Raw genomic sequence first — 55,940 nt, 5'->3', positions numbered from 1 at the left:
GGACGCGGTGTGGGGGCTGCTCGCCGACGCGGGCGTACCGGTGGTGGTGCACGCCGGGCACGCGCCGGTCGGCACGGCGCACACCGGCCCGGAACCGTTCGCCGCGCTGCTCGCCCGGCATCCCGGGCTGACCGCGGTCGTGGCGCACCTGGGCGCGCCCGACTACGCCGCGTTTCTCGACCTGGCGGAGCAGCACGCACGGGTGCGGCTGGACACCACGATGGCGTTCACCTCGTTCTTCGACCGGTTCATGCCGTTCCCCGCCGGGGAGCTGCCCCGCCTGCGCGAGCTGGGGCTGGCCGGCAAGGTGCTGCTCGGCAGCGACTTCCCGAACATCCCCTACCCCTACGCCGAGCAGCTCGACGGCCTGGCCCGGCTCGACCTCGGCGACGACTGGTTGCGGGCGGTCTGCTGGCACAACGCCGCCGCCCTGTTCGACCTACGCTGACACTCCTCGGCCGGGTCCGCCGCTCTGCCGCCGGCGGGTTTCACCTCGCGCCCTTGCGCTGCTGCAGCGGAAGCAACAGCGGGCGGCTGCCGGCGTCGCCGTGGCTGCAGCGGGGCGAAGCGTCCCCACGCGGTGACCCCGAGGGCGGGAGTCAGTTGAGGCCGCCACGGCGGGTCGGCCGTCCCGACAGGTCCGCCAGATCCCGCCGGTCACCCCGTTCGAGGGGTTGTGGGTCAGCGCCTGCGCCGGCAGGTCGGCGGGGACGAGGTCGACCGGCGGGCGGATCATCGCGCCGAGCCCACCGCAGCCGAGGCCGAGCGAGGGCGCGCGGCGGCGCTACACGCCGATCCGCTGTTCGGGGACGGTGAGGCCGTAGAGCGCCATCAGCTCCGGACTGTCGATCCGGCTGCCGTCGGCGATCGAGTCGCAGGAGATGTCGACGATCTGGTCCTTGTGCGCCAGCAGGTAGGGCCGGGCGCCGACGTCGGCGCTGGCCAGGGTGGCGATGCCGGCCCAGTGCCGACGGCCGAAGAGCATCGGGTAGCCGCGCAGCCCGTCGTAGGTGGCGCAGACCAGCACGTCGGGGTACGGCAGCGCGGCCACCCGCCGGATCGCCCCGGCGGTCAGCCCCGGCATGTCCACGGGCACCACGACAACCGCCTCGATCCCCTCGTCGGTCAGGGCCGCCAGGCCGGCGCGGATCGAGGAGCCGACCCCGGTCCCCCAGGCCCGGTTGACCACCACGGTGGCCCCGGTCAGGTCGGTCGTCTGGCGGACCTGCTCGGCCGCCGCGCCCAACACGACCACGATCCGCTCGCAGCCCGCCTCGACCATCGTGTCGATCATCCGGTTCACCAGGGGTTTCTCCCCCTGGTGCAGCAGCGCCTCGGGTCCGCCGATTCGACGTCCCCCGCCCGCTGCGATGATCATTCCTGCGATCCGGTTCAGCCGGCCACCTCCACTGTCGATGGGGACCGCCGCAGCGGCAGGCCGCCTCCGTCCCCTCGTACGCACACCGGGTGCAACGAGCACTGGAACGATGAGTGTCGGGGCGAAACGGATAATTAACGCGGATCGCTGCCGCCCGAAGCCGGGGAGGAATGACCGCGGTCAGCGTCTAGGCCGCGTGGGCGTAGCAGTCGACGACGGACAGGTCCAGCGGGAACCGGACCGGGGTGTCGCCGAAGAGCAGCGCCGCCGCCCGCTCGCCTGAGGCGGAGACCGCCTCCGCCACCACCTCGGCCTGCCCGGCCGGGCAGTGCACGATCACCTCGTCGTGCTGGAAGAAGACCAGCTCGGCCTCGGTCCCCGCGAGGGCCGTCCGCAGTGTGGCCAGCAGCGTCGAGGCCCACTCGGCGGCGGTCGCCTGGATGACGAAGTTGCGGGTGAACCGGCCCCGGGACCGGGCGGCGCGAGCCCGCGGGCTCTGTGGGTCCGCGCCGGCGTCCGGGTCCGCCTCGTCGCTGTCGGCGAAGCCGACCGAACCCGGCGGGCAGGTGCGGCCCAGCCAGGAGCGCACCAACCCGCCCGACTCCCCGGTGCGGGCCGCCGCCTCGACGTAGCCGAACGCCGTCGGGTAGTTGCTTTTGAGCACGGCCAGCGCGGGCACCGCCGAACCGCCGGTCTGCCCGTACATCGCGCCGAGCAGGGCCACCTTGGCCCGGGCCCGGTCACCGGCGAAGGCGTCCCGGGCCAGCGCGGCGTACAGGTCGCCCGCCCCGCCGGCCGCCGCGAGCCGGGCGTCCCCGGAGACCGCGGCCAGCACCCGCGGCTCCAACTGGCCCGCGTCGGCGACGACGAACGTCCAGCCGGGGTCAGCCACCACCGCCCGCCGGATCACCTTCGGGATCTGCAGCGCCCCGCCGCCCCGGGTGGCCCACCGGCCGGAGACCACGCCACCCGGGACGTACTCGGGGTGGAAGCGGCCGCCGGAGACCCAGGCGTCCCGCCACGCCCAGCCGTGCGCCGTCCAGATCCGGTAGAGCTCCTTGTATTCCAGGACCAGCGGCACCGCCGGATGCTCGACCCCGCGCAGCACCCAGGCCCGGGTGTTCGGCAGCTCCACCCCGGCCCGGGCGAACGCCTTCAGCAGCTCCGCCGGGGAGTCCGCGTGCAGCTGCCGGAGCCCGAAGGCCGCGGCGATCCGAGCGGCCAGCTCCGCCAGCCGGCGGGGTGGCCCGCCCACCGGGGAGGCCTCGCCGAGCAGCTCGGCGAGGATCGCGTCGTGCACCTCGGCCCGCCACGGCAGGCCGGCGGCCCCCATCTCGGTGGCGATCAGGGTGCCCGCCGACTCGGCGGCGACCAGCAGCCGGAACCGGCCGGGGTGCTCGGTGGCGGCGATCCGGGTGAGCTGGTCGGCGTACACCCGGGTCAGCGCCTCGATGCCTGGGCCCGGCGGGCCAACTGGGGCGTCGAAGAGCGCGGCCTGGCCATGACCGGGCGGCTCCGGCTGCCGGGGGGTCGGGTCCGGCGGGACCGGCGCGCCGGTCAGCCGCGCCCAGGCCGCGGCGAGCGACCGCGGCTCCCCCAGCGGCCCGCGTGCCCCAGCAGCAGCGCCTCGGTCAGCTCCACGTCGTGGCAGCGGTCGAGCCGCACCCCGGCGCGTAGCAGCGCCGGATAGACCACGGCGCCCGAGGACCACACCCAGCGCGGCCGCTCGGCGGCCTCCCGGCCGGCCACCGCGGTGGCGAGATTGGTCACCGGCTCGACCGGGCCGGCGGGCCGGCCGGCGAGGTCGAGGGGTTGCAGCGCTCCCCCGCCCCGCTCGTCCGCCACCACCGCCACCAGCACGGACGCGATTGTGCCCCGCCCGTGCGACACTCCGCCCGGCACCGCCACCCGCGTGCCCTGTCTCACCTACAGCGCGGCCATGCGGTAGCTCGGCTGGCCACCGCATTGGGCGTCACGTACGACCGCGTCACCAGCGGACAACTCGAGTGTCGTATCCCGCCATCCGCTGCAGGGCACCGCGCACACCGCGGGGATTCACCAGAGACCGGTTGGCGAGTTGCGTGAAGCGGATCCGGCCACCGACCAACTTGCCGCGCCGCTCATGGACCTCCTCGACATAGTTTCCGCGCAGGAACTGCTCGGCGATCGCGAGCAGGTCACCCAGCGCCTCCCACCTCGCCGCGTCGTCATAGGCGGTTCTCTGGGCGTCGTAGCTGTTCATCAGGTTCAGTAGGAAGACCTCGCCCGTTCCGGTCATCGACACCGTCACGAGCACTCCATCGCCCTCGCGACAGAGCACCAGGCGGACGGCTTCCTCACCCTTCAGCTGGAACTCAGACACGCATCCCTGACGGGCAAGCCTGGCCGCGAAGCTCACGAAAGCCTGCCGGACCGACGCTCTGTCAAACGGCACCCCGGGCCGAGGACCGTTGTCGTACGGTGCCGTGGCCGGGTCTGTTTCCCCTCGGGAGCCAACAGCATCGGCCACCACCACGATCGCGTCAGTCGTGTCGATCGAGTCCACCACGCGCCGGTCGATCAGGAGCCGCGCCTCGTTCCCGTCCTGAACGAATGACACGCAGACGTCGACGTCCCGGCCGTAAACCCAGAGGTCCGCCGATCGGGGGACCCCTGCAACGTCCCGAAGGTCGAACTCGGTCTCTTCCGGCAGCAACGGTCGCAGCTCAGCCATGAACGCGACAGCGAGGCCACGGACCTCCTCCGTCATCACGGTCCCTCTCACGTCACGACGGCTGCCATGGGCTGATCACGCCTGACACGCGGTCAGCCGTCGACGGCAGCGGGTCGTCGAACAGCGTACGGCGGCGTGGCCGTCCCCAGGGGAACGGCCACGCCACCCGGAGGCCGGCGTAGCGGGCCGGTTGCTTACTTCCCCACGCCGGCGGTGAGGCCGGACTGGACCTGGCGCTGGAAGACGATGTACACGATGAGGACCGGGAGCATGGCCATGGTGACGCCGGCGAAGAGGCCGGACCAGTCGGACTTGTAGCCCTGGTTGACCGAGAGCTCGATCAGGCCCTGGGAGATCACCTGGTGCTTCGGCTCACCCGCCACGGACTGCATGAGCAGCGTCGGCAGGTACCACTGGTTCCACTGGCCGAGCACGTTGAAGATGCCGATGCTGATCAGGCCCGGCCTGGCCATGGGCAGCATCACGCTGAAGAACAGCCGGCTGTGCGAGGCCCCGTCGACCATGGCCGCCTCGGCGATCGAGTCGGGCAGCGTCCGGAAGAACGAGTGCATGAAGAAGATCGTGAACGACAGGGACCACGCGACGTAGACCAGGATCAGCATCACGTGCTTGTTCGGGCCGAGCAGCGGGAAGACCACGCCCATGTTGTAGACGCCCTTGAACAGCGGCACCGCGGCGAGGTAGATCGGCAGGGTCAGCCCGGAGAGGAACATGTAGTAGATCAGCCGGTTCCCGCGGAACTCGTAACGGGCCAGGGCGTACGCGGCCATCGAGCCGAGAAGCATGGTGAGGAAGACGCTGCCGACCATCACCAGGATGGTGTTGAGGAAGAACGCCCCGAGGTGTCCCGCTCCCCAGGCCCGGGAGAAGTTGTCCCAGTGCAGCTTGTCGGGAATCAGGGACAGCGGCTCGCGGATCACCTCCGAGTCGCTCTTGAGCGCCGACATCACCACCCACAGCAGCGGGTAGATCACCATAACGGCCCAGACCACCAGGAAGATGTGGGAGAAACCGTTGAAGATCCGGCCGCCGATCGCGGCGGCCCGGGACGTCGTACGCGGTGCGGGGCCGGGTCGGCCCGCCGGGCTCTCATCAGGCCGGGTCAGACCACCGTGGGTCGCAGTGCTCATCGTCCAGCCTCCTCAGAACTCGATACGCTCACGACGGGTGATCCTCAGCTGCGCCGCGGCGAGCAGGATCGTGAAGATCGCCAGAGCGACACCCATCGCGCAGGCATAGCCGAACTGGCCCTTCTGGAACGCGGTGAAGTTGAGCACCGACGCGAAGATCTCACTGGCGTGGTTCGGTCCGCCCTGGCTGGGCGTCATGACGAAGACCAGGGCGTACATGTCCAGCGCGATGAATCCCAGGTAGACCCAGGCCACCGAGATGGTGTCCCGCAGCAGCGGCAGGGTGATCCGGAAGAAGGTGTGGAAGCGGCCGGCCCCGTCGAGGATGGCCGCCTCGTAGATGTCCTTCGGGATGGACTGCATGGCCGCCGAGAAGAGCACCATGTAGAAGCCGGCGCCGCTCCAGACCGCGATCAGCAGCAGCCACCACAGCACCGCCGGTACGCCGAGGAAGGGCTCCGGGTCGGCGGTGAAGGCGATCGGGTTCTCCGGGTCGCCCAGCCCGATCTTGATCAGCAGGCCGTTGATCAGGCCCTGGCTGTCGGTCCGGTAGATCTGCTGCCACATGACGGCGATGACCACCAGCGACAGCACCTGCGGGAAGAAGAAGATGACCTTGTATACGGCGGAGCCGAACACACCCCGGATGCCGGCCCTGTCCTCGCGTCCGCCCACGTTGAGCAGGAACGCGAGGAGCAGGGCCAGCGCGATGGTGAACAGCGGCACGGTGACCAGGAAGAACACGTTGTGCCAGAAGGCCTTCCTGATCAACTCGTCCGACAGCAGCCGGACGTAGTTGTCGAGACCGACGAAGTGCTGGGAGTCCGAGTACCCACCCCAGTCGGTCAGCGAGTATCCCGCCGCCTGCGCGAAGGGCCACACCACGTAAAAGAGGTACAGCGCAACCGGCAAGGCCAGGAAACCCGTGACGAAACGCGCAACACCATGCCGCATGGTCACTCACTTCTCTAACTGATCGGGGTCGGTCAGGCCGTGCGGGTCTGCTTCTTGATCGAGGAGTCCTTGGCGACCTTGTCCGCCGCCGCCTGCATCTTGTCCACAAACTGCTGCGCGGTGAGCCGGCCGGCCATCAGCTCCTCGGACAGGTTCTGGCTCTCCTTGTCCAGGTCGGCGTAGAAGTCCCAGAGCTTGACCGAGATCAGGTCCGAGGTGGCGTTCTTCATCAGCGTGTTCGCGGACGCCAGCGCGGTGTCCTGCACGTTGTCGCCGGAGCCCTTGGTGGAGGCCAGCGACTTGGTCAGCTCCGCGAACTTCGCCGAGCCGGCCTTGGACAGGATCGCCCGCAGGAACTCCTTGGCGGCTTCCTTGTTCGGCGCCTTGCTCGGCACCACGAAGCCCTCGCCGGACCCGGCGTACACGTCCTTGGCCGCCTTGTCGCCCGGGTTGGACCAGTAGTCGGAGAGGGTCAGCTCGAAGCCCGGCGGGATGGTCGCGGACATCTCGTTCTTCAGCCAGGTGCCGACCTGGATGAACGCGGCCTTGCCGTCGAGCCAGGCCTGCTGCGACTGGGTGTGGTCGAGCTTGCCCGGCAGGAGCAGCCGGTCCTTGACCAGCTTCTCCCACGGCTCCAGCGCCTTGACGATGCCGTCGGCCTTCCAGGCGTTGTCCTTGAGGTTGTCGATGTCGATGACCGCCTGCTTGCCCGCGGACTTCCAGATGCTCGCCATGAGCGCCCAGCGGGGGTAGTAGCCGTGGACGGCGTCGTGGACGTACGGCGCCATGCCCTTCGCCTTGATCTTCGGGGCCAGGGCGAAGAACTCGTCCCAGGTCGTGGGCGCCTGCCAACCCTCCTTCTTGAACAGGGCCGCGTTGTACCAGTTGCCCCACACCGTGTACGCCACGTTCACGACGTAGAACTTCCCGTTCTGGGTGCCGTCGCCGACCGTGCCCGGCAGCAGGGTGTCGGCCACCGTGCCCTCGCCGTCCCACGCCGGCGCGGTGAGCAGGTCGTCGAGCGGCTCGATCGCGCCCTCGTTGATCAGCGTGCTGCGGTCCATGCTGTCCGCGCCCGAGTTCATCACCAGGTCGCTCGGCTGGGTCGCCATCTTCGGCTGTTCTTCGGTCTTGATCTTCTGGGTGGAGCTCATGTTGACCGTGATGTTCGAGTGCTTGGCGTTGAAGACGACCTTGTCCTCCGTCGCCCACTGGTCGCCCAGGCCGCCGTTGAAGATGACCACCTTGACGGCGCTGCCGTCCTTCACACCGAACGGGTTGTCCTTGCTCTTCGCCGCGCCGGCGTCGCCGGACTTGGTCGGCTCGCTGCCGGCGCAGGCGCTGAGCAGGCCGGCGACCGGGGTGGCCAGCAGGCCGGCGGCGGCCGCCCGCTGCAGCAGGGTCCGGCGGCTGAGGTCGCCGAGGTTCTCGGGGGTAACCGACATCTCTGTCTCTCCTTGGGTGTCCGGGTCAGGCGGTCCGCCGGAGGCGCCCGGCGTACCGCGACTCGAGGGCGAGGTTGTGCTCGTCCCCACCGGGGACGTTGGCGGAGAGGTAGATAGGGGGTACCTCCCCGGCCTGGTGGAACCGTCGTACGACCTCGGCGGTCAGCAGCTGCGCCAGCAGCGCCGCGGTGACCGACGAGACCGCACAGACCGCGCCGCCGCCCTCGAGCGGCAGCAGTGCATCGCCGTACGGCGCGCCGTTGTCCAGCACGACGTCGGCGAGGTCGGCGAGCCGGTGCCCGGACGGGTGCCGCGGGGCGACCCGTGCGGTGTGCTCGACCGAGGTGACCGCGATCAGCGGATGGCCGTTCTCCTTCACCAGCGTCGCCAGCTCGACGACCGAGCCGTTGATGCCGGACTGGGAGGCGACCACGAACACGTCCCGCGGGTGCGGGGCCGCGAGTGCGTAGAGCTGGTGCGCGACGGCCGGGTCGCGTTCCAGCTTGGGGTCGGCGAGCACGTTGCGGGGCGCACCGCCGTGCAGCACCAGGTCGTGCAGGGAGAGCCGGTTGGTGGGGACCAGCCCGCCGGCCCGGGCGACCAGTTCGGCGGCGAACGCCTCGGAATGCCCGGCGCCGAATCCCTGGAGCACCCCGCCGGCCCGCAGCCCGGCGGCGATCAGGTCGGCCGCCCGGTCGACCGCGTCGGCCTGGGTGTCGACCACGCGGTCGAGTACCGGGCGAACGGCGTCCGCGTACCGTTGTGCGCTGATCATGAGGCGGCCCCCTTCGCGGCCTTGTGCCCGTCGACGGCCTGGGCGGTGCGCCGGAAGGCCGCGTGGGCGCGGTCGTGGGTCCGCTGCGCCACCGCGATGTAGAGCAGGTCGAGGACGACGAGTTGGGGGTGCCGGGCGGAGAGCGCGTCCGGCCGGAAGGTGGTGGCCTGGCTGGCCGTGAGCAGCACGATGTCGGCGAGCTCGGCCAGCGGCGAGCGAGGGAAGCCGGTCAGCGCGACCGTGGTGGCGCCCCGGCTGCCCGCCTCGGCGAGCATCTCGATGGTCTCCCGGGTCTGCCCGGTGTGCGAGATGCCCAGCGCCACGTCGCCGGCGCCGAGCAGCGCGGCGCTGGCCAGCCCCTCGTGCACGTCGCTCCAGGCCCAGGCGGCGACCCCGATGCGGTGCAGGCTGAACTGCATCTCCTCGCCGACCAGGGCACTGCCGCTGGCGCCGAAGATGTTCACCCGGCTCGCCCCGGCGATCGCCACGGCGGCCCGTTCGACCTCGGCGAGGTCGAGCAGCGCGGCGGTGTCGTGCATGGCCCGGGTGTCGGCGGCCATGATCTGGTCGAGCACCCGGGACAGCGGGTCGCTGGGCTGGATCTCCCGGCCGATGTCGACCGTCCAGCCCGCCGAGCGGGCCCGGCCGGTCTCCGACGCGATGCCGAGTCGCAGGTCGGCGTAGCCCTCGAAGCCCATCGCCCGGCAGAACCGGGTGATGGTCGCCGGTGAGGTCCCGCTGCGCTCGGCCAACTCCACGATGGTGGCCCGGGCCGCCGCCTCCGGGTCGCTGAGCACGTGCTCAGCGACCCGGCGCAACGCCCCCGTCAGCTCCCCCGCGCCGGCCCGGACCCTGGCCAGCACCCCGTCCGCGGAGACGCCCACCGCACTCCGCCGGTCGACCGCGTCGGCGTCGACCACCGCGTGCAGGTGCAACGCGGGGGTGTCCACCTCGTGATCAACCATGGGACGCCTTTCGGAAAAGAGTGTTAACTGTTAGTGGTAAAAGTTCTTACTGAAGGCCCCTCCGTGTCAAGGCCGTGGGCGAAGTTTTCAAACTGTTACCTGGCGCACAGCTCGCCGGGCCGCCCTGGATCTTGCTTCGCCCGGCCCGGCCGACCAGCATGAAGGCCGCCCAGCAGCGACCCCAGGGAGGCCCACCGGATGTCCGGCACCGTCGTGGTCGGCCTCGACGTCGGAGGTACGTCCACCCGCGTGGCCGCGCTGCGCCTCGACGGCGTACGCCTCGGCGCCGGCCGGGCCGGCGGCGGCAACCCGACCAGCCACGGCGCCGAGCGCGCCGCCCACGAGCTGCTGGTGGCCCTGCGGGCCGCGCTCGCCGAGGTGGACCCGTCCCGGGTGCGCGCCGGCGCCATCGGGCTGGCCGGGGCCGGCCGGCTGCTCGCCGACCCCGCGGGCCGGGCGGCGTTCGACCGCGCCTGGCACGACGCCGGGCTGCGCTGCCCGTACGCGGTGCACGGCGACGCCCTCGTCGCGTACGCGTCGGGCACCGCCGCCCCCGACGGCACCGTGCTGATCGCCGGGACCGGCGCGATCGCCGCCCAGGTACGCGACCTGCGCCTGGACCGCACCGCGGACGGGCACGGCTGGCTACTCGGCGACGCCGGCTCCGGCTTCTGGCTCGGCCGGGAGGCGGTCCGACGGCTGCTGACCGACCTGGACCGGGCCCGGCCGCCGGGCGCCCTCGCCACCCGGGTGCTCGCCGAGCTGACCGGCACGAACGAGGTGGCGGCCCGACCCCGGGCGACCGCCGAGGCGGTGGTGCAGGCGGTGACCCGCCGCCCGCCGGTGGAGCTGGCCCGGCTCGCCCCGCTGGTGGTCACGGCCGCCGCCGAGGGAGACCCGACCGGGGCCGACCTGGTCGGCGAGGCCGCCGCGCTGCTCGCCGAGAGCGTCACCCGGATCCGCCCGGCCGGCGCGACCGACCCGGTGGTGCTCGGCGGCGGGCTGCTCACCGGCGACACCCCGCTCGCCGGGGCGGCGCGCGCCGAACTGGCCCGCCGCTGGCCGGACGCGCCGCTGTGCACGGCCGGCGACGGGGCCGCCGCGGCGGCCTGGCTCGCCGCCCGCGACCTGCCCGAGGTGACCGACCCGACCGCGCTGCACGCGGTGCTGGTCCTGCCGCCGGCCTGAGGGCGCCGTCGGCGACCCCCGCCATGGCCATGGTCGCCGGGGCCCGCGGGCTGGCCACGTTGCCGCGCATCGAGCGTCCGACCCAGGGTCACACCTGGATGTTCCCCGCGGCGGGGCGGCGCGCGGCGCACCCGCGGGAAGCACCCGGGGATGTGCCCGGCGCACGCTATGGAGCTGATGTCGCAGCCGATTCAGCGCAGGTTCGGGCCCGGGCAGCACCGCACCGCGCCGAGCCCGCCGGGGTCGCACGACCCGGCGCCCGGCAGGCCGTGCCCTGACCCCCACGGCCTGCCGGGCGCCGGGCCCGCCGATATCACAGACGACTCAGCTCCACAGGCGACCCGCACCGGTACCGGCTGCGGCCCGGGTCGGGCCGGGCGGCGGGCGGGCCGGGCCCGGCGCCGTCCGCCGAGCCGCTACTAGGCGGCGGTCAGCGCCGCCTCGAGCCGGCGCCAGACCTGGGTGCGCCAGCCGCCGTCGAGCAGGGTGAAGGTGCGGCGCTGCACCGGGTCGTCCGGGTCGAAGCCGGCGTGCTCCAGGAAGAGCCGGGTGCCCCGTCCCTCGACGGCGAGGGTCCAGGTGACCACCGTGTCCAGCCGACCGCCGCGCCAGGCCCAGCGCAACCGGCGCGGCGGGTCGATCTCCAGCACCTCGCAGCTCACCACCCCGTCGAAGCCCTGGCCGGGCCGCGGCTGCGTGCGGAAGGTGAAGCGGTGACCCGGCACGGGGCAGAAGTCGTTCGGCATCAGCCAGCGGGCCAGCAGATCAGAATCGGTCAGCGCCCGCCAGACCTTGGCGGGTGGGTGGGCCAGGAACTGGTCCACCGCGATGGCCGCCCGCTCACTCATCGGGCAGCCCGTCCAGCACGTCCCGCAGGTCGGCGAGACGGGCGCGCCAGAACCGCTCGTACGGGTCGAGCCAGTCGGCGACCTCCCGCAACGGCTCGGGGCGCAGGGCGTAGAACCGCTGCCGGCCGATCGGCTGCTCCACCACCAGCCCGGCGTCCTTGAGCACCCTCAGGTGCTCCGACAGGCTGGGGCGGCGCATGTCGAAGTGCTCGGCCAGCTGCTGGACCGGCTGCTCGCCCCGCTCCAGCAGCAGTCGGAGCAGCTCCCGTCGGGTGGGGTTGGCCAGCGCGGCGAAGACGTCAGACACGGGTGGCCTGGAGCACGATGCCGTTGCCGTCCGGGTCGTCGAAGGTGGCGTACCGCCCCCAGGGCGCGGTCTGGATGCCGCCGTCGGCGAAGACCACGCCCCGCCCGCGCAGCGCGGCCACGTCGCCGTCGAGGTCGTCGGTCTCCAGCACCAGGCCCTTGAGCGAACCCGGTGGCATGGTGGGGAACCAGGTGACCAGCGTCAACGCCGTCGCCGCCCCCTTCGGGGCGACCTGCACCCAGCGGCCGCCGGGGCCCATCGGGTTGTCCCAGATCAGGTCGAAGCCGAGGACGTCGACGTAGAAGTCACGGGCCCGGTCCTGGTCGCGTACGGGCACGGAGACGAGCTGCACATGGGTCACTGTCATGCCGCCACAATAGGTAGGAAATCTCCTACCGGTCAAGCCGGAAGCGGGCCGGCCGACCCGGAGGTCGACCGGCCCGCTCCGGCACCGACGTCAGTTGGTCGGGTGGCCCGGCTGGCCCTGGGGCGGGCCGTACTGACCCGGCGAGGCCGGGTAGACCTGGCCGGGAACGACGTGCTGGTGGCCGGCCGCCGCCTGGGCCTCCTTGGCCTCCTTGCGCGCCTTCACGGCCCGGACGATCAGCAGGACCGGCAGGATGAAGGCGTAGTAGAAGACCGTGTACCTGGTGCCCACGGGAGCGAGGAACATCAGGTAGAACCCGTAGCCGAAGAAGCCCAGGCCGACGACGAGGTTCAGGATCCGCGAGCCGGTGCCCTGCTCGCGGATCGCGAGACCGATGACGATCAGGGCGATGCCACCCAGCATCAGCAGGAGTTCGTAGACAAGTTCAAACATGTGATCCCCGTCAATCCGGTGAAATGTGCCGGCCCACCATAAAGGAGCACCGAGCGATCCCGCCGCCCCGTCTCCTGTGGCGGGCGACACCCTACTTGAGCTGGCCCGCGGTGAGCCCGACCTGGATCTGTCGCTGGAACGCGACGTACACCGCCAGCACCGGCAGGGTGGCGATGGTCAGGCCGGCGAACAGGCCGCTGAAGTCACCCTGGTAGCCCTGACTGACCGCGAGCGCGGTGAGCCCCTGCGCCAGCACCCATTTGGAATCGTCACCCTGCATCAGCACCTGCGGAAGGATGAACTGATTCCAGTGACTCAGAAAATTGAAGATCGCCACACTGATCAAACCCGGTCGCGCCATCGGCAGCATCACCCGGAAGAAGAGCCGGAAGTGGCCGCACCCGTCGATGAGCGCCGCCTCCGCGACCGACGTGGGCAGCGTCCGGAAGAAGGCGGTCAGGAAAAAGACCGTGAAGGGCAGGGAGTAGGCGGCGTAGACCAGCATCAGCCCGGTCCAGCTGCCGAACAGGCCGGCATTGCGCACCACGAAGAAGAGCGGTACCAGGGCGAGGAAGACCGGGAACATCATCCCGCCGACGAACAGGTAGTAGACGATCTGCCGGCCCCGGAACTCGTACCGGGCGAAGACGTACGCCGCCGCGGCGCCGAAGAGCATGGTCAGGGTGAGCGAACCGGCCACCACCACGGCGCTGTTCAGGAAGTATCGGCCGATGTGCGCTTCGGTCCAGGCCCGGGACCAGTTCTCGAAGCGTAGGGCGCCGGGCAGTCCCCACGGGTCGGAGAGGATCTCGCCATCGCTCTTGAACGAGCTGAGGAACATCCACAGCAGCGGCAGCACGGTCAGCGCGGCCCAGACCAGCAGGAACCCGTGCGAGAAGATGTTGGCGAGGCCCAGCTCACGGCGCAGCGGCCGATCATCGGTGCGGGTGGACCGGGGCGTGTCCGCCCCCGTCGTCGTGGGCCGATCCAGAGTGGTCACGAGTACTCGATCCGATCGCGACGGGCGGTGCGCAGCGCCAACACCGCGACCGACAGGGTCAGGAACAGCATCACCACGCCGATCGCGGAGGCGTACCCGAACTTGCTCTCGCTTCCGAACGCGGTCTCGTACATCCGCAGGCCGATGACGTCGGAGGAGAAGTTGGGGCCGCCGTTGGTCATCTGCTGGACCAGGATGAAGCCGTCCAGCGCGGCGATGGCCAGGTAGATCCAGGCGACCTGCACGGTGTCCCAGAGCAACGGGACGGTGATCCGGCGCATGGTGGTCCACCGCGACGCCCCGTCGAGCATGACCGCCTCGTAGATGTCGCGCGGGATGGCAGACATGGCCGCGCCGAAGAGCACCACGTAGAAACCGACGTTGCTCCAGATCATCACGGCCAGCACGCACCAGAACGCGGTACGCGGGTCGCCCAGCCAGGTGGGCGCGGGCAGGCCGAGCGCCCGCAGCGCGCCGTTGAGCAGGCCGCTGTTGGGGTGGTAGACCTCCTTCCAGAGCAGCGCGATGATCACCACCGAGAGCACCTGCGGGAAGAAGTAGACCATCCGGTAGACCGCGCTGCCCCGTACCCCGGTGACCCCGGCCCGACCCTTGCGGCCACCCAGGTTGAGCATGGTGGCGAAGAACAGGCCGAGCCCGATGGTGACCACCGGCACCACCGCGAGCATGAGCGCGTTGTTCTTGATTGCGTTCCACACCTGACCGTCGTGCAGCAGGGTCCGGAAGTTGGCCAACCCCACCTGGTCGGCGTCCGGGGAATAGCCCAGCCAGTTGGTGGTGGAGATTTGGAAGGCCTGCAGGTACGGCGACAGCACGAAGATGCCGTAGAGCAGCAGCGGCGGCACCAGGAAGGTGATGATCAGCGGATACTTGCCATGTCTCACGAAAAGGACCTACTCCCCAGCGACGGACCGGTGGGGGCGGGACGCGCCCGCCCCCACCGCCCGGACGTTACGCGGCCCGCTTGTACTTCTTGATCGAGCTGTCCTGGGCGATCGAGTCGGCGCCCTTCTGGCACTGGTCGAGGAACTCGGCCGGGGTGCTCCGGCCGCTGAAGAACTCGCCGCAGGCGGCGTCGACCAGCTCGCGCTCGAGCTTGCGGTAGTAGTTGTTGTAGACCCAGTTGAAGCCGTTGCTGCCGGACGCCTCGAGGGCCTTGACCACGCTGGTGAGGCCGAACGGCAGCTCGACCCCCTCGGTCGCGCCGGCCACCACGGTCAGGCTGGAGACCTTCTTCGTGAAGTCCTGCGCGCCCTTCATGGAGAGCATCGTCCGGAAGTACTCCATGCCACCGGCGACGTTCTTCGCCTTCGACGGCACCATGAACGGCTCGCCCGCGGTGCCCCGGATCGCCTCGAAGGGCAGCTTGTCGCCGCTGCCCAGGCTCGGAGTCGGCGCGATCGTCATGTTGTAGCCGGCCGGGGTGACCTTCGCCTGCTCGTTCTCCAGCCACGAGCCGCAGGAGATGAAGGCGGCCTTGCCCTGACACCAGGCGGTCTGCGACTGGATGTGGTCCAGGCCCGGCGAGCCGTCCAGGATGTACTTGTCCTTGACGATCTGGTACCAGGCGTCGGCCGCCGCCTTCATGGCGTCGGACTTCCACGCGTTCGGCTCGAGGTTGTCGATCGCCATCGCCACCGACGGGCCGCCGAACTTGACCGCGGTGGCGATCAGCGGCCAGCTCATGTAGCGCGGGTGCTTGCCCGCGTACGTCCAGGGGGCGATGCCGGCGGCCTTGATCTGCTTGCACAGCGCGATGTGCTCGTCCCAGGTCTTCGCGTACTGCCAGTTGCGCTCGGTGAAGAGCTTGGTGGAGTACCAGATGCCGTACGCGGTGTACGTGTAGTTGAGGACCAGGAACTTCCCGTCGTACGAGCCGACCTCGACGGCGCCGGGGAGCAGGGTGTCCTTGACGGTCTTGCCGGGGATGTCGAGGCTCGGCGCGGCGAGCAGCTCGCCCAGGTCGGCGATGGCGTTCTGCGAGACCAGGCCGTTGAAGTCGATCTGGCCGGCGCCGGAGTTGTTCACCACGTCGGGCGGGGTGCCGTCGACGAAGCGCGGCTGGAGAGTCTTGTTGATCTCCTGGGTGGCGGAGTGCTTGATCTCCGCCTTGGGGTACTTCGCCTTGTACATGGCCTCGTGGGACTTGGCGTACTCCTCGCCGAAGCCGCCGTTGAAGATCACCACCTCGAGCGGGGCGTCCTCCTTCACGCCGAGCGGGTTCTGCTCGCTCTTGGTGCCCTTGTACGCGCCGGCGTCTTTCTTGTCGTCGCCGCCGGAGGTGGCGCAGCCGGCGAGCAGGCCGGCGGCGGGAGTGGCCAGCAGACCGGCGGCGGCGCTGCGCCGCAGGATGTCACGCCTGTTCATCACATCTCCTCGGTTCGGGTACGGGCGGCCGGGTCTGGGGGTTGGTGGCCGCGGCATCGAGGCACGGGGGTGTCGTGTGTTGCTTGTCTTCAGTTCGCATAATCTTGCTGAAGAATTTCTACGACAGTGCGACGCCGATCACAAGACCCGACGACCGAACCGTTATCACCACCGGCCAGCGCCGGCTGGCATAGCCTGGGCCCATGCGCCGCCTGCGGCAGCTCGCCGAGCGCACGCCGGCGGGGCGGGAGCGCTACGTCGACCTGCTCCGGGCGCTCGCCATCACCATGGTCGTCATCGGTCACTGGGGCGTGACCGTCATCGGGTACGACCGGGCCGGCCGGCCCACCGGCCACTCCGCCCTGGGCGACCTGCCCTGGGCCTGGCCGCTGACCTGGGTGGCCCAGGTGATGCCCGTCTTCTTCCTGGTCGGCGGGTACGCCAACGCCGCCTCGCTGACCGCCCGCCGGTCCCGGGGCGGTGACGCCACCGGCTGGCTGGTCGACCGCAGCGCCCGGCTGGCCCGCCCGACCACCGCCCTGCTGGTGGTGCTGGCGGTCGGCGCCGCGGTCGCCCGGCTGCGCGGCGCCGACGCCACCGAGATCCGCACCGTGGTCTGGTTCGCCACCATTCCGCTCTGGTTCCTCGTCGCCTACCTGATCGTCGTCCCGCTGACCCCGCCGATGTACGCGCTGCACCGCCGCTTCGGGCTGGTCGTGCCGCTCGTGCTGGTCGGCCTCGTGGCGCTCGGCGACCTGGGCCGGCTGCTCGGTCCGGCCGGCCTGGCCGGCGGGAACTACCTGTTCGGCTGGCTGGCCGTGCACCAGCTCGGCTTCGCCTGGTACGACGCCCGCTCCCCGGACGCACCGCGTCGGCGACGGCTGCCCACCTCCCGCCGCGCCGGGTTGGCGCTGCTGGCCGGCGGGCTGGTCGCGTTGGTCCTGTTGACCGTGGTCGGGCCGTACCCGGTGGTGATGCTCAACGTGCCCGGCGAGCGGCTGGACAACGCCGCCCCACCGAGCCTGGCCCTGCTCGCGGTGGCCACCACCCAGCTCGGGCTGGTCCTGCTGCTACGCGACCCGGCCACCCGCTGGCTGCGCCGCCCCGGCCCGTGGCAGGCGGTGATCGCGGTGAACGCCGTGGTGCTCACCGTCTTCCTCTGGCACCTGACAGCCGCCGTGCTGCTGGTCGGCCTGCTCGACGCGCTCGGCGCGCTGCCCACCCCGCCGGTCGGCACGGCGACCTGGTGGGCCTGGCGGGTGCCCTGGCTGCTCGCCCTGGCCGTGGTGCTGACCGCGCTCGTCGCCGTTTTCGGCCCGATCGAGGCCCGCAGCCGCCGGCACGCACCCGCCGCGCCCACCGGCGGTCCGGCGCCGCCGGGACCCCACGGCCGGGGCGAGCGGGCCGGCGCCGGGGGCACCGGCCGGCTGCGCACCGGGCTCGTCGTCGCCGGCTACGCGGGCGTGGTCGCCGGGCTGCTGCTGAACAGCCTCACCCGCAAGGTCGCGCCGGAGCCGCTGGGGCTGCCCGCCCCGGCGCTGGTGGCGTACCTGGCCGGGGCGGGGGTGCTGCGGCTGCTCAGGTCTGGGTGGGGAAGCCGAGGTTGACCCCGCCGTGGCGCGGGTCGAGCCAGCGACTGGTGACCACCTTGCCCCGGGTGAAGAAGGCGACCCCGTCGGCGCCGTGCGCGTGCAGGTCGCCGAAGAGCGACGCCTTCCACCCGCCGAACGAGTAGTACGCCATCGGCACCGGGATCGGCACGTTGATCCCGACCATGCCGACCTCCACCTCGTGCTGGTAGCGCCGGGCGGCACCGCCGTCGTTGGTGAAGATCGCCGTGCCGTTGCCGTACGGGTTGGCGTTGACCAGCTCGACCGCCTCGTCGTACGAGCCGACCCGGACGACGCTGAGCACCGGGCCGAAGATCTCGTCGGTGTAGATCGACATCTGCGGGGTGACGTGGTCGAAGAGGGTCGGGCCCAGCCAGAAGCCGTCCGCCTCGCCGTCCGGGGTGACGTCCCGGCCGTCCACCACCGGCACCGCGCCGGCCGCGATCCCGGACTCCACGTAGGAGCGGACCCTCGCCGCGTGCGCGGCGGTGACCAGCGGACCCATGTCGCAGCCGCGCCGGCCGTCGCCGGTACGCAGCCGGGCCATCCGCTGCGCGATCTTCGCGACCAGGGCGTCGGCGACCGGCTCCACCGCGACCAGCGCGGAGATCGCCATGCACCGCTCCCCCGCCGAGCCGAAGCCGGCGTTGACCGCCGCGTCGGCGGCCAGGTCCAGGTCGGCGTCGGGCAGCACCACCATGTGGTTCTTCGCCCCACCCAGCGCCTGCACGCGCTTGCCGGCCAGCGACCCGCGCTGGTGCACGTACCGGGCGACCGGGGTGGAGCCGACGAACGACACCGCCTTCACCCCGGGGTGGTCGAGCAGCGCGTCCACCGCCTCCTTGTCGCCGTTGACCACGTTCAGCACGCCGTCGGGCAGGCCCGCCTCGGCGAACCACTCGGCCAGCAGCAGCGCCGCGCTGGGATCCTTCTCGCTCGGCTTGAGCACCACCGCGTTGCCGCAGGCGACCGCCACCGGCACGAACCACAGCGGCACCATCACCGGGAAGTTGAACGGCGAGATCACCGCGACCACCCCGAGCGGCTGGCGCAGGCTGTACGAGTCGACCTCGGTGGAGACGTTCTCGCTGAACCCGCCGCGCAGCGCCGAGGGGATGCCGCAGGCGTACTCGATCACCTCCAGGCCGCGCTGCACCTCGCCGGCGGCGTCCGCGAGCACCTTGCCGTGCTCGGCGGTGACCACCTCGGCGAGCCGGTCGCGGCGGGCGTGGACCAGCTCCCGGAACGCGAACAGCACCGCCGTCCGCTTGGCCAGGGAGGTGTCCCGCCAGGTCCGCGCGGCCCGCTCGGCGGCCTCGACCGCCCGTGCGACGTCCGGGGCGCCGGCCAGCTCCACCTGACCGGTACGCCGGCCGGTGGCCGGGTCGAACACGTCGGCCCGCCGCTCGGCGCTGCCGGAGATCCGCTTCCCGTCGACGAAATGCCCGATGCCGGTCACTGAGCCACCTTCCGTTCGCGACTGCGGGGCTCGCAGAACCGGCTCACTCCTCGCGCTCACTGGGACACCTCCGCCGCGGAGCGGATCGCGTCGACCAGGATCGACAGGCCCTCGCGGGCCTCGTCCTCGGTCAGCGTCAGCGGCGGGCCCATCCGCAGCACGTTGCCGTAGAGGCCGCCCTTGCCGGCGAGCAGGCCACCGGCCCGGCACGCCTCGAAGACCCGGACCGTCATCGCGGGGTCCGGCTCGGTGGTCCCCGGGCGGACGAACTCGATGCCCAGCATCAGCCCCTTGCCGCGTACCTCGGCGACGCAGTCGAGGCCGCCCACCGCGGACCGCAGGCCGTCGGCGAGGATCGCGCCGACGCGGGCCGCGTTGGCCTGGAGGTCGTGGTCGAGCAGGTAGTCGAGGACGGCGTTGCCGGCGGCGGTGGAGATCGGGTTGCCGCCGAAGGTGGAGAAGCTGATCGCCGGCACCGACTCCAGCACGTCGGCCCGGCCGACCACCCCGGCCAGGGCGAAGCCGTTGCCGATGCCCTTGGCGAAGGTGAGCAGGTCCGGTGTGACCCCGTGCGCCTGGTAGCCCCAGAAGTGCTCGCCGGTGCGGCCCCAGCCGGTCTGCACCTCGTCGGAGATGAACAGGATGCCGGACTCGTCGAGCACCTTCTTCCAGGCCGCGAAGAGCCCGTCGGGGGCGTGCACGAAACCGCCGACGCCCTGGATCGGCTCGGCGATCAGGCAGGCCACGTCCCCGGCGGTCTGGGTGGCGAGCACCTCCCGCAGGTCCTCCACCGCCGCGTCGACCTGGTCCTCGGCGCCGAGCCGGGCCAGCAGGCCGCGGACCCGCTCGCCGGAGTGCAGCCAGGCCACCTGGAGCGGGTTCAGCGCGCTCGCCGACCAGCTCCGGTTGCCGGTGACACCCATCGCCGCGTACGACCGGCCGTGGTAACTGTTGCGCACGGCCAGGATCTGGTGCGAGCGGCGGTAGTTCGTGGCGACCAGCAGCGCCGCCTCGTTCGCCTCCGTGCCCGAGTTGGTGAAGAAGACCCGGGCGTCGGGGATGCCGGAGACCCGCGCGACCTTCTCGGCCAGCTCGACCTGCTGCCGGATCAGGTAGAGCGTGGAGCTGTGCACGATGCCGGTGGCGAGCTGGCGCTGCACCGCCTCCCGGATCTCCGGGATGTCGTAACCGACCATGTTGGTCAGCACCCCGCCGAAGAAGTCCAGGTAGCTGCGCCCCTGGGCGTCGGTCACCCGGCGACCCGAGCCGGCGACCAGCTCGATCGGCTCGTCGTAGTAGAGCGGCATCCAGGACGGAAGCACGGCCCGGTGCCGGGCCAGCAGGTCGTCGGAGGTCATCGTGGCACCCTTCAGGCGATTGGCGTCCTCGCACGCTTTCATCGGGCGGCGGCAGGGACAACTGTCACTGTGTAGCGCGGCGACGGTCTGCGCCTGACAGCGCGTCAACCGGCGCACTGCGGTTTCCGGGGTGCAGCGTGATCTGCACTCACCTTTCCGTCCGTCATCATGCTGGTCAACCACTCATTCCGCAGCAGCGCTGCGGTGGCCCGACGGGACCGCCTGACGCCGGTAGCATCCGGCCGGTGCGGACAGTCGAGGTGACACTGCCGGCCGGGACCACCAATGCCGAACTGGCGGCCGGCGTACGGGCCTGGGTGGAGTCGCCCCCGCTGCGCGGCCTGGTCGGGCACTTCGGCGGCGACTGGCCGGCCGGGGACCTGACGGCGGTGCTGGCCGGGCTGGACGACTTCTCGGCCCGGCACTGGGACTTCCGGGAGGGCCGGGAACGCCCCGACGCCCGCGAACCCGCCTTCGGCCTCGGCACGGTGGTGCTGATCCTGGACTCGGCCGCCGCGCTCGGCCTGGTCCGGGCGCTCCCCCCGCCCCGACCCCGGTACGCCCACCTGGTGGTGCTCGGCGGCCTGGCGCACGCCTGCCTGCGGCGGGTCGCGTACGCCGCCCACCTGCTGCGCACCGGCCCGGCGGTGACCGGCGAGGTGGCCGTGCTCGGCAGCTTCCGCCCCCTGACCGGGCCGGAGCGGCAGGTCCTGGCCGGCGCCGGGGTGACCGGCTGCGACACCGAGGTCGACGCGCTCGACGCCGGGGTCCGGGCCGCGTTCGGGCTCGCCGCGCCGGCCGAGGAGGACGGCCACGACGGGGGCCACCCGCACCACTCCTGGTCCTCGCGGACCTACCGGCCGGCCGGGCTGCCCCCGGTGCGGGTGCTCGCCGCGCCGTCCAGCGAGCCGCAGCGGCGGCGGGCGCACACCGCCGACACCCAGCGGTTCTGGGCGGAGCACGTCCGGCTGCGCTCCGGCGACCCGGTGCTGATGGTGACCGCGCCGATCTACGTGCCGTTCCAGCACTGCGACGCGCTGCGCACCCTGACCGTGCCGTACGGCTGCCGGATCGACACGGTCGGCGTCGACCCGGCGCTGACCGGGCTCGCCCGGGTGCCGGAACCCACCCTCACCCCCGGGCGCTACCTCCAGGAGATCCGCTCGGCGATCCGCTCCCTGCGCGCCCTGCACGCCGCGCTGCCAGCCGGCTGACGGGCGGGCGCGCGCCGGGGCCGGCGTCAGCGGGCGGTGTCGGCGACCGCCTGGGCGAAGACCTCGGAGCGGTGCTCGAAGTTGCGGAACCGGCCGTAGCTCGGGGCGGCCGGGGACAGCAGCACCACCCCGCCGGCCGGGGTGAGCTTGCGGGACAGGCCCACCGCGGCGACCAGGTCGTCGGCGATCTCGGTGCGTACCGCGGGCAGGCCGGCGAGCGCCTCGACGATCCGGGGACCGCTGTCCGGGATGCCGATCACGGTGATCTCCCGCTCGGCCAGGTGGTCCCGCAGCGGGGTGTAGTCCAGGCCCCGGTCGGTGCCGCCGACGATCACCGTGAGCGGCCGTCCCTCGTAGGCGTCGATCGCGTGCATGGCCGCGTATGGGCTGGTGGCGAGGGTGTCGTCGACGAAGGTGAGGCCGGACGGGTCGGGGATCTCGGTGAGCCGGTGGGCGAGGCCCTGGAACTCGGCGACGGCGAGCGCGAGGGTGTCCTTCCGGGCGACCACGTCGACGCCGAGCGCGTCGAGCACGGCCAGCGCCACGCTGAGGTTGCCCTCGTTGTGCCGGCCGACCAGCGGCAGCACCGCCCGTGGGAAGAGCGGCTCGTCCCGCAGGTGGAACCAGGGCGTGCCGTCCGGGCCGCTGGCGACGTGGGTGGTGCCCGGCGAGCCGGCGCGGACGGCCGCGCGGTCGCCCAACTCCACGGCGAGCCGGGGGTCCGCCCCGTTGACCACCACGGTGTGCGGGCCGTGCGCGAGCAGGTTCAGCTTGTCCCGGTAGTACTCCCGCTCGCCGCCGTGCGCGTCGAGGTGCTCGGGAAAGAGCGCGGTGACCACGGCCACCCGCGGCGAGTCGGTCAGGTCGGCGCACTGGTAGCTGGAGAGTTCCAGCACGTACAGCTCGGCCTCGGGCAGGTCGAGCAGCGGCACGCCAATGTTGCCGCCGAAGACGTTGGGCCGGTCCATCGCGGTCAGCAGGTGGCTGATCAGGCTGGACGTGGTGCTCTTGCCCTTGCTCCCGGTCACCCCGACCGTACGATCGGCGTGGTCGGCCATCCACAGCGCGCTGCCCTGGGTGACGGGCACCGCGCGGCGGCGCAGCTCGACCATCCACGGGTGGGTGCTCGGCACCCCCGGCGAGCGGACCACCACGTCGGCGGCGGCCAGCCGGTCGAAGCCCTCCTCGCCGGTGACCAGGGGCGCCGCCTCGGCGAGCGGCCCCTCCCAGGGCAGCGTGAGGAAGTTGGCGCTGTCATCGACGACGACCAGGTCGGCCGGGCCGTGCGCGGCGATCGCGGTGACCGCCGCCCGGCCCTCCCGACCGGCCCCCCAGACGGCGACGGTACGTCCGCGCAGGTCAGACAGGCGCACGAGCTCTCCTCGGGGGTTTCGGCGGCGATCGGCGGGCAGGGTCCGACGCAGCCGGACACGGCCGGACGAACCAGGGCCTAGTATGGCGTGTGCCCAACGAGCAGCTCCGGCGGATGGACGCCTTCACCTTCCCGTCCTACTCGATCGACTTCGCCACCGGCGAGGCGTTGTTCGACTACGCCCTCACCGGCCCGGACGGCGAGCAGCGGTTCACCGAGGTGATCACCCTGCCGCTGCCGGCCGAGCCGCCCTCGGACGAGACCGTGGCCACCCTGAACCGGGTCCTCGAACTGCTGCACGTGGTCGCCGGGGTCAGCTACTACAAGGCCGCCGCGCCGCACCGGCTGGTGCTGCCGAGCCCGCTGGGCGCGGCCGCCGTCGAGCTGGTCACCGCCGTCTACACCAGGGGCCTCGCCGAATACGCGTACCGCAACCAGCTGCCGCACGTGCTGGAGCTGCGACCGGAGGTGCCGGCCGGCGAGGTGGCCCCACCCCGGGTGTACGACGACTCGGACCGGCGGCCGCTGTCGGCCGTCGGTGGCGGCAAGGACTCCATCGTCAGCCTGGAGGCGCTGCGTCGGGCCGGCTTCGACCCGGTGCCCTTCTCGGTCAACCCGAACCACGTCATCGTCTCGGTCAACCAGGCCTCGGATCTGGTGCCCCTCGCGGCGCGGCGGCGGATCGACCCGGTGCTGTTCGACCTCAACGCGGCCGGCGCGCGGAACGGGCACATCCCGGTCACCGCGATCAACTCGCTGATCGCGGTCGCCACCGCCGTGCTGCACGGCCTCGGTCCGGTGGTGATGTCCAACGAGCGCTCGGCGTCCGACCCGAACCTGATCTGGAACGGTCACGAGATCAACCACCAGTGGTCCAAGGGCGTCGAGGCGGAGGGGCTGCTGCGAGCCGCCCTCGCGGAGCACACCGGGCTCACCGAGCCGTACTTCTCCCTGCTGCGCTCGCTGTCCGAGCTGCACATCGCCCGGCTCTTCGCCGGGATCGAGCGGTACGACGACGTGGTGACCAGCTGCAACGCCGCCTTCAAGCTGCGCGACGCGAGCGAACGCTGGTGCCGGAACTGCCCGAAATGCCGGTTCGTCTTCCTGGCCATGGCGCCGTTCATGTCGCGCGAACGGATCACCCACATCTTCGGCGGCGACCTGCTGGCCGACTCCTCGCAGATCCCCGGCTACCGGGAGCTGCTCGGGGTGGACGGGCACAAGCCGTTCGAGTGCGTGGGCGAGGTCGAGGAGTCGGTGGTGGCGTTGAGCCTCCTCGCCGAGCAGGAGCAGTGGCGCGAGGCCCCGGTGGTCCGCGCCCTGGTCGACGCGCTCCCCGACACCGCCTGGTCGGCCGCCGCCACGTCGGACGTCTTCACCCCCGGCGGCCCGAACTTCGTCCCCGCCGCGTACGCCAAGGCCCTCACCGCCCTGGCCTGACCCGCCGCCGCCTCGGCCCGTCGGCGGGTGCGGTCAGGGGGTGCGCACGGCGTCGAGGGCGAGCAGGGCGACGTGCAGGGAGAGGCAGGCCTCGACCGAGTCGAGGTCGACGTCGAGGATCCGGCCGATCCGGGCCAGCCGCTCGTAGAACGACGGCCGGGACAGGTGCGCCGCGGCGGCCGCCGCCGACTTGTTCCGGCCCTGCTCCAGGTACGCCCGCAGGGTGCCGAGCAGCTGCTCCCGGGGATGCCGCGCGTCGTAGGCGAGCAGCGCGCCGAGTTCCCGCTCGACGAAGGTCTGCAGCCGGGGCTCGTCCCGCAGCAGGTGCAGCAGGCCGGCCAACCCGACGTGCGGCAGCCGGAAGATCGGCAGGTCCCGGCGGTCCCGGCGGGCCGCCTCGGCGATCTGCCGCGCCTCGATCAGCGACCGTCCGGCCTCCCGCAGGCTACCCACCCCGGACCCGGCGGCCACGATGACCGCCGCCGGCGCCGACCGCACCGGCCCATCGGTCGGCCGGGCTACCTGAGCGGCCGGGGCACGCACGGCCCCGCCGGCGGCCCGCGCCGATCCGTCGCCGGCGCCGATGCCGCCGGCACTGCTGCCCACGGCCGGGCGGGGAGCAGGTGGGCGGTGCGGGGCGGCGTCGAGGCGTACCCGGTGCAGCGTGGCGGCGAACGCGGCCAGCGCCTTCTCCTCCGCGGCCGGGTCGGGGAGCGCGAGCAGCGCGCCGACGGCCTGGTCGTCGACGGCGCTGGTGAGGCCGGTCAGCCTGGCCTCGCGCAGCGCCTGGCCGACCGCCTCGGCGAGGTCCCGCAGCCGGGCCGGGCCGGCCTCCGGGCCGGTCTCGGCGGCGCCGCCGTCGACCGCCGGGTCGTCCGCGCGGTGCCGGACCACCACGCCGACCAGGTGCCGGCGGTCGAGCGTCACGCCGAGCGCCTTCGCCCGCAACGCCACCTCGTCGACCGGTCGGGAGTGGTCGAGCAGGGCGGTGAGCAGGGTGCGGTGGATCTGCCGTTCGAGCCCCTCGGCGTCGCGGCGGATCAGCCGGCCGAGCGCCAGGGTGGAGGCGGCCCGCTCGATCAGGATGGTCACCCGGGTGGGCGGGGTCCCGGTCGCCCAGCGCAGCAGCAGCCGCCCCCAGTCCTGGCCCCGGGCGCCGACGGTGGTGACCAGCCAGCCGCTGTCCGGGTCGTACGCGGTCCGCCCGGCCGGCCGGATCCGCCGGGAGTGCTGTTCCCAGCCGTCCAGCAGCAGCTCCGCGCTCTCCCCCGCCGGGTCGTACGCGAGCACCTGCCGGGACAGGTTCTCCAGCACCACCGGGCAGCCGGCCAGCTCGGCGGCCTGCCGCACCACCTCGGTGGCGTCGGCGCCCTCGACGGAGAGTTCGGTGAACCGCTGGTGGATCTCCTCGGTGGCACGCAGCTCGGTGAGCTGGGCGTCCACGATCAGCGCGTGCACCGCCTCGGTGATCCGGACGAACGGGGTGGCCCGGCGCAGCTCCACCAGGGGCAGGCCGCGCCGCTCGGCGGCGGCCGCCATCACCCGGGGTACCCCGCTGACGTACCGGCGGCCCAGCTCGACCACCAGGCCGGAGACCCCGACGTCGGCCAGGTCGCCGATGAACGCGCGCAGGCCGGCATCGTCGGCGGGCAGCCCGATGCCGGTGGTGAGGACCAACTCCCGCCCGGTGAGCAGGGTGGCGATGTCCGGCACCTCGGTCACGTGCACCCAGCGGACCGGCTGGTCCAGCCCGGCTTCCCCGGCGACCAGGCGCGGGGCGCCGTGGCGCACCGGGTCGAGCGCGAGGACCTCACGGACGGTTGGGAACACGGCCGTCACGTTACCCTGCGTCACCCCTGATCCCGAACAGCCGCTCCGCCATGGTTCACCAGCTCGCCGTCCAGCGGTACCAGCCGCCGCCGAGCGGCCGGAAGACCGGGGACTCGAATGACCCGTTCCCGAGCGACGGAGTGGGCCCGTCCGGCAGGTAGGCGAAGCCGGCGTCGTCGAAGAACGCGCCGTTCGCCTCGTAGAGGACGACACCGCCGGGCACCCGGTAGGCGGTGGTGATCCGGTAGCTGCCCACCATCGCCGGCACGGGCACCCGGTCGAATCCGGTGGTGGTCGCCGGTTCGGGCAGGCGGGTCACCACCGCGGCGAACGCGTCCCGGCTCAGCGCCCAGCGCGCCCGCAGGGGCAGGCCCGTCACCAGCAACGCGAGCACGACGACCGCCATGGTCGGCGCGACGGGCAGCCACCACGGCCAGGTCCGGCCGGCGCTGTGCGACAGCTGCGCCCCGACCGTCCAGAGCACGACCGCGACGCCGAGCACGGCGACGGCCGTCGCCGCGGGCAGCATCGCCACACCGGGACCGCTGAACGCCCACATCAGACAGCCGGCTCCTCCCACGGCGACCGCGTGGGCCCCGCACACGACGGCACGACCAGTGGTGACCGGCTCCATGCGCGCGACCCTACCGATCCGGGCGCCGACCGTGGGGGCTCAGAGCGGGTCGTCGCGGCCCAGTTCCCAGCAGGCCACCGCGGTGGCGGCGGCGACGTTGAGCGAGTCCACCCCGCGCCGCATCGGGATCACCACCCGGACGTCGCTGGCGTCCATCGCGGCCCGGGTCAGGCCGGCCCCCTCGGCTCCCATCAGCAGCGCCGCCCGGGCTCGCTGGGCCGCGTCGAGCCGCTGGATCGGCACCGCGTCCGGCGCGGGCGTCATCGCCAGCACCGTGAAGCCGGCCGCCCGGACCTCGGCGAAGGCGTCCGGCCAGGGCTCCAGCTTCGCGTACGGGACGGCGAAGACCTCGCCCATGCTGACCCGGACGCTGCGCCGGTAGAGCGGGTCGGCGCAGGACGGGGAGAGCAGCACCGCGTCCACGCCGAGCGCGGCCACGGCCCGGAAGATCGCCCCGAGGTTGGTGTGGTTGTTGACGTCCTCCAGGATGACCGCCCGCCGGGCGTCGGCCAGCACCTCCGCCGCGCTCGGCAGCGGCTTGCGGTGGAACGAGGCCAGCACCCCACGGTGCACGTGGAAGCCGGTGGCCCGCTGGAGCACCTCCTGGGTGGCCGCGTAGACCGGGGCGTCGCCGGTGTCGAGGTCGGCGAGCTGGTCGACCCGCTTCGCGTCGACCAGGTACGACCGGGCCGGGTAGCCGGCCCGCAGCGCCCGCCGCAGCACCAGCTCCCCCTCGGCGATGAACAGGCCGTGCGGGGGTTCCCAGCGGGTACGCAGCTCGACGTCGGTCAGCGCGCGGTAGTCGGCGATCCGGTCGTCGTCGGGGTCGGTGATCTGGTGGACGGACACCCGACGATTCTGCCGGCCGACCCCGACGCCCCGGCCGCCGGGCACGCCGGCATGGCCTGGCCCACGTCCGGTGCCGCCGACGACCGTCCGAGGACGCACCTACCTCAGGCCCGGGTGTAGCGCAGCAGCACGGACTTCCCGTCGAAGCCGCGGCTGTCGACCAGTCGCAGGGCGAGCCGGCCGTTGCCGGGGAAGACCGGCTTGCCGCCGCCGAGCACCACCGGGTGCACGATCACCTGGTACTCGTCGATCAGGCCGAGGTCGGTGAGCGCCGCGGCGGCGCCGGCGCCGCCGGTGAGCAGCAGGTCCCCGTCGGTCTGCTCGCGTACCTCGGCGAGCTCCTTGGCCAGGTCGCCGCCGCCGACCACCCGGGCCTCGTGGTCGGCGGCGGTCAGGGTACGGGAGACGACGACCTTCGGGGTACGCCGCCAGATCGGCGCGAACGCCAGGTCGTGCGGGTCCTCGGACATCGACTCCGCCCGCGGCCACCAGTACGACATCAGCTCCCAGACCCTGCGCCCGTAGACGAACGCGCCGACCCGTTCGCTCAGCTCCAGGGAGTACGCGGACAGCTCCGCGCCCATCGCGGGCCAGTCGAACTCCCCGTCCGGCCCCTCGATGAAACCGTCGACGGACTGGTGCACCCAGTAGATGGTCTTTCCCACGGTGGTCCTCCTCCTTCGGCCGCGCCCCGGCGGGCGCTGTCACCGATGGGTCGGAGCCGCCCGGTGAAATCCGACAGCCGCGGCTGACGGTTTTCTTCGGGTTCTTCCGCGCACCGGCGACCGGGCTGGCGCACCCGGGTTGCGCCGCCCCGGTACCGTCCTCACCCGTGGCCGGTCCCGTGATGATCGCCCTGGTCGGTGTCGACGGCTCGGGCAAGAGCACCCAGGCCCGGGCCCTGGCGCGCCGGCTCAGCGCGACGGGCGCCCCGGCGAGCTACTTCGAGAACGCGGGCGGGCGCCCGCTGTGGAACCGGCTCGCCCGGGCCCTCGGCCGGCGCGACGGGGTGGCGCTGTTCGGCCGTACCCTCTATCCGGTCGTCGAGGCGACGGTGCGCGCGCTGGCGATGAGCCGGACGGTGCTCTGGTCCCGGGTGACCGGTCGGACGGCGGTGCTGGACCGCTGGACCTGGTGCCAGTGCGTGATCATGGCGGCCCGCGGCGACCGCGGCGCTCGGGCGGCCCGCGCCGCGTACGCGCTGTTCCCCCGGCCGACCGTGGTCTGCTTCCTGGCCACCTCGCCGGTGGTGGCGCGGGACCGGGTGACGGCCCGGGGCATCGACACCGAGGAGCTGGCGCACCTGCGGGCGCTGGACGCCGCCTACCGGGCGCTGCCCGAGTTCGGCACGTTCGTGGTGGTCGACGGCGACGGCGACCCGGACGAGGTGGCGGCGGCGCTGGACCGGGTGGTGTCGCCGCTGGTCCGGCGCTGATCGGACGCCCGTCCCGGCTAGTGCCGTGAACGTTGGCCGGGGTGGACCTGGGGATCATCCACCCCTACGCCGTGGCCGGCCCCGACGGGGAGGCACTTCTGGTGTCGGGGCGGGCGATCCGCGCCGAGCACCGGATGCACCTGGCCGACACCAAAGCCCGCCGCCGTGCCGTGGCACGGCGGGCCCCGAAGGCGGGTGAGAAGGGGTCGCGGCGGTGGCGGCAGTACCGGCGTCGGGCACGTCTGGTGGAGGGCCGGCACCGGCGCCGGGTGCGGCAGGCCCAGCACGATGCCGCCGCCACCGTGATCTCGTGGGCGGTGCGGCAGCGGGTGGGTGTGCTGCACGTCGGCGATCCTCGCGGGGTGTTGGACCTGCCGGCGGGGCGGCGGCACAACCTGCGGTTGCGGCAGTGGCAGATCGGCCGGCTCCTGCAGGTCCTCACCGACAAGGCCACCCTCGCCGGCATCACCGTCCGGCTGGTCAACGAACGCGGCACCTCCTCCACCTGCCCCACCTGCCACCGGCGGGTGCCGAAACCCCGTGGCCGGACCCTGTCCTGCCCGCACTGCGCATTCTCCGGCCACCGCGACCTCGTCGCGGCCGCCAGCATCGCCACCCGCAGCCCGGGCGGCGGATCCACCACCCCGACAGCCGCAGTGCTGCCTGAGGTGGTCACGCACCGTCGAGCCGGCCGGCACCTCCCCGGTGCCGGCCGATCCCGACGTGACCCCCGCCGCCCACCCCGGGCGGCGCGAGGATCGGTTGGCCCGCGGAGGCCCGCCCCACCACCCAGCGGTGGGGAGTCGCTCGCCCAACAGGCGAGGATCCACAACACCCACCGCAAACCCGGTGAACGTTAGTGGACACCGCACTAGATTGCCGATCATGGAATACCGCCTGGTGGACCGGCTGCCCACCGTCGAGGAGTTCGTCGCCGTCACGTCGGCCGTCGGCTGGGCCGACGCGTACGACCCGGCGGCGATCCCGGCCTCCCTGGCCGCCTCGCTGCACGGGGTGGTCGCGGTCGAGGGCGACCGGGTGATCGGGCTCGGGCGGCTGATCGGCGACGGGGCGATCTACTACTACCTGCAGGACCTGGCCGTGCTGCCGGAGCGGCAGCGGCGCGGGGTCGGCGCGGCGATGCTGGGCCGGCTGGAGGAGTGGATCGCCGGCCGGGCCGGCACCCGGACGTTCGTCGGGCTCTTCGCCGCCGGGGAGTCGGTCAGCCTCTACCGCCGGTTCGGGTACGCCGTGCACGACGACATGACCGGCATGTTCCGGGTCGGCCCGCACCGGCCCGACGGGCGCTGAGAACGGATCTTGGACAGTTGCCGTTCAGCGCGAACGGCAACTGTCCAAGATCTCAAGCTGTCCCGTCAGCCGCGGCGGTTCTGCAGCCAGCGCAGGATGTCCGAGGGGATGCCGCGGTCCTGCTGCTGCGGCTGGTCGGGCCGCGGGGTCGGCTGCGGCTTCGGCCGCTGCGGGTCGCCGGCCAACTCCCGGCTCGGCGCGGTGAAGTCCTTCACCGGCTGACCGCTGACCGCGGTCTTGATCACCCGGGCCACCGCGTCGATCACCCTCGCCTGCACCGGCGAGCCGACCAGGTCGGTCGAGTCGTCCGGGTCGGCGGCGATGCCGGCCACCGCGACCTGCGGGGTGAAGCCGACGAAGGTCTCGGTGGCGTTCTGCTCCGAACTGCCGGTCTTGCCGGCCACCGGCCGGCCGACGATCCGGTCGACCGACGTCGCGGTGCCGCCGTTGCACTGCCCGTACGCCGACTGCTGGCCGACCGGGCAGCGGGCCGCGTCGGTGGCCGCCCGGGCCACGTCGGTGTCCAGCACCTTCTTGCAGGAGGGCTGGCCGACGGCCACCTTCTCGCCGTTCGCGGCGGTCACCGAGACCACCGGCATCGGCGTGCAGTATGTCCCCTCGGCGGCCACCGTGGCGTACGCGTTGGCCAGGTCGAGCGGGGTGGTGGCGGCGACGCCGAGGGTGAACGCGCCCCAGTTCTCGGCGTTGTCCTTGGCGAAGGCGGCGTCGGAGTCGGCCCGGAAGGTGATCCCGAGCCGCTGTGCCATCTCGACCGCCTTGGCCGGCCCGATCTGCTCGGCGAGCCAGACGAAGTAGGTGTTCACGGAGCGGCCGAAGCCGTCCCACATCATCCGGTACCCGTCCATCCACTGCGGGTTGGCGTTGGCCGGGCACCACTTGCCGTCGCAGGTGCCCTCGCCCTCGGCGTCGTACCGGGTGGGCAGCTTGGCGGGCGCGTCGAAGCCGGTGGAGAGGGTCCTGCCGGCCTCCAGCGCCGCGAGCATGGTGAACATCTTGAAGGTGGAGCCGGCCTGGTAGCCGTCGACGCTGTCGCCGCCGGAGATCAGCGGGTTGACGGTGTTCGGCCGGTTGGCCTGCCCGGCCGGGTTCCCGTCCAGGCTGTAGTGCCGGTTGACCGCCATGGCGAGCACCCGGCCGGTCCCCGGCTCGACCGCCGCGATCGGCAGGGCGCGCTTGTTGTCGTACCCGTAGACGGCGGTGGCCTGCTGCTGCGCGGTCTGCTGGACCTTCGGGTCCAGCGAGGTGACCACGGTGTAGCCGCCGCGGCGCAGCGCCTGCTCGCGCTCCTTGACGGTGTTGCCGAAGGCGGGCTGGGCCAGCCACCACTGGCGGAGGTAGTCGCAGAAGAAGCCCCAGTCGTCGTGCCCCTGGGCGACCGCGGTGCAGCCGTTCGGCTGGGCGGTCGGGTGCAGGGTGAGCTTCTCCGCCTTGGCCGCGGCGGCCTGCGCCGCGGTGATCGCGCCGGTGTCGGCCATCGAGTCGAGCACGTACGCCCGGCGCTCCACCGCCCGGGCCTTGTCCCCGTCGATCGGGCTGTACTCGTCGGGCGACTGCACCAGCCCGGCGAGCAGGGCCGCCTCGCCCAGGGTCAGGTCGGCCGGCGCCTTGCCGAAGTAGCGCTGGCTGGCCGCCGCGACGCCGTACGCCCCGGAGCCGAAGTAGGCGATGTTCAGGTAGCGGTTGAGGATCTCGTCCTTGCTGAGGGTCTTCTCCAGCGCGGCCGCGTACCGGATCTCCTGGATCTTGCGCCCGACGGTCTGCTCGGTGGCGGCCTGCCGCTCCTCGGCGGTGCGGGTCGGGTCGGTCTTGAGCACGTTGCGGACGTACTGCATGGTCAGCGTCGAGCCGCCCTGCTCGGTGCCGCCGCCGCGGACGTTGGCGACCAGGGCCCGGGCGATGCCGCGCAGGTCGGCGCCGCCGTGGGAGTAGAAGCGCCGGTCCTCGGCCGCGACGATCGCCTGCCGCATCACCGGGGCGATCTCCGCCAGCGGCACGTCGGTGCGGTTCACGTCGTAGAACGTGGTGATCAGGGTCTTGCCGTCGCTGGCGTAGAGGTAGGAGCGCTGGGGCTGCGCGGGAGTGCGCAGCGCGGCGGGCAGTTCCGCGTACGCCCCGAGGGCCGCCTTGGCGACCTGCCCGCCGAGCAGGCCGCCCGGCAGCACGGCGAGCGCGAGGACGAGCCCGGCGAGGGCGCCGGCGAGGAGCACGGTGAAGAGCCGCGACAGCGGCGCCCGGAGTGACGGCATGCACCCCAGGATTACCGCGAAAGCCGCCAACCGGCCACCCCGCCAGCCAACTGTCAGTTACCTCACGGTGACTTCCCAGCTACGAGCGGGTCATCAGGTGGGCAGGGGGCCGTTCGGGGAGGATCCGGGCACGGTCGGGGTGGAGACGCTGGCGGTGGCGGCGTCCCGGGCGATGGCGGCGGGCACCAGGCGGCCCGAGCGGTAGCCGATGCCGATGCCGGCGACCAGCACGAAGAGCGCGCCGAAGGTCTGCAGTGAGCCGATCAGCGCGCCGCCGAGGCCGAGCAGCGGGGCGGCGATCATCAGCATCACCCCGTCGCCGTAGCTGAACATTCCGGACCGGGCCACCGACCACCCGGTGAGGACCCACCCGAGGCTGTAACAGGTGGCCCCGACCAGGACCAGACTGCGCGCGGTGGTACCGAAGACCGGCGTCTGCTCGGCCAGCCCGGCGAAGGGCAGCATCAGCACGGTGCCGGCGATGCTGACCAGCAGGCCGGCCGCGGCGACCCGGCGGCACCGGGTGGCGGCGAGCAGCCCGGTCAGCGCCAGCAGGGCGAGCAGGCCCAGCCAGACCGCCGCCACCCAGCCCACCAGGTAGAGCGGCTGGCCGTCGGCCGGGTAGGGGTCGTTGCCCACGCCGCCGTCGCTGGCCATCGCCACCAGGCCGTAGAGGATCGCGTACGCGGGCAGCAGCCAGACCGCCGCGCGGGCGAAGCGCCGTACCGACCAGGCCCAGCTCGCGTTGGTGGCCGGGGCGGCCGGACCGGGGTCGGAGACGAACGGCAGCACCCCGAACCCGCCCCCGGTACGCCGGGTACCCAGTGGGCCGGCGGGATCGTGCGCGCCGGGGACCGGGGTCCTGGACCACATGCTGTTCGCCGGATCCTTCATGCGTCACCTCGCTCCGCCTGCGGGTGCGGCGCGGGACGCGTACGGCGCCCCGACTCCTGCTCACCACCCGTCCTCAGACTGATCGTGGCAGGCGCCGGGGCGCCGTATGAGTGTTTCTCGCATTTGCCGCCCGGCTCGGACGGCGGCCGGATCAGCCCCGCTCGCGCTGGTCCGTGGGGTCGTTGAGCAGGCTGTCCGGGGAAACCGGCTCCGGCGCGGGCAGCCCCTGCGGCTTCGCACCGCCGGTGGCCTGCGCCTCGGCGACGCGTACCTCGTCGTGGATCTGCTGGGCCGCGGCGGCGGCGGCCTGCGCCGCCTCGGCGGCCTCGCGCTCCACCTGGATCGCGTGGTCGGCCGCCTCCGGCGCCGGGACGTCACCCACCATCTGGCCCAGACCGCCCAGCGCGCCGCCCATCCCCTCGAGGGCCTTCGTCAGCTCGGCCGGCACGATCCACACCTTGTTGGCGGTGCCGTTGGCGATCTGCGGCAGCGCCTGGAGGTACTGGTAGGCGAGCACCTTCTGGCTCGGGTTGGCCTGGTGGATCGCGTCGAAGACCGTCCGGATCGCCTTCGCCTGACCCTCGGCCTGGAGGATCCGAGCCTGCCGGTCACCGTCGGCGCGGAGCACGGCGGACTGTTTGTCGCCCTCGGCGGTGAGGATCTGCGACTGCTTGTGCCCCTCGGCCGTGAGGATCGCCGCCCGGCGGTCCCGCTCGGCGCGCATCTGCTTCTCCATCGAGTCGCGGATGCTCGGCGGCGGCTCGATCGCCTTGATCTCGACCCGGGTGACCTTGATGCCCCAGCGGCCGGTGGTCTCGTCCAGCACCCCGGAGAGGTGCCGGTTGATCTCGTCCCGGCTGGTCAGCGCGCGCTCGAGGTCGAGCGAGCCGATCACGTTGCGCAGCGTGGTGACGGTCAACTGCTCAATGGCCTGGAGGAAGTTGGAGATCTCGTAGGTGGCGCGAACGGAGTCGACCACCTTGAAGTAGAGCACCGTGTCGATCGACACGACGAGGTTGTCCGAGGTGATCACCGGCTGGGGCGGGAAGCTGACCACCTGCTCCCGCATGTCGACCTTGGTGCGCACCGCGTCGATGTACGGGATGAGCAGATTGAGCCCGGGGCTCAGGGTCCGCTTGTACTTGCCGAGCCGTTCGACGACGTCCTGGCGCTGCTGCGGCACGATCCGCACCGCCTTGATCAGCGTCACCACGACGATCAACGCCACGGCGGCCAACAGCACCAATGCAAAGTCCATACCGTTCACCTTTTCGCTTCGGGAAGCTCACCGGGGTGGGAAATGTCGTCCTGCCAGACCAGGGCGGTGGCACCCCGGACCTTGATCACCTGCACCCGCTCACCAGGCTCAAAGCGCTGTGTCACGTCGTACGAGCGGGCGGTCCACAGCTCGCCGTCGATCTTGACCATGCCGTGCTCGGCGTCCACCCGCTCCAGCACCAGCGCGGTGGAGCCCTCGATCGCCTCGACCCCGAACGGCTGGTCGCCGCTCTCCAACGCGGACTGCGCGTGCCGCCAGATGACCGGCCGGACCACCGCCACCGAGAGCGCGGAGACCACCGCGAAGACCAGCGCCTGGAGCGCCACCGGGGCACCGAGCGCGGCGGCCCCGGCGGCGGCGAACGCCCCGGCCGCGAACATGATCAGGAACAGCGTCGTCGTGAAGATCTCGGCGACCGCCAGCACCACACCCAGCACGATCCACACCACGGCGTCCACACGGCAATCGTGACACGTCGAAGCACGCAGCAGCGCCCCGCGATGATCAGTAAGCTCGGCGGCACCCGATCCCGCCCCACCGAGGAGAACGCCGTGCCCCTGCTGCCCGACACCGCCCGACAGGTCGACGCCCTGGTCAACCGGGCCCAGGCGGAGGGGCGTACGCCCTCGCTCGCCCTCGGGGTGGTCCGGGACGGGACCCTCACGCACCTCGCGGCCGCCGGCGAACACCCGCGACCGGACGCCGACCGGCAGTACCGGCTCGGCTCGATCAGCAAGACGATGACCGCGGTGCTGGTCATGCAGCAGCGCGACGCCGGCCGGCTCGCCCTGGACGATCCGCTGGAGCGGCACCTGCCCGGCACCCCGGTCGGCGCACTCACCCTGCGCCAACTGCTCGGGCACGCCAGCGGCCTGCAGCGGGAGCCGGAAGGTTCCTGGTGGGAACGGACCGAGGGGGTCGACCTGGCCACCCTCGTCGCCGGGCTGACCCCGGACAAGATCGCCTACCCGCCGCACCACGTCTACCACTACTCCAACCTGGCGTACGGGCTGCTCGGCGGGGTGCTGGAGCGGATCACCGGCACGCCCTGGTACGACCTGCTCCGCGAGCGGATCCTCGCCCCGCTCGGCATGCGCCGGACCACCTACCACGCCACCGAGCCGTACGCCCGGGGCTACGTCGTGCACCCGTGGCACGACACCCTGCGCGAGGAGCCGCGTACCGACACCGGCGCGATGGCCCCCGCCGGCCAGCTCTGGTCCACCGTCGAGGACCTGGGCCGCTGGGCCGCGTTCCTGGCCGACCCGACAGCGGAGGTGCTCGCGCCGCGGACGCTGACCGAGATGTGCGCGCCGGTGGTGATCAGCGACCTCGACTCGTGGACCGGCGGGCACGGCCTCGGCGTGGAGCTCTACCGGGTCGGCGACCGGGTGTACGTCGGGCACGGGGGCTCGATGCCCGGCTACCTCGCCGGGCTGGCGGTGCACCGGCCCAGCCGCACCGCCGTGGTGGACTTCGCCAACTCGTACGGCCTGCGCGGCGGGCACCACATCGTCGGGCTGGCCCGGCAGATCCTCACCCTCGTGCTGGACGCCGAGCCGGCCCCGCCGACCCCGTGGCGCCCGGCCGCGCCGCCCCCGGCCGACCTCGCCGAACTCACCGGCCGCTGGTGGTGGATGGGCGCCGAGTACGAGGTCCGCCCCGACGGCTCCGGCGACCTGCTCGCCGGCCCCGTCGGTCAGCCGGTGCTCCGGTTCACCCCGGAGGGTCCGGACCGCTGGCGCGGCCGCTCCGGCGGCCAGGACGGCGAGCTCCTCACCGTCGTCCGCGACGCGTCCGGCCACCCCGTCGCCCTGGACATCGCCACCTTCGTCTTCACCCGCAGCCCCGACCAGGAACCCTGACCGCCACCCGGTCCACCCACTCCCACCTGACCCGCCCCCTCCGGCCGCTCTCAACCACCCCCAACCAACCCAGCCCAGGCCAGGCCGGGTCGGGTCGGGTCGGGTCGGGCCAGGGGAAGCCAGGGCAGGGCAGGGCCCAGGCAGGCGGGTAGGTAGGCAAGCAGCCGCTATGGAGCTGATGACGTAAACGGATCAGTCCTGCCCTGCCACGGGCCAGCAGGGCAGGAGGCTGCGCAGGGACCAGGGACACCGATTCCGGCGAGAGCCTGAATCATCGACGTCATCAGGTTCGTAGCGCCCCGAGAACCACCCCGCCTCCGGACCGCGACCGGACCCCGCAGCCCGCCCGCGACGGGCCGGGGGCCGCCGTGACCGGCGGAGGGATCAAGCCTGACCGCCCGGAGCCGGTCACGGCGGCCCCCGGCCCCGAACAGCAACCACGGACCAACCCGCCGAACACGACGGGTCCCCGGCCCTGAACAGCAACCGACGACAATCGGCAACAGGACTACCCAGCCTCGGTCACGAAGTCGATCAACCGTTCCATCGCGTTGATCAGCGGCGTCTCCACGTCGGCGAAGCCGTCGACCCGGGACAGGATGCGCCGCCACAGGTCCGCCGGCTCAGCCACCCCGAGGGCCGCGCAGACGCCCTCCTTCCACGGCCGTCCGGGCGGCACCACCGGCCAGGCCGCGATGCCGAGCGCCGCCGGCTTGACCGCCTGCCAGACGTCGACGTACGGGTGCCCGGTGACCAGCACGTGCGGTGAGGTCACCTTCGCCACGATCCGGCTCTCCTTGGAGCCGGGCACCAGGTGGTCGACGAGCACGCCGAGCCGCCGGCCCGGGCCGGGGCCGAAGGCGCGGACCTCGGCGTCGAGGGCGTCGATGCCGTCGAGCGGTTCCACCACCACGCCCTCGATCCGCAGGTCGTCGCCCCAGATCCGCTCCACCAGCGCGGCGTCGTGCACCCCCTCGACCCAGATCCGGCTGGCCTTGGCGACCTGGGCGCGGACGTTGTCGACGGCGATCGAGCCGGAGGCGGTACGCCGCCGGGCCGCCGGCACCGGGGCGCGGGTCGGCCGGCGCAGCGTGACCGGCCGGCCGTCGAGCAGGAACGCCGCCGGCAGCAGCGGGAAGTTGCGCCGCCGGCCGTGCCGGTCCTCCAGCACCACCGCACCGGCCTCGAAGCCGACCACCGCGCCGCAGAACCCGGAGTCGGCGTCCTCGACCACCAGGTCCGGCTCGGCGTCCACCTCGGGGGTGACCTTCCGCCGTCGCCAGTCCCCCGCCAGCACGTCCTCGCCGTATCGCCCCGCCATGTGGATCACGCTAACCGGCGGTCCGGCGCGCCGCCCGGCGACGCGCCGCCGGTTCGCCGGCCGCCCGGCGTGGCGGACGCCGCCGACCCGCAAAAGGGGCGAAGAAGGCAGTTCGGGGCAGGCTACGCGGCCGGAGCGGCAGTCGAGACAGGGGCGGCGGGGAGCACGTACCCTTTCCGCATGTCCCTCCCCGCAACGGGCGCGGCCACGCTGGCTCCGCGCCGGTCCAGCCGGTTCGTTGCCTGGGCGCGCGCCTGGCGCGCCGGCCTGGTGCCCTTCGACGAGGTCGCCGACTCCGTCGCCGGCGACGAGGAGCACCTGGTCGCCGACGCCCCCGGCACCTGGACCGACGTCCCGCTGCGAGACGCGCTGCCCACCCTGGCCAAGCTCACCCCCGACGAGATCCGGCTGGTGCTGCCCGCGCCCGGCGACCCGCGCGGGCTGCCCGGGCCCGGTGACTTCGCCGGCGCGGCGCTGCTCGCCGGGGAGGCGGTGGTCGCCGGCGGCCTCGGGCTGATCCCGGAGGTCCGCAGCCACACCTCCGGTTCGGGGATGACCTGGGAGACGGTGCTCTGGCGGGTGTACCCGCTGCCGCCGAACGCACCCGCGGCGTCGCTCGCCGCGCCCGGCGCGGCCGAGGCGGAGGCGGAGCTGGCCGCGGCGCTCGCGGAGACCACCGCCGCGCTGACCCGCCTCGACGTCGCCCAGTGGCGGCCGGAGCTGGCCGGGGCCCTCGCCGCGCTGCGCCGGCCGGACGGCGCCACCGACCTGCCACCGGGCTTCGACCCGCGGGCCCGGCGGCTCTTCGCCCGGGCGGCCGTGCTGGACCGGGTGCTCGCCCTCGCCGGGCACAGCGCGCCCGGCGGGGCGATCAACAACTACGAGGCCCAGCAGCGCGACGCCGCGCTGCGCCCGCTCACCACCGCCTGCCGGCAGGCCCTGGTCGCCGCCTGCAACGCCCCGCTGCGCCCCTGACGGCGGAGCCGGGCGGCGGGGTCAGATCTCGTCGATCAGATCGGCGACGGAGTCGACGATCCGGGACGGCCGGTACGGGTACCGCTCCGTCTCGGCGCGGCTGCTGATCCCGGTCAGCACCAGGATCGTCTCCAGCCCCGCCTCCAGCCCGCAGAGGATGTCGGTGTCCATCCGGTCGCCGATCATCGCGGTGCTCTCCGAGTGCGCCTCGATGGTGTTCAACGCCGAGCGCATCATCATCGGGTTGGGCTTGCCCACGAAGTAGGGCTCCACCCCGGTCGCCTTCGAGATCATCGCCGCCACCGAGCCGGCGGCCGGCAGGGCGCCCTCCACCGAGGGGCCGGTCACGTCCGGGTTGGTGCAGATGAACCGGGCCCCGTCGTTGATCAGCCGGACCGCCTTGGTGATCGCCTCGAAGCTGTAGGTGCGGGTCTCCCCCAGCACCACGTAGTCGGGGGCGAAGTCGCTCAGCACGTACCCCACCGCGTGCAGGGCCGTGGTCAGCCCGGCCTCCCCGATCACGTACGCGGTGCCGCCCGGCCGCTGGTCGTCCAGGAACTTGGCGGTGGCCAGCGCGGACGACCAGATCGCCTCCTCCGGCACGTCCAGCCCCATCCGGACCAGCCGGGCCTGGAGGTCCCGCGGGGTGTAGATCGAGTTGTTGGTGAGGACCAGGAACGGCTTGCCGGAGGCACGCAGCCGCTTGATGAACTCGGGCGCGCCGGGCACCGGCTGGCCCTCGTGCACCAGCACGCCGTCCATGTCGGTGAGCCAGCTCTGCACCGGCTTGCGGTCATGCATCAGTCGTCGTCCCAAGGGGGTGTAGGGGTCGGTCGGGCTCATGGACGGCGGGCGGCGGGCACGCAGCACGGCGTCGGGCAGGTGTCCCACATCGGCAGCTCGCCGAGGCGCCGGCGCAGCCGCTCCCCGTCCGGCGCGGTCCGCTCGGTCACCAGCTCGCGGACCATGGTCACGAAGCGCGGGTCGGTGCCCGGGGTGCCGGCCCGGACGAAGTCCAGGCCGAACTGCTTGGCCGTCTCGAGCGCCTCGGTGTCGAGGTCCCAGACCACCTCCAGGTGGTCGGAGACGAAGCCGATCGGGCTGACCACCACACCGGTCACGCCGGACTCGGCGAGGCTGGCCAGGTGGTCGTTGATGTCCGGCTCCAGCCACGGCACCTGCGGCGGGCCGGACCGGCTCTGCCAGACCAGGTCGTACGGCAGGTCCGGGGCCGCGGCGGCGTGCACCAGCCGGGCGGCCTCCGCCAGCTGTGCGGTGTACCGGCCGCCGTTCGGGCCGGCGGTGGCGGCCATCGAGGTCGGGACGGAGTGCGCGGTGAAGACCAGCCGGGTGGTGTCCCGCTTCGCCGGGTCGAGCTGCGCGAGGGCCGCCTGCACCGCGTCGGCGTGCGGCTCGACGAAGCCGGGGTGGTCCCAGAACTGCCGCAGCTTCTCGATCACCGGGGCGTCCGGGCCGACGGCGGCGCGGGCGGCGGCGATGTCCTCCTGGTACTGCCGGCAGGACGAGTAGCCGCCGTACGCGCTGGTGACGAAGGCGAGCGCCCGCTTGACCCCGTCGTCGCGCATCCGGGTCACGGTGTCGGCGAGCATCGGGTCCCAGTTCCGGTTGCCCCAGTAGACCGGCAGGTCGATACCGTTCGCCGCGAAGTCCGCCCGGATCGCGGCGAGCAGCTCCCGGTTCTGCTCGTTGATCGGGGAGACCCCGCCGAAGTGCAGGTAGTGCTCGGCGACCTCCGCCAGCCGCTCGGGCGGCACGCCCCGCCCGCGGGTCACGTTCTGCAGGAACGGCAGCACGTCCTCAGGCCGCTCCGGGCCGCCGAAGGAGACCAGCACCAACGCGTCGTACGCCATGGCGCCATTCTCCCCCGACGGCCGTGACGGTTCGACGACCACCCCGGAACGGTCGGGTTTCGCGGCTGTCTCAGGCGCCGATCGCGTGGTAGCCGCCGTCGACGTGGACGATCTCACCGGTGGTGGCCGGGAACCAGTCCGACAGCAGCGCCAGGCAGGCTCGCGCGGCCGGCTCCTGGTCGGTGAGGCTCCACCCCAGCGGAGCGCGCTCGGTCCAGGCGTCCTCGAACTGGTCGAAACCGGGGATGGACTTGGCGGCGATGGTCCGCAGCGGGCCGGCCGCGACCAGGTTGCTGCGGATGCCCTGCTTGCCCAGGTGCAGCGCCAGGTAGCGGGACGCGGACTCCAGCCCGGCCTTGGCCACGCCCATCCAGTCGTAGACCGGCCAGGCCTTGGTGGCGTCGAAGGTGAGGCCGACCACCGCGCCGCCCGCGGACATCAGCGGCAGCGCCGCCATGGCGAGGGACTTGTAGGAGTACGTGGAGACCTGCAACGCGGTCGCCACGTCCTCCCAGGGGGCGTCGAGGAAGCCGCCGCCGAGGCAGCTCTGCGGGGCGAAGCCGATCGAGTGCACCACCCCGTCCAGGCCGTCGACGTGCTCGCGGACCTTGTCGGCGAGGCCGGCGAGGTGCTCGGCGTTGGTCACGTCGAGCTCGATCACCGGGGCCGGCTCGGGGAGCCGCTTGGCGATCCGCTCGACCAGGGAGAGCCGGCCGAAGCCGGTGAGCACGACCTGGGCGCCGTTCTCCTGGGCGAGCTTCGCCACCGAGAAGGCGATCGAGGCGTCGGTGATGACGCCGGTGACGAGCAGCCGCTTACCGGCGAGCAGTCCAGACATCGAGTGGTTCCTCCGTGCGTTCTTCTCGGGACGGATGGCTCAGTGGCCCATGCCCAGGCCGCCGTCGACCGGGATGACGGCGCCGGAGATGTAGCCCGCCGCGTCCGAGGCCAGCCAGGTGACCACACCGGCGACCTCGTCGGGCTCGGCGAACCGGCCGGCCGGGATGGCCTTGCGGTACTCGGTGCGGCGCTCCTCGGGCAGCGCGGCGGTCATGTCGGTGGCGATGAAGCCGGGTGCGACCACGTTCGCGGTGATGTTGCGGCTGCCCAGCTCCCGGGTGATCGAGCGGGCGACGCCCACCAGGCCGGCCTTGCTGGCCGCGTAGTTGACCTGGCCGGCGCCGCCGTAGAGCCCGACCACCGAGGAGATGAAGATCATCCGGCCCCACTTCGCGCGGAGCATCTTCGCCGAGGCCCGCTTGGCGCAGCGGAACGCGCCGGTGAGGTTGGTGTCCAGCACCCGGGTGAACTGCTCCTCGGACATCCGCATCAGCAGCGTGTCGTCGGTGATGCCGGCGTTGGCGACCAGCACCTCGACCGGGCCGAGCTCGGCCTCGATGGTGGCGAAGGCCGCGTCGACGGACGCGGAGTCGGTGACGTCGCACTTCACGCCGAACAGCCCGGCGGGAGCGTCGCCGCTGCGGTAGGTGACCGCCACCCGGTCGCCCTGCTTGGCGAAGGCCTGCGCGATGGCCAGGCCGATCCCCCGGTTTCCGCCGGTCACCAGCACGGTACGGGCCACGGGTCCCCCTCTGCTCAGCTGATCTCTGCGTCGGTCGGAGCCTAGGGGTTACCGGTAGGTAAGCGCTAACGCGACCAGGTCACACCGGGGTACGACGCCCAGGCTCGACCCACGGTGTGACGACGTCGCGGCGGCCGGTCCGTACGCTGCCGCTGATGGAGAAGACCCGGGTCGGGGACTGGTGGCGGGCGCTGCGGCGGACCGTCGCCGGGCCCGACGTCCCGCCGGCGCGGCTGCCACTCTCCCGCTGGCCCCGGCTGGCCCCGTACGCGGGGCCGGCCGGCCTGCTCGTGGTGGTCGCGCTCTTCGCCGTCACCCTGGCCGCGCAGACCGACCGGCGCCTGCCCGGGATCGTGGCGGTCCTGTTCGCCGGCCTCACGGTCGCACCGCTGCTCGCCCTGCCCCGGCGTCCCCTGCTGGCCTGGCGGCTGACCGTGGTGGCGCTGGCCACCTGCACCTTCAACGCGCCGGCCGGCGCGGCCTGGCCGTGGACCCCGGTGCTGGCGTTCGGGTCGCTGCTGGTGCTGGCGGTGGTGGCGACCCGGCTGGACCGGCCGGAGCTGGTCTGGGTGGGTCTGCTCACGCTGGTGCCGGTGGTCGCGCTGGTCGACCCGGACCACCGGATTGACGTCGTGGTGCCGGTCCTGACGGTGCTGGTCCTCGGCGACCTGGTGCGCGGCAACCGGCTCTCCCGCCGGGCGCTGGCCGCGCAGACCGCGCTCAGCGAGCGGGAGCAGGAACGCCGGGCGGTGCTGGAGGAGCGCACCCGGATCGCCCGGGAGTTGCACGACGTGGTGGCCCACCACATGTCGATGATCGCGGTGCAGGCGGAGACCGCGCCGTACCGCCTCGCGGACGTGCCGGACACCGCCCGCGCCGAGTTCGCCGGCATCGCCGGCTCGGCCCGGGAGGCGCTGACCGACATGCGCCGCCTGCTGGGCGTGCTGCGCAGCGAGTCCATCGGTCCGGAGACCGCGCCGCAGCCCGGCCTGGCGGACCTGGCGGCAATGGTGGACGCTGCCCGCCGGGCCGGCCTGGCGGTCACCCTGGACGCCCCCACGCCGGCCCGGGGGACGCCCGCGCCGGTCGGGCTGGCCGCCTATCGGATCGTCCAGGAGGGACTGGCGAACGCGGCCCGGCACGCGCCGGGGGCCGCGGTGCGGGTCACCGTCCGGCCCGGGCCGCACGCCCTGGCGGTACGGGTCGAGAACACCGCCGCGGACGGGGATCCGACGCCGGCCGAGCGGGGCGCCGGGCACGGGCTGACCGGGATGCGCTCACGGACCCTCGCGCTGGGCGGTACGTTCGCCGCCGGGCCGGCCGACGGCGGAGGGTACGTCGTCGACGCCCTGCTGCCGTACGACGGGGAGGACGGGACCGGATGATCCGGGTGCTGATCGCCGACGACCAGGCGATGGTCCGGCAGGGTTTCGGCGCGCTGCTGGCCGCCCAGCCGGACCTGCTGGTGGTGGGGGACGCCGCCGACGGCGCGGCGGCGGTCGAGGCGGCCCGCCGGCTGGACCCGGACGTGGTGCTGATGGACGTCCGGATGCCGGTGCTGGACGGGCTCGCCGCGACCCGCCAGCTGCTCGGCGACCGCCGGGCCGACCGTCCCCGGGTGCTCATCCTGACCACCTTCGACCTGGACGACTACGTCTACGAGGCGCTGCGCGCCGGGGCCAGCGGCTTTCTGCTCAAGGACGCCCCCGCCGCCGACCTGGTGCACGCGGTCCGGGTGGTGGCGGCCGGGGACGCGCTGCTCGCCCCGACCGTGACCCGCCGGCTGATCGCCGAGTTCGCCGCCCGTCCCGGGCACCGCCGACCCCGCCCGACCGACCTGGCCGGACTGACCCCCCGGGAGACCGAGGTGCTGCGCCTGATCGCCCGGGGCCGCTCCAACGCGGAGATCGCCGCCGACCTGGTGGTCGCCGAGCAGACCGTGAAGACCCACGTCGGGCGGATCCTGGCCAAGCTCCAGCTCCGCGACCGCGCCCAGGCGGTGGTCGTCGCGTACGAGACGGGTCTGGTGGCCGCCGGCGAGTAGCCCGGCTCGCCCTACCGGTGGGCGGGTGGGGGCCGGTCGGCCGAGTGCGGCGCGGCCGCGCACCGGGTGTACGATGATCCACGTTTGCGGGCGGTCGACCGCCCGCCTTCCGGGCCCCGCCGACCGCAGGAGGTGATCGCTGTGCGAGATAGCGATCCTCCCAGTCGTGGCCGGGCCGAACGTCAGCCCTGCTGAGCTACGACTCAGTCAGGTGAGCTGACCCAGCTCCCGCTCCCCCCGCGTGACCCTCGGCCCCGGCCGGGGTGACCGTGCTGCGCCGCCCCGACCCCGGGGCCGGCCACCGAGGAGCCCCCCGGTCACGACTTCGTGTGTGCGTCCTGCCTGCCCCTGCGGTCCCGTCGCGGATCGCCAGCCGCCACCGGAGCCTGTCCATGAGCCGTTACGTCGCCCCGCTGGGCTTCACCCTCGCCGCCGTCTGGGTTGCCGTCCTCTTCGTCCTGGCCGGCGGCGGTCACTGACCACCGCCGGCCGTCGGCCGCCGCGACCGACCACCGCCGCCCCGCGGCCGGCGCGCCCGGTCAGAGCAGGCGCGACGACCAGAGCAGGCTGAGCGAGCCCGCGCAGAGTGCCAGCAGAAGCGCGATCCCCGCGTACCACTGGGTGATCTCGCGCGGCTCGGTCCGGAACCCGATCGAGCTGCCCATGTCCTGGTAGACCCGCTTCAGTTCGCTGACCGAGGCGGCCTCGTAGAAGAAGCCCTCGGTGGTCTCCGCGAGCTGCGCGAGGGCCATCCGGTCCACCGGCACCCGCTGCGGCTGGCCGCCGATCTCCACCTGCCCCGAGTCGGTGCCGAACGCGATCGTGGAGACCGGCACGTTCGCCGCCTGGGCCGCCGCGGCGGCCTCCTCCACCGACCGCCCCGACGTGCGGTACCCGTCGGAGAGCAGCACGATCCGGGCCGGCGGGATGCCCGCCGCCCCGTCGGCCGGCACCGAGCGGATCGCCTCCAGGCAGGTGAAGACCGCCTCACCGGTGGCCGTCGACTCGGCCAGGACGAGGCCGTCGATGGCGGTGGTCACCGCCTCCCGGTCCTTGGTCGGTGAGACCAGCACGTTCGCCGACTTGGCGAAGGAGACCAACCCGAGGTTGTAGTTCGCCGGCAGCTCCCCGACGAACTGCTTCGCCGCCTCCTGGGCGGCCGCCAGCCGGTTCGGCGCCACGTCGTCGGCCTGCATGGACAGCGACACGTCGATGGCGAGCATGACGGTGGCCCGCTCCAGGGGCTCCTTGGTGTCCATCGCCGGCCGGGCCAACGCGGTGGCCAGCACGAGCAGGCAGAGCAGGAACGCGGTGGCCGCCGCGTGCCGGCGCCAGCCCAACCCCTTCGGCGCGACGGTCCGCAGCAGGTCCACGTTGGTGAACCGCACCGCGTACGCCCGTCGGTGCAGCTGCCGCCACACGTACGCGGCGGCCAGGGCGAGCACCGGCAGCACCGCCACCAGCCACCACGGTTGCAGAAAACGGATCATCGTGTCGTCCCCCGGGTGCGGGCGTGCCGCTGCGCGGCCACGAAGCGCACCATGTCCAGCAGCCAGTCTCGGTCCGTACGCAACCGCAGGTGGGCCGCGCCCGCGGCGCGCAGTTCCGCGGCGATCGCCGCCCGCTGCGCGGCGGCCGCCTCGGCGTACCGGCGGCGCAGCCGAGGGTCGGCGGTCTGCACCTCGTGCAGCTCCCCCGTCTCCGGGTCGACCACGGGCAGCACCCCCACGTCGGGCAGCTCCAGCTCCCGCGGGTCCACCACCTCGATCGCCAGCACGTCGTGCCGGACCCGCAGCTTACGGACCGGCCGGCCCCACTGCTGCGGCGGTGCCAGGAAGTCGGAGATGACCACTGCCACCCCGCGTCGGCGCGGCGGTCGGTTGAGCATGTCGACCAGCGCGCCGAGGTCGCTGCGCCCGGGCTGGATCCCGGCCCCGGCGATCGCCCGGAGCAGGCCCTGCGCCTCCTTGCGGCCGGCCCGGGCGGGCAGCCGCAGCAGCGTCCCAGGCCCGGTCGCCGGGGGTGCACCCCGCCACCGGCCGGCCTTCGCGGGCACCGGGGCGCCGGTGCCGACCACCGCCCCGATCCGGTTGCCGCCGCGCACCGTCAGGTGGGTCAGGGCGGCCGCCGCGGCGATCACCACGTCCCGCTTGAGCCACCGGCCGGTGCCGAAGTCCAGGCTCGCCGACAGGTCCACCGCCAGCCAGGTCTCCAGCTCCCGGTCGGCCACCGTACGCCGGACGTGCGGCATCGTGGTCCGCGCGGTGACCGGCCAGTCCATCCGGCGTACGTCGTCGCCGGGGCGGTACTCGCGGGACTCCCCCGCCTCGCTGCCCGGCCCGGGCAGCAGTCCGGCGTAGTCGCCTTGGAGCAGGCCGTCGAGCTTGCGGGTGACCAGCAGTTGCAGCCGGGACAGCACCATCGCGCTGCGGTCCGCGCCGGCCCCCGCCGGCGTGGGTGGGGTCACGGCCGCTGCCCGGGCCAGCCCGCGCCGGCCGGGGCGTTCGGCGGGGGCGGGGTGGCCTGCTGCCGGGGCGCGACGGCGGGCAGCGGGATGGTGGACATCACCCGGTGCACGACGTGGTCGGCGGGGACGTCGTCGGCGAGCGCGTCGTAGCTGAGCACCAGCCGGTGGCGCAGGATGTCCGGGGCGATGTCCTGCACGTCCTGCGGCAGCGCGTAGTCCCGGCCGCGCAGCAGGGCCAGCGCCCGGGTGGCCCGGACCAGCCCGAGCGAGGCGCGCGGGCTGGCGCCGTACTGGATGAGCTGCGCGACGTCCGGCATGCCGTGCTCGGCCGGGGTGCGGGTGGCCAGCACCAGCCGGACCGCGTAGTCGACCAGCGCGTTGTGCACGAAGACCTGGTCGGCCTTGCGTTGCAGGGCGATCAGGTCGGGGGTGCTGAACACCGGCGTCGGCTCCGGCGGGGCGACGCCCATCCGGTAGACGATCTCCCGCTCCTCGGCGTCGGTCGGGTAGCCCACCACGATCTTCATCAGGAAGCGGTCCCGCTGCGCCTCCGGCAGCGGGTAGACGCCCTCCTGCTCGATCGGGTTCTGCGTCGCCATCACCAGGAACGGGTCGGGTACCCGGTGGGTCTCGCCGCCGATCGACACCTGGCGCTCGCTCATCACCTCCAACAGCGCCGACTGCACCTTCGCCGGCGCCCGGTTGATCTCGTCGGCGAGCAGGAAGTTCACGAAGACCGGGCCCAGCTCGACGTCGAACTTCTCGCTGGACTGGCGGTAGATCCGGGTGCCAATGATGTCGGCGGGCACCAGGTCGGGGGTGAACTGGACCCGGGCGAAGGAGCCGCCCACCACCTTGGCGAGGGTCTCCACGGCGAGGGTCTTCGCCACCCCGGGGACCCCCTCCAGCAGGCAGTGCCCGCGGGAAAGCAGGGCGACGAACATCCGCTCGACCATCCGGTCCTGACCGACGATCACCCGCTTGATCTCGAACAGGGCGCGTTCCAGCAGGGTCGCGTCCTCGGCCGGGGTGGTGCCGACCGGCGGCGCCTCCGGCAGGGCCTCGGCGGGGGTCGAAGCGTCGGGCGTGGTCGGCTGGGCCACCGGTCCTCCACAGCATGGTCGGTCGTCGCGGCGTGGTGCGCATCAAGACTGTCATGCCCGGCTGAGAGCCGAGGGTGGGAGAGGACGATTTTCGCCACGCCGTCCCGTGGCCCGGAAAACGGTGAACACGGGTGGACAGGAAGGGGTACGGCCTGTGTACGATTCACCCCGTCGCCGGGCGGCTCCCCCCGTGGCCGCCCGGCGCTAAACTTCCCGGGAGCGCGGCCTAGACTCGCCCGGATGACGACTTCCCGCCCTGCCGACGAGGCGCCGATCTGCTCGGCGCGTGGTTGTCGTGCTCCCGCCGTCTGGGCGCTGCGCTGGAACAATCCCCGCCTGCACGAGCCCGACCGGCGCAAGACCTGGCTGGCCTGTCCCGAGCACCGCGAGTCGCTCGGCGCGTTTCTCGACGCGCGTGGCTTCCTGCGCGAGGTGGCGGCGGCGCCCGGATCGCCTACCCTCGAAGGGTGAGTGAGCGCAGCGGATCACCCCGGTGAACAGTGACGACCTCGCCGGGCCGCCGCCGGCATCGGCCGGGCCGCTGGAGCCGTGGCCGGACACCGTCCGCTGGCAGCCGATCTCCCCCGACCTGATCTGGGTGGAGCTGATCCGGCTCGGCGTGCTGCTGGCCGTCCTGCTGATCGGGCTCGGCCTCGGTTGGGCGTTCAGCGGGCACTGGCTCTTCGGGGCCGCCCTCGGCGTGGTCGTCCTGCTGGCGGGCTGGCGGGTGGCCGCCATCGTCCGGGCGGTGCACGCCTGGGGGTACGCCGAGCGCGAGCACGACCTGCTGGTCCGGCACGGGCTGCTGGTGCGCCGGCTCTCCATCGTCCCGTACTCCCGGATGCAGTTCGTCGACGTCAGCGCCGGGCCGCTGGAGCGGGCGTTCGACCTGGCCACCGTGCAGTTGCACACGGCCGCGGCGGCGAGCGACGCGCGGGTGCCCGGGCTGCGGCCGACGGAGGCCTCCCGGCTGCGCGACCGGCTGACCGCGCTCGGTGAGGACCGGGCGGAGGGCCTGTGAGCGACGGTCCGGCCGACCCGCGGCCCGACGCGCCGCGACCCCTGGGCCCCGAGCCGGTCCCGCCGCCCGCCGGCCCCACCCGGCCACCCTCACCGCACGCGCCGCGACCCGCCGCCCACGAACCCGCCCAGCCGCCCTGGCCGGCCGGACCACCCGGCGCCCCCGGCCCGGCTCACTGGCCGGCCGCGCCGCAGCCCGGTGCGGCAGCGCCGGGGACGGCCGGGCAGAGCTGGCCCGGGTACGGCTGGTCGGGGGCGCCCGGCGTCGCCGCCCCGCCCGGCGAGGAGCCCCGGCAGCGGCTGCACCCGTTGAGTCCGGCGCTGCACGGCGCCAAGTCGCTGGTCGTGGTGATCGCCGGTCTCTCCTGGTCCACGCTCTCCCGGGTGGGCTTCGGCTGGTTCGCCGCGATGGCCGGGGTGCTCGCCCTCGGCGCCACCGTGCTGGCCGTGATCAGCTGGTACAACACCGGCTACCACATCGTGGGCCGGGAGCTGCGGGTGCACGAGGGGCTGATCTGGCGGCGCACCCGGGCCATCCCGCTGGAACGGTTGCAGGCCGTCGAGGTGGTCCGGCCGCTGCTCGCCCAGCTCACCGGGCTGGCGGAGCTGCGCCTGGAGGTGGTGGGCGGGGGCAAGACCGAGGCGCCGCTGGCGTACCTGGGGGTGGCCGAGGCGGCTGCGCTGCGCCAGCGCCTGCTCGCCGTCGCCGGCCGCGCGCCGGCGGCCGTCGCGCCCGCCGGCCAGGCGGCCGCGCCCGCGGTCACCGGGCGCCGCCTGCACACGGTACGCAACGCGGACCTGCTGGTCAGCCAGCTGCTCACCCCGCAGGCGTTCCTGCTCCCGTTCGGTGTGGCCTTCGTGGTGGCGCAGTTCCTCTCCGAGGGGTCCTGGTCCTTCATCGCGGTCGCCAGCACGCTGACCGCGATGGCGGGCGTGCTGCTGCAACCGGTCCGCCGGGTTCTCGACGACTGGGCCTTCCGGCTGGACCGCGACGACGACACGCTGCGCATCCGCAACGGCCTGCTGGAGACCCGGGCGCAGACGGTGCCGCTGCACCGGGTGCAGACCGTCGGGGTGACCTGGCCGCTGCTGTGGCGGATGAAGGGTTGGCTGCGGCTGCGGCTGGAGGTGGCCGGCTACTCGGCCGCCGAGCCGGACGACCGGAACCGGCCGGACCGCCTGCTCCCCGTCGGCGACCTGCGCACCGGCGAGCTGGTGGTGGCGGAGGTGCTGCCCGGCGTACGCCTGACCGCGCTGCCGCTGACCCGGCCGCCGCGGCGGGCCCGCTGGCTGCGCCCGCTGAGCCGGTCGGCGGTCGGCGCGGGCCTCGACGACCGCGTCTTCGCCGCGCGTTCCGGGCTGCTCACCCGACAGTTGGCGATCGTCCCGTACGCCCGGATCCAGAGCGTGCGGGTGACGCAGGGGCCGGCCCAGCGGCGGCTGCGGCTGGCCACCGTCCACGCGGACACGGCCGGCGGGGCCGGCGCGACGGCGCACGACCGGGACGCGGCCGAGGCGTGGGAGCTGGCGGCGGAGCTGACCGCCCGGGCGCACGCCGCCCGCCGCGCCGACGGAGACCGACGGGCCTGACCCGGCCGTGCGGTCGCCCGTGGCGCGCCCCGCGCCGCGTCGGCAGCCGGGCCCGCCACGGGCGGCCGGCACCGCGTCGGCGGTCGCCGGGCCACGGCGTCAGCGGTCGCCGAGCACCGCGTCAGCGGTCGACCGGCAGTGCGTCAGCGGTCGGCGGCAGTGCGGAGGGGTCGGCGGTGGCGTCGCGTCCCGCTGTCGGTTCGGCACGGATCGCCCGGTCCGCCGCCGGGCCGTCGTCGAGCGCCGCCCGCTGCGCCGGCGGAGGCGTGCTCCGCGCCCGGCGGGCCGCCCACCAACGCTCGGCCAGGCCGACGACGAGGAAGGTCATCCCCACGTACGCCCAGCCGACCAGCACGTCGATCATGTAGTGCTCGCCGCTGTAGACCAGGGTGAACGTCATCACCAGCGGGTACGCCAGCAACAGCGGCCACCAGCGGCGCCGGGTGGCCCCCATGAAGAACAGCACCACGAAAAGGGCGAACGCGGTGTGCAGCGAGGGCATCGCGGCCACCGGGTTGGCGGCGATCTGGCCGGCGTTGAGCAGGTTGCCCGCGCCGTGCATGCCGAAGGCCTTCCAGCCCCGGGTGGAGATCCGGGCGACCTCGGTGAGCAGGCCGTTCTGCGCGGCCCACCACGGCGGCGCGGCCGGGTAGAGGAAGTAGGTGACCAGCCCGGCGGCGCACAGGAAGCCCCAGCGCCGCATGTACGCCGCCCAGCGGGTCCGGTCGCGTAGCCAGAGCACCGCGGCGGCGGCCAGGGTCACCACGAAGTGGGAGAAGTAGGTCCAGCTGGCCAGCACGTCCCACCAGTGCACCTCGGGCCGGTACAGGTGCTGCTGCAACCAGACGGTGGGCACCTCGCCGCCGGTGGCCCAGCCGAACAGGAAGCGGTCGGCGACGATCAACTCCAGCGCGTGCGGCGTCGCCCCGTTGTCGGCGAACCCCCGCGAGAGGTTGTACGCGGCGAGCAGCAGCACCACCGGCACCCAGTCCCGGGCGAACCGCAGGTGGCTGCGCCACGGCCGGGAGGAGTTCCAGGCGATGGTGGCCGCCCAGATCCACACGAAGGCGTACGCCGGGTCGGTGGGCAGGCCGATGGCGAACCAGCCGGCCAGGAACGCCACCGCCCAGATCGCCATGGCGACCGCTCGGCGGCGCCCGCTGTCGGGCGACGCGGGCGGGCCGGTCCGGGCGGGGGGCTGGGGATCTGTCACGACGGCCATCGCGGTCAAGGTTAACGGCGGCCGACGCGGGGACCGACGGCGACCACCACCCACTGGTCGACCATGCCGGTCGGACCGGCATGGTCGACGGCCTCGGCCGGGTCGGGCCGGTTGCGCCGGTTGTCGCCCGGCGTCACCCCGGCGGCGGGCCAACACCTACGCTGGAACCATGCACGAGCCGCCGGAGCCCTCCTTCGCGCCGGGCCTGACCGCCCGCGTCGAGCTGACCGTCACCGATGCCGACACCGCGCAGGCGGTGGGCTCCGGGGACGTACCGGTGCTCGGCACCCCCCGGGTGCTGGCCCTGGCCGAGGCGGCGACCGTGGCCGCGACCGCCACCCGGATGCCGGCCGGGCAGACCACCGTCGGGCTGCGGGTCGAGCTGGAGCACCGGGCCCCGACGCCGGTCGGCCGGACGGTGGTCGCGCAGGCCCGGCTCGCCGCGGTCGAGGGTCGCCGGTTGCACTTCGAGGTGACGGTCGCCGACGGCGCGGAGACCGTCGCCGAGGGACGGGTGGAGCGGGTGCTGGTCGACCGGCAGCGCTTCGTCGAGCGCGCCTCGCGGGCGTCATGACCGGCCGCTTCGTCGAGGTCGCCGACGGCGTCCACGTGCTGCGCGAGCCGCTGCTCCAGGTCAACGTGACGCTGGTGGTCGGCGACGACGCGGCGCTGCTGGTGGACACCCTCTCCACCGCGGGCCAGGCGCGCGACCTGGCCGCGGCGGCCCGGGCGGTCACCCCGCACCCGTGGATCGTGGTCAACACCCACCACCACTTCGACCACTGCTTCGGCAACGCCACCCTGGCGGCCGACCCGCCCCGCCCGGTGTACGCACACGAGGTGGCCGCCGCGGCGCTGCGCGAGCGCCCCGACCAGCTCCGCCGGGCCGCGTACGAGGAGGTGCGCGAGGAGCGGCCGGCACTCGCCGCCGAGCTGGCCGACACGGTGCTGCTGGCCCCGACGCACACGGTGATCACCGAGACGGTGCTGGACGTCGGCGGCCGGCGGGTGCTGCTGCGCCACCCGGGGCACGGGCACACCGACGCCGACCTGGTGGTGCACGTGCCCGACGCGGACGTGCTGGTCGCCGGTGACCTGGTCGAGCAGAGCGGGCCGCCGGCCTTCGAGGAGTCGTACCCGCTGCAGTGGCCGGACGCGGTCGCCGACCTGCTCCGGCTCACCACCCCCGCGACGGTGGTGGTGCCCGGGCACGGTGACCCGGTCGACGTCGAGTTCGTCCGCGCCCAGCACGCCCAGCTGGTCGAGCAGGCCTGGATGATCCGCGCCGGCCACACCGGCAGCGCCCCGCCCGAGCGGGTGGCCGCCGAGTCCCCCTTCGGCGCCCGCCCCGGCCTCATCGCCGCCCGCCGCGGCTACGCCGAGCTGGACGGCACCCCCTAACCCCCCTGCTCCCCCATTTCCGCGCCCGCCCGGCCGCGAGATCGCCGGACGACGGGGGCGCGGGGGGTTGTCGGGGGTGGGGCGGAGGTGGGTCAGGAGGGGAAGCGGCGGGACAGATCGGCGCGGGTGGGCATCGCGACGGCGCCGCCGGGCGACTCGCAGACCACGGCGGCCACCCGCAGGGCGAAGGCGACGCGCTGCTGCCAGCCCACCGGGTCGGTGGGCTCGCCGTCGGCGAGCAGGTCGGCGATGAGCGCGCCCATCACCGAGTCGCCGGCGCCGGTGGCGTCCACCGCCTCGACCTTCGGCGCCGGGATCCGTACCACGTCGGGGCCGGCGGCGACCAGCGCGCCGGCCGCGCCCAGGGTGACCACCACGGTGCCCGCGCCCAGCTCACGCAGGTACGCGGCGACCCCCTCGACCGGCTCGCGGGGGTAGAGCAGCTCGGCGTCGGCGGTGCTGAGCTTGACCAGGTGCGCGCTCGCGGCGAACTCGGCCACCACCTCACGCAGCCGGGGGAGGGCCTCCGGCCCGTACAGCAGTCGGGGGCGGACGTTCGGGTCGAACACCCGCAGCGCGCCGGCGATCGACCAGGCCCGGCGCGCGGCGGCGAGCACCGGCGGGTCGAGCAGCACGATCGATCCGCAGTAGAGCACGTCGGCGCCCTCGACCAGGGCCACGTCCAGGTCGTCGGCGGTGAGCAGGGCGTACGACCGCGGCTCGCCGTAGAACCGGAAGTCGGGTTCGGGGCCGGCGAAGGTGGCCACCGCGAGGGCGGTCGGCGCCTTGACGGTCACCGTCCCGGTCAGCCCGACGCCGGCCGCGCTCAGGAAGGCGCGGATCCGGTCGGCCAGCGCGTCGTCGCCGAGCGACCCGACGAACTGCACGTCCCCGCCGAGCCGGGCCACCGCCACGGCCACGTTGAGCGGCCCGCCGCCGATCGCCTGCCGGTAGACGGGCTGCCCGTCGTACTCGGCGTCGAGCAGGTCGACCAGTGCCTCGCCGAGCACCACCGCGTACCCCATGTCCCCTCCAGCGTTCCGATCTTGTCGCACCAGGCTGGCACACTCCCGGCATGAGAGGCGCTGAAGCCACGGTATTGGCGTACTGGGCCGCGTGCGAGGCACGTGACTGGGACACGTTCGGTGGGCTGCTCGCCGACGACGTGGTCTACGACCTGCCGCAGACCCGCGAGCTGATCCAGGGCCGCGCCGCCAACCTGCAATTCAACCGGGAATACCCGGGCGACTGGCACGTGACCGTGACGCGCGCCGTCGGCGACGGGCGGCGGGCGGCCACCTGGACGGCCTTCACCGTCGACGGCACGCCGGTCCCGGCGACGACGTTCTTCGACCTCGACGGGTCCGGCCGGATCGCGCGCATCACCGAGTTCTGGCCGGAGCCCTACGATCCGCCCGTCGGCCGGGAGCACCTCGTCCAGCGATACTGAGACATCAAGGTTCGGCTACTGCGCCCGCTGTCGCCGGCTGGGATGGCGCTTGCCGGATGGGCTGCCGCGCCACGTCCGAAACCAACACCCTCCCCACGGTCACCTGCTCCGGCCGCTGACTTCCCGCCGAAACGATCAAGAGGTTCGCGTCTCCGGAACGGCTCCGGCGGACGCAAACCCCTTGATCAACAGCGAGGCCCGGACGGGCCGGGCCGGGTCAGCGGACCATGGAGCCGACCACCGGCTTGGTGAGCAGGGCGGACTGGTTGCGCTGGATGCCCGGGTCGAGGGTCTTCGCCACGAAGATTGCGTGCCAGATGCAGAAGATCAGCACCGTCCACACCTTGCGGGAGTGGTCGGCCTCCTCCCGCTTGTGCTCCTCCAGCAGCCGCATCGCGTACGACAGGTCGAGCAGGTCGCCGGCGCCCGAGGTGGACAGGATGTGCCGGGCCCACTCGTACATCTCGCCGCGCAGCCAGACCCGGGTCGGGGTCGGGAAGCCGAGCTTCTTCCGGTTCACGATGGCCGGCGGCACCACGCCCTGCAACGCCTGGCGCATGGCGTACTTGGTGGCGTCGGAGCGGGGCGGGAGCTTCAGGTCCACCGGGATGCCGGCAGCCACGTTGAAGACCTCCCGGTCGAGGAACGGCACCCGCACCTCCAGCGAGTGCGCCATCGAGATCCGGTCGGCCTTGACCAGGATGTCGCCGCGCAGCCAGGTGTAGAGGTCGACGTACTGCATCTTGGTGACGTCGTCCAACTCGGTGCACTCGGCGTAGATCGGCGCGGTGACGTCGGTGTAGCGGACCGAGGGGTCGTAGCGGCGCAGCAGGTGCTGCTTCTCCTCCTCGGTGAACATCCGGGCGTTGCCGTAGTAGCGCTGCTCGATCGGGGTGGTGCCGCGCTCCAGGAAGCTCTTGCCCTTGACCCCCTGCGGGATGGCCTTGGAGACCGCCCGCAGCCCCTTCTGCACGCCGCCGGGCAGGCCGTTGACCGTGCCGAGGGAGAGCGGCTCCCGGTAGATGGTGTACCCGCCGAAGAACTCGTCCGCGCCCTCGCCGGACAGGACCACGGTGACGTGCTCGGCGGCCTTCTTCGCCACGAAGTAGAGCGGGACCAGCGCAGGGTCGGCCACCGGGTCGTCC

The 55,940-nt window shown here is 73.3% G+C and carries 55 protein-coding genes and 1 pseudogene (2 of these 56 cut by a window edge); 19 read left to right on the top strand and 37 right to left on the bottom strand.

Annotation, left to right across the window (positions count from 1 at the left end):
- Positions 1-448: the final stretch of an amidohydrolase family protein gene (locus OG799_RS03755; protein WP_406043113.1), read on the top strand. The gene continues 476 nt to the left of window position 1, outside the view; the window shows 448 of its 924 coding nt (coding positions 477-924); its start codon lies off the left edge, out of view; its stop codon occupies positions 446-448.
- A gap of 336 nt (positions 449-784) precedes the next feature.
- Here the strand turns inward: OG799_RS03755 and OG799_RS03750 are convergent, their stop codons facing one another.
- The 8 genes and pseudogenes from OG799_RS03750 to OG799_RS03715 form a co-directional block, all read right to left on the bottom strand.
- Positions 785-1,378, bottom strand: a complete 594-nt coding sequence (locus OG799_RS03750; protein WP_406043111.1) for an NTP transferase domain-containing protein — start codon at positions 1,376-1,378, stop codon at positions 785-787.
- A 187-nt stretch (positions 1,379-1,565) separates the two neighbouring features.
- Positions 1,566-3,268 (bottom strand): annotated as a pseudogene (locus tag OG799_RS03745) (bifunctional 3'-5' exonuclease/DNA polymerase).
- Between the two features lie 97 nt (positions 3,269-3,365).
- Positions 3,366-4,127, bottom strand: a complete 762-nt coding sequence (locus tag OG799_RS03740; protein ID WP_406043109.1) for a hypothetical protein — start codon at positions 4,125-4,127, stop codon at positions 3,366-3,368.
- 158 nt (positions 4,128-4,285) lie between these two features.
- Positions 4,286-5,242: a carbohydrate ABC transporter permease gene (locus OG799_RS03735; RefSeq protein WP_406043107.1), complete on the bottom strand. Its 957-nt coding sequence runs from the start codon at positions 5,240-5,242 to the stop codon at positions 4,286-4,288.
- Between the two features lie 12 nt (positions 5,243-5,254).
- A complete protein-coding gene (locus OG799_RS03730) occupies positions 5,255-6,196 on the bottom strand; it encodes a carbohydrate ABC transporter permease (RefSeq protein ID WP_406043105.1) in 942 nt (313 codons plus the stop codon).
- Between the two features lie 32 nt (positions 6,197-6,228).
- Positions 6,229-7,641, bottom strand: a complete 1,413-nt coding sequence (gene ngcE / locus OG799_RS03725; RefSeq protein ID WP_406043103.1) for an N-acetylglucosamine/diacetylchitobiose ABC transporter substrate-binding protein — start codon at positions 7,639-7,641, stop codon at positions 6,229-6,231.
- Between the two features lie 25 nt (positions 7,642-7,666).
- Positions 7,667-8,416, bottom strand: coding sequence for an SIS domain-containing protein (locus OG799_RS03720; RefSeq protein ID WP_406043101.1), 750 nt, complete (start codon positions 8,414-8,416; stop codon positions 7,667-7,669).
- Positions 8,413-9,381, bottom strand: coding sequence for a MurR/RpiR family transcriptional regulator (locus tag OG799_RS03715; RefSeq protein ID WP_406043099.1), 969 nt, complete (start codon positions 9,379-9,381; stop codon positions 8,413-8,415). The genes OG799_RS03720 and OG799_RS03715 overlap by 4 nt, the downstream gene beginning before the upstream one ends.
- Before the next feature lie 198 nt (positions 9,382-9,579).
- Here OG799_RS03715 and OG799_RS03710 point away from each other — a divergent pair, with 198 nt between their 5' ends.
- The gene (locus tag OG799_RS03710; protein WP_406043097.1) at positions 9,580-10,569 is read left to right on the top strand and encodes an N-acetylglucosamine kinase; all 990 of its coding nucleotides are present in this window, start codon (positions 9,580-9,582) and stop codon (positions 10,567-10,569) included.
- Between the two features lie 419 nt (positions 10,570-10,988).
- On the opposite strand, the gene OG799_RS03705 is transcribed toward OG799_RS03710, so the two are convergent.
- From OG799_RS03705 to ngcE (OG799_RS03675), 7 genes are all read right to left on the bottom strand, one after another.
- Positions 10,989-11,417 (bottom strand): SRPBCC domain-containing protein, encoded by a 429-nt coding sequence (locus OG799_RS03705; protein WP_406043095.1) that lies wholly within the window; start codon positions 11,415-11,417, stop codon positions 10,989-10,991.
- Positions 11,410-11,724 carry an ArsR/SmtB family transcription factor gene (locus OG799_RS03700; protein ID WP_406043093.1) on the bottom strand — a complete coding sequence of 105 codons (315 nt, stop codon included), beginning with the start codon at positions 11,722-11,724 and terminating at the stop codon, positions 11,410-11,412. Before OG799_RS03700 ends, OG799_RS03705 begins: the two co-directional genes overlap by 8 nt.
- Positions 11,717-12,091, bottom strand: a complete 375-nt coding sequence (locus OG799_RS03695) for a glyoxalase superfamily protein (protein WP_406043091.1) — start codon at positions 12,089-12,091, stop codon at positions 11,717-11,719. The genes OG799_RS03700 and OG799_RS03695 overlap by 8 nt, the downstream gene beginning before the upstream one ends.
- A gap of 90 nt (positions 12,092-12,181) precedes the next feature.
- Positions 12,182-12,544, bottom strand: coding sequence for a hypothetical protein (locus OG799_RS03690; protein WP_406043089.1), 363 nt, complete (start codon positions 12,542-12,544; stop codon positions 12,182-12,184).
- Positions 12,545-12,635: 91 nt separating this feature from the next.
- The gene (locus OG799_RS03685) at positions 12,636-13,544 is read right to left on the bottom strand and encodes a carbohydrate ABC transporter permease (RefSeq protein WP_406043087.1); all 909 of its coding nucleotides are present in this window, start codon (positions 13,542-13,544) and stop codon (positions 12,636-12,638) included.
- Complete coding sequence (locus tag OG799_RS03680; protein ID WP_406043085.1) at positions 13,541-14,449, bottom strand: carbohydrate ABC transporter permease; 909 nt, start codon at positions 14,447-14,449, stop codon at positions 13,541-13,543. Before OG799_RS03680 ends, OG799_RS03685 begins: the two co-directional genes overlap by 4 nt.
- Before the next feature lie 67 nt (positions 14,450-14,516).
- Positions 14,517-15,932: an N-acetylglucosamine/diacetylchitobiose ABC transporter substrate-binding protein gene (gene ngcE / locus OG799_RS03675; protein ID WP_406043083.1), complete on the bottom strand. Its 1,416-nt coding sequence runs from the start codon at positions 15,930-15,932 to the stop codon at positions 14,517-14,519.
- A 203-nt stretch (positions 15,933-16,135) separates the two neighbouring features.
- On the opposite strand from ngcE (OG799_RS03675), the gene OG799_RS03670 reads away from it, so the two are divergent.
- Positions 16,136-17,539: an acyltransferase gene (locus OG799_RS03670; RefSeq protein WP_406043081.1), complete on the top strand. Its 1,404-nt coding sequence runs from the start codon at positions 16,136-16,138 to the stop codon at positions 17,537-17,539.
- On the opposite strand, the gene OG799_RS03665 is transcribed toward OG799_RS03670, so the two are convergent.
- Together OG799_RS03665 and OG799_RS03660 are read right to left on the bottom strand one after the other, a co-directional pair.
- A complete protein-coding gene (locus OG799_RS03665; RefSeq protein WP_406043079.1) occupies positions 17,511-19,001 on the bottom strand; it encodes a CoA-acylating methylmalonate-semialdehyde dehydrogenase in 1,491 nt (496 codons plus the stop codon). The genes OG799_RS03670 and OG799_RS03665 overlap by 29 nt on opposite strands.
- A gap of 56 nt (positions 19,002-19,057) precedes the next feature.
- Positions 19,058-20,359, bottom strand: a complete 1,302-nt coding sequence (locus tag OG799_RS03660; RefSeq protein ID WP_406043077.1) for an aspartate aminotransferase family protein — start codon at positions 20,357-20,359, stop codon at positions 19,058-19,060.
- 245 nt (positions 20,360-20,604) lie between these two features.
- Here OG799_RS03660 and OG799_RS03655 point away from each other — a divergent pair, with 245 nt between their 5' ends.
- Complete coding sequence (locus tag OG799_RS03655; protein WP_406043075.1) at positions 20,605-21,573, top strand: hypothetical protein; 969 nt, start codon at positions 20,605-20,607, stop codon at positions 21,571-21,573.
- Positions 21,574-21,599: 26 nt separating this feature from the next.
- Here the strand turns inward: OG799_RS03655 and murD are convergent, their stop codons facing one another.
- Positions 21,600-22,946: a UDP-N-acetylmuramoyl-L-alanine--D-glutamate ligase gene (gene murD, locus OG799_RS03650; protein ID WP_406043073.1), complete on the bottom strand. Its 1,347-nt coding sequence runs from the start codon at positions 22,944-22,946 to the stop codon at positions 21,600-21,602.
- Positions 22,947-23,035: 89 nt separating this feature from the next.
- On the opposite strand from murD, the gene OG799_RS03645 reads away from it, so the two are divergent.
- Positions 23,036-24,385 carry a hypothetical protein gene (locus tag OG799_RS03645; RefSeq protein WP_406043071.1) on the top strand — a complete coding sequence of 450 codons (1,350 nt, stop codon included), beginning with the start codon at positions 23,036-23,038 and terminating at the stop codon, positions 24,383-24,385.
- Between the two features lie 33 nt (positions 24,386-24,418).
- Here the strand turns inward: OG799_RS03645 and OG799_RS03640 are convergent, their stop codons facing one another.
- From OG799_RS03640 to OG799_RS03625, 4 genes are all read right to left on the bottom strand, one after another.
- Positions 24,419-26,224, bottom strand: a complete 1,806-nt coding sequence (locus OG799_RS03640) for a PucR family transcriptional regulator (RefSeq protein WP_406043069.1) — start codon at positions 26,222-26,224, stop codon at positions 24,419-24,421.
- A 46-nt stretch (positions 26,225-26,270) separates the two neighbouring features.
- Positions 26,271-26,774: a hypothetical protein gene (locus OG799_RS03635; RefSeq protein WP_406043067.1), complete on the bottom strand. Its 504-nt coding sequence runs from the start codon at positions 26,772-26,774 to the stop codon at positions 26,271-26,273.
- A 114-nt stretch (positions 26,775-26,888) separates the two neighbouring features.
- Complete coding sequence (locus tag OG799_RS03630; RefSeq protein ID WP_406043065.1) at positions 26,889-27,797, bottom strand: TrmH family RNA methyltransferase; 909 nt, start codon at positions 27,795-27,797, stop codon at positions 26,889-26,891.
- 5 nt (positions 27,798-27,802) lie between these two features.
- The gene (locus OG799_RS03625; RefSeq protein WP_406043063.1) at positions 27,803-28,363 is read right to left on the bottom strand and encodes a dihydrofolate reductase family protein; all 561 of its coding nucleotides are present in this window, start codon (positions 28,361-28,363) and stop codon (positions 27,803-27,805) included.
- Positions 28,364-28,530: 167 nt separating this feature from the next.
- Between OG799_RS03625 and OG799_RS03620 the strand changes: the two genes are divergently transcribed.
- Genes OG799_RS03620 through OG799_RS03610 form a run of 3 tightly spaced genes read left to right on the top strand, consistent with a single transcriptional unit; the run spans position 28,531 to position 30,444 of the window.
- Positions 28,531-29,133, top strand: a complete 603-nt coding sequence (locus OG799_RS03620) for a dTMP kinase (protein ID WP_406043061.1) — start codon at positions 28,531-28,533, stop codon at positions 29,131-29,133.
- A 41-nt stretch (positions 29,134-29,174) separates the two neighbouring features.
- Complete coding sequence (locus OG799_RS03615) at positions 29,175-29,993, top strand: zinc ribbon domain-containing protein (RefSeq protein WP_406043059.1); 819 nt, start codon at positions 29,175-29,177, stop codon at positions 29,991-29,993.
- 25 nt (positions 29,994-30,018) lie between these two features.
- Positions 30,019-30,444 carry a GNAT family N-acetyltransferase gene (locus tag OG799_RS03610; RefSeq protein ID WP_406043057.1) on the top strand — a complete coding sequence of 142 codons (426 nt, stop codon included), beginning with the start codon at positions 30,019-30,021 and terminating at the stop codon, positions 30,442-30,444.
- A gap of 65 nt (positions 30,445-30,509) precedes the next feature.
- On the opposite strand, the gene OG799_RS03605 is transcribed toward OG799_RS03610, so the two are convergent.
- From OG799_RS03605 to OG799_RS03590, 4 genes are all read right to left on the bottom strand, one after another.
- Positions 30,510-32,711 carry a transglycosylase domain-containing protein gene (locus tag OG799_RS03605; protein ID WP_406043055.1) on the bottom strand — a complete coding sequence of 734 codons (2,202 nt, stop codon included), beginning with the start codon at positions 32,709-32,711 and terminating at the stop codon, positions 30,510-30,512.
- Between the two features lie 93 nt (positions 32,712-32,804).
- Positions 32,805-33,605: a hypothetical protein gene (locus tag OG799_RS03600; RefSeq protein WP_406043053.1), complete on the bottom strand. Its 801-nt coding sequence runs from the start codon at positions 33,603-33,605 to the stop codon at positions 32,805-32,807.
- A 151-nt stretch (positions 33,606-33,756) separates the two neighbouring features.
- Complete coding sequence (locus OG799_RS03595) at positions 33,757-34,863, bottom strand: SPFH domain-containing protein (protein ID WP_406043051.1); 1,107 nt, start codon at positions 34,861-34,863, stop codon at positions 33,757-33,759.
- 5 nt (positions 34,864-34,868) lie between these two features.
- Positions 34,869-35,342 (bottom strand): NfeD family protein, encoded by a 474-nt coding sequence (locus OG799_RS03590; RefSeq protein ID WP_406043049.1) that lies wholly within the window; start codon positions 35,340-35,342, stop codon positions 34,869-34,871.
- Positions 35,343-35,435: 93 nt separating this feature from the next.
- On the opposite strand from OG799_RS03590, the gene OG799_RS03585 reads away from it, so the two are divergent.
- The gene (locus tag OG799_RS03585) at positions 35,436-36,749 is read left to right on the top strand and encodes a serine hydrolase domain-containing protein (RefSeq protein WP_406046194.1); all 1,314 of its coding nucleotides are present in this window, start codon (positions 35,436-35,438) and stop codon (positions 36,747-36,749) included.
- A 508-nt stretch (positions 36,750-37,257) separates the two neighbouring features.
- Here the strand turns inward: OG799_RS03585 and OG799_RS03580 are convergent.
- Positions 37,258-38,070 (bottom strand): DUF3097 domain-containing protein, encoded by an 813-nt coding sequence (locus tag OG799_RS03580; RefSeq protein ID WP_406043047.1) that lies wholly within the window; start codon positions 38,068-38,070, stop codon positions 37,258-37,260.
- Positions 38,071-38,250: 180 nt separating this feature from the next.
- Here OG799_RS03580 and OG799_RS03575 point away from each other — a divergent pair, with 180 nt between their 5' ends.
- Positions 38,251-39,045 carry a hypothetical protein gene (locus tag OG799_RS03575; protein WP_406043045.1) on the top strand — a complete coding sequence of 265 codons (795 nt, stop codon included), beginning with the start codon at positions 38,251-38,253 and terminating at the stop codon, positions 39,043-39,045.
- A gap of 21 nt (positions 39,046-39,066) precedes the next feature.
- Here the strand turns inward: OG799_RS03575 and OG799_RS03570 are convergent, their stop codons facing one another.
- From OG799_RS03570 to fabG, 4 genes are all read right to left on the bottom strand, one after another.
- Positions 39,067-39,936, bottom strand: coding sequence for an HAD-IIA family hydrolase (locus OG799_RS03570; protein WP_406043043.1), 870 nt, complete (start codon positions 39,934-39,936; stop codon positions 39,067-39,069).
- Positions 39,885-40,916, bottom strand: a complete 1,032-nt coding sequence (locus OG799_RS03565) for a ferrochelatase (protein WP_406043041.1) — start codon at positions 40,914-40,916, stop codon at positions 39,885-39,887. Before OG799_RS03565 ends, OG799_RS03570 begins: the two co-directional genes overlap by 52 nt.
- A gap of 70 nt (positions 40,917-40,986) precedes the next feature.
- The gene (gene fabI, locus OG799_RS03560; protein ID WP_109947124.1) at positions 40,987-41,754 is read right to left on the bottom strand and encodes an enoyl-ACP reductase FabI; all 768 of its coding nucleotides are present in this window, start codon (positions 41,752-41,754) and stop codon (positions 40,987-40,989) included.
- Positions 41,755-41,793: 39 nt separating this feature from the next.
- Positions 41,794-42,498, bottom strand: coding sequence for a 3-oxoacyl-ACP reductase FabG (gene fabG / locus OG799_RS03555; RefSeq protein ID WP_406043038.1), 705 nt, complete (start codon positions 42,496-42,498; stop codon positions 41,794-41,796).
- A gap of 155 nt (positions 42,499-42,653) precedes the next feature.
- Between fabG and OG799_RS03550 the strand changes: the two genes are divergently transcribed.
- From OG799_RS03550 to OG799_RS03540, 3 genes are all read left to right on the top strand, one after another.
- Positions 42,654-43,883 (top strand): sensor histidine kinase, encoded by a 1,230-nt coding sequence (locus OG799_RS03550; protein ID WP_406043036.1) that lies wholly within the window; start codon positions 42,654-42,656, stop codon positions 43,881-43,883.
- Positions 43,880-44,542, top strand: a complete 663-nt coding sequence (locus tag OG799_RS03545) for a response regulator (RefSeq protein WP_406043034.1) — start codon at positions 43,880-43,882, stop codon at positions 44,540-44,542. The genes OG799_RS03550 and OG799_RS03545 overlap by 4 nt, the downstream gene beginning before the upstream one ends.
- Before the next feature lie 329 nt (positions 44,543-44,871).
- The gene (locus OG799_RS03540) at positions 44,872-45,021 is read left to right on the top strand and encodes a hypothetical protein (RefSeq protein ID WP_406043032.1); all 150 of its coding nucleotides are present in this window, start codon (positions 44,872-44,874) and stop codon (positions 45,019-45,021) included.
- 60 nt (positions 45,022-45,081) lie between these two features.
- Here OG799_RS03540 and OG799_RS03535 read toward each other — a convergent pair whose 3' ends face one another.
- From OG799_RS03535 to OG799_RS03525, 3 genes are read right to left on the bottom strand one after another with little or no spacing between them, the layout of a single operon-like run.
- The gene (locus OG799_RS03535) at positions 45,082-46,032 is read right to left on the bottom strand and encodes a VWA domain-containing protein (protein WP_406043030.1); all 951 of its coding nucleotides are present in this window, start codon (positions 46,030-46,032) and stop codon (positions 45,082-45,084) included.
- Positions 46,029-47,027 carry a DUF58 domain-containing protein gene (locus OG799_RS03530; protein WP_406046193.1) on the bottom strand — a complete coding sequence of 333 codons (999 nt, stop codon included), beginning with the start codon at positions 47,025-47,027 and terminating at the stop codon, positions 46,029-46,031. Before OG799_RS03530 ends, OG799_RS03535 begins: the two co-directional genes overlap by 4 nt.
- Positions 47,006-48,112 carry an AAA family ATPase gene (locus OG799_RS03525; RefSeq protein ID WP_406043028.1) on the bottom strand — a complete coding sequence of 369 codons (1,107 nt, stop codon included), beginning with the start codon at positions 48,110-48,112 and terminating at the stop codon, positions 47,006-47,008. Before OG799_RS03525 ends, OG799_RS03530 begins: the two co-directional genes overlap by 22 nt.
- A 240-nt stretch (positions 48,113-48,352) precedes the next feature.
- Here OG799_RS03525 and OG799_RS03520 point away from each other — a divergent pair, with 240 nt between their 5' ends.
- The 3 genes from OG799_RS03520 (at position 48,353) to OG799_RS03510 (ending at position 50,722) form a co-directional block, all read left to right on the top strand.
- The gene (locus tag OG799_RS03520) at positions 48,353-48,583 is read left to right on the top strand and encodes a hypothetical protein (RefSeq protein ID WP_406043026.1); all 231 of its coding nucleotides are present in this window, start codon (positions 48,353-48,355) and stop codon (positions 48,581-48,583) included.
- 22 nt (positions 48,584-48,605) lie between these two features.
- Positions 48,606-49,133, top strand: a complete 528-nt coding sequence (locus OG799_RS03515) for a PH domain-containing protein (protein ID WP_406043024.1) — start codon at positions 48,606-48,608, stop codon at positions 49,131-49,133.
- Positions 49,134-49,432: 299 nt separating this feature from the next.
- A complete protein-coding gene (locus OG799_RS03510; RefSeq protein WP_406046192.1) occupies positions 49,433-50,722 on the top strand; it encodes a PH domain-containing protein in 1,290 nt (429 codons plus the stop codon).
- Between the two features lie 121 nt (positions 50,723-50,843).
- Here the strand turns inward: OG799_RS03510 and OG799_RS03505 are convergent, their stop codons facing one another.
- On the bottom strand, positions 50,844-51,944 hold the full coding sequence (locus tag OG799_RS03505; protein ID WP_406043020.1) for a phosphatase PAP2 family protein: 1,101 nt from the start codon (positions 51,942-51,944) through the stop codon (positions 50,844-50,846).
- A 169-nt stretch (positions 51,945-52,113) separates the two neighbouring features.
- Here OG799_RS03505 and OG799_RS03500 point away from each other — a divergent pair, with 169 nt between their 5' ends.
- Together OG799_RS03500 and OG799_RS03495 are read left to right on the top strand one after the other, a co-directional pair.
- Positions 52,114-52,518 carry a thioesterase family protein gene (locus OG799_RS03500; protein WP_406043018.1) on the top strand — a complete coding sequence of 135 codons (405 nt, stop codon included), beginning with the start codon at positions 52,114-52,116 and terminating at the stop codon, positions 52,516-52,518.
- Positions 52,515-53,345: an MBL fold metallo-hydrolase gene (locus OG799_RS03495; RefSeq protein WP_406043016.1), complete on the top strand. Its 831-nt coding sequence runs from the start codon at positions 52,515-52,517 to the stop codon at positions 53,343-53,345. Before OG799_RS03500 ends, OG799_RS03495 begins: the two co-directional genes overlap by 4 nt.
- Positions 53,346-53,437: 92 nt before the next feature.
- Here the strand turns inward: OG799_RS03495 and OG799_RS03490 are convergent, their stop codons facing one another.
- Positions 53,438-54,370, bottom strand: coding sequence for a carbohydrate kinase (locus OG799_RS03490; RefSeq protein ID WP_406043014.1), 933 nt, complete (start codon positions 54,368-54,370; stop codon positions 53,438-53,440).
- 50 nt (positions 54,371-54,420) lie between these two features.
- On the opposite strand from OG799_RS03490, the gene OG799_RS03485 reads away from it, so the two are divergent.
- Positions 54,421-54,795, top strand: a complete 375-nt coding sequence (locus OG799_RS03485) for a nuclear transport factor 2 family protein (RefSeq protein WP_406043012.1) — start codon at positions 54,421-54,423, stop codon at positions 54,793-54,795.
- Between the two features lie 217 nt (positions 54,796-55,012).
- Here OG799_RS03485 and asnB read toward each other — a convergent pair whose 3' ends face one another.
- Positions 55,013-55,940 carry the final stretch of an asparagine synthase (glutamine-hydrolyzing) gene (gene asnB / locus OG799_RS03480; RefSeq protein WP_406043010.1) on the bottom strand. 1,034 nt of this gene lie beyond the right edge of the window, so 928 of the gene's 1,962 nt are visible here — the last part of the coding sequence; the start codon falls outside the window, past its right edge — the gene reads right to left on this strand; it ends in the stop codon at positions 55,013-55,015.

This window comes from Micromonospora sp. NBC_00898 (genome assembly GCF_045207895.1).
GTDB lineage: Bacteria > Actinomycetota > Actinomycetes > Mycobacteriales > Micromonosporaceae > Micromonospora.
Note: the sequence above shows the minus strand (reverse complement) of the source record. Positions and strands in the feature narration are given on the sequence as shown.

Bases quoted from the DNA above. Each gene is read 5' to 3' on its own strand.
- OG799_RS03750 (WP_406043111.1), bottom strand. From the start codon at position 1,378: ATGATCATCGCAGCGGGCGGGGGACGTCGAATCGGCGGACCCGAGGCG.
- OG799_RS03740 (WP_406043109.1), bottom strand. From the start codon at position 4,127: ATGACGGAGGAGGTCCGTGGCCTCGCTGTCGCGTTCATGGCTGAGCTG.
- OG799_RS03735 (WP_406043107.1), bottom strand. From the start codon at position 5,242: ATGAGCACTGCGACCCACGGTGGTCTGACCCGGCCTGATGAGAGCCCG.
- OG799_RS03730 (WP_406043105.1), bottom strand. From the start codon at position 6,196: ATGCGGCATGGTGTTGCGCGTTTCGTCACGGGTTTCCTGGCCTTGCCG.
- ngcE (WP_406043103.1), bottom strand. From the start codon at position 7,641: ATGTCGGTTACCCCCGAGAACCTCGGCGACCTCAGCCGCCGGACCCTG.
- OG799_RS03720 (WP_406043101.1), bottom strand. From the start codon at position 8,416: ATGATCAGCGCACAACGGTACGCGGACGCCGTTCGCCCGGTACTCGAC.
- OG799_RS03715 (WP_406043099.1), bottom strand. From the start codon at position 9,381: ATGGTTGATCACGAGGTGGACACCCCCGCGTTGCACCTGCACGCGGTG.
- OG799_RS03710 (WP_406043097.1), top strand. From the start codon at position 9,580: ATGTCCGGCACCGTCGTGGTCGGCCTCGACGTCGGAGGTACGTCCACC.
- OG799_RS03705 (WP_406043095.1), bottom strand. From the start codon at position 11,417: ATGAGTGAGCGGGCGGCCATCGCGGTGGACCAGTTCCTGGCCCACCCA.
- OG799_RS03695 (WP_406043091.1), bottom strand. From the start codon at position 12,091: ATGACAGTGACCCATGTGCAGCTCGTCTCCGTGCCCGTACGCGACCAG.
- OG799_RS03690 (WP_406043089.1), bottom strand. From the start codon at position 12,544: ATGTTTGAACTTGTCTACGAACTCCTGCTGATGCTGGGTGGCATCGCC.
- ngcE (WP_406043083.1), bottom strand. From the start codon at position 15,932: ATGAACAGGCGTGACATCCTGCGGCGCAGCGCCGCCGCCGGTCTGCTG.
- OG799_RS03670 (WP_406043081.1), top strand. From the start codon at position 16,136: ATGCGCCGCCTGCGGCAGCTCGCCGAGCGCACGCCGGCGGGGCGGGAG.
- OG799_RS03660 (WP_406043077.1), bottom strand. From the start codon at position 20,359: ATGACCTCCGACGACCTGCTGGCCCGGCACCGGGCCGTGCTTCCGTCC.
- OG799_RS03635 (WP_406043067.1), bottom strand. From the start codon at position 26,774: ATGTGGGCGTTCAGCGGTCCCGGTGTGGCGATGCTGCCCGCGGCGACG.
- OG799_RS03610 (WP_406043057.1), top strand. From the start codon at position 30,019: ATGGAATACCGCCTGGTGGACCGGCTGCCCACCGTCGAGGAGTTCGTC.
- OG799_RS03605 (WP_406043055.1), bottom strand. From the start codon at position 32,711: ATGCCGTCACTCCGGGCGCCGCTGTCGCGGCTCTTCACCGTGCTCCTC.
- OG799_RS03600 (WP_406043053.1), bottom strand. From the start codon at position 33,605: ATGAAGGATCCGGCGAACAGCATGTGGTCCAGGACCCCGGTCCCCGGC.
- OG799_RS03595 (WP_406043051.1), bottom strand. From the start codon at position 34,863: ATGGACTTTGCATTGGTGCTGTTGGCCGCCGTGGCGTTGATCGTCGTG.
- OG799_RS03580 (WP_406043047.1), bottom strand. From the start codon at position 38,070: ATGGCGGGGCGATACGGCGAGGACGTGCTGGCGGGGGACTGGCGACGG.
- OG799_RS03575 (WP_406043045.1), top strand. From the start codon at position 38,251: ATGTCCCTCCCCGCAACGGGCGCGGCCACGCTGGCTCCGCGCCGGTCC.
- OG799_RS03565 (WP_406043041.1), bottom strand. From the start codon at position 40,916: ATGGCGTACGACGCGTTGGTGCTGGTCTCCTTCGGCGGCCCGGAGCGG.
- fabI (WP_109947124.1), bottom strand. From the start codon at position 41,754: ATGTCTGGACTGCTCGCCGGTAAGCGGCTGCTCGTCACCGGCGTCATC.
- OG799_RS03550 (WP_406043036.1), top strand. From the start codon at position 42,654: ATGGAGAAGACCCGGGTCGGGGACTGGTGGCGGGCGCTGCGGCGGACC.
- OG799_RS03545 (WP_406043034.1), top strand. From the start codon at position 43,880: ATGATCCGGGTGCTGATCGCCGACGACCAGGCGATGGTCCGGCAGGGT.
- OG799_RS03535 (WP_406043030.1), bottom strand. From the start codon at position 46,032: ATGATCCGTTTTCTGCAACCGTGGTGGCTGGTGGCGGTGCTGCCGGTG.
- OG799_RS03520 (WP_406043026.1), top strand. From the start codon at position 48,353: ATGACGACTTCCCGCCCTGCCGACGAGGCGCCGATCTGCTCGGCGCGT.
- OG799_RS03505 (WP_406043020.1), bottom strand. From the start codon at position 51,944: ATGGCCGTCGTGACAGATCCCCAGCCCCCCGCCCGGACCGGCCCGCCC.
- OG799_RS03500 (WP_406043018.1), top strand. From the start codon at position 52,114: ATGCACGAGCCGCCGGAGCCCTCCTTCGCGCCGGGCCTGACCGCCCGC.
- OG799_RS03495 (WP_406043016.1), top strand. From the start codon at position 52,515: ATGACCGGCCGCTTCGTCGAGGTCGCCGACGGCGTCCACGTGCTGCGC.
- OG799_RS03490 (WP_406043014.1), bottom strand. From the start codon at position 54,370: ATGGGGTACGCGGTGGTGCTCGGCGAGGCACTGGTCGACCTGCTCGAC.
- OG799_RS03485 (WP_406043012.1), top strand. From the start codon at position 54,421: ATGAGAGGCGCTGAAGCCACGGTATTGGCGTACTGGGCCGCGTGCGAG.